At 70.3% G+C, this 57,671-nt stretch carries 27 protein-coding genes (2 of these 27 running past the window's edge); 9 read left to right on the forward strand and 18 right to left on the reverse strand.

Annotated elements, in window-relative coordinates; translation table 11 throughout:
- From BLU84_RS26550 to BLU84_RS14100, 4 genes are all read right to left on the reverse strand, one after another.
- A protein-coding gene (locus tag BLU84_RS26550; protein WP_074868192.1) for a non-ribosomal peptide synthetase crosses the window boundary here: on the reverse strand, nt 1-2,599 show its 5' portion. 13,997 nt of this gene lie to the left of the window's left edge; only the first 2,599 of its 16,596 coding nucleotides appear in the window; it begins with the start codon at nt 2,597-2,599; its stop codon lies off the left edge, out of view.
- On the reverse strand, nt 2,596-21,498 hold the full coding sequence (locus tag BLU84_RS26555) for a non-ribosomal peptide synthetase (protein ID WP_074868196.1): 18,903 nt from the start codon (nt 21,496-21,498) through the stop codon (nt 2,596-2,598). Before BLU84_RS26555 ends, BLU84_RS26550 begins: the two co-directional genes overlap by 4 nt.
- A complete protein-coding gene (locus tag BLU84_RS14095) occupies nt 21,495-22,277 on the reverse strand; it encodes a Stf0 family sulfotransferase (protein ID WP_074868199.1) in 783 nt (260 codons plus the stop codon). The genes BLU84_RS26555 and BLU84_RS14095 overlap by 4 nt, the downstream gene beginning before the upstream one ends.
- A gap of 713 nt (nt 22,278-22,990) precedes the next feature.
- Complete coding sequence (locus BLU84_RS14100; RefSeq protein ID WP_074868202.1) at nt 22,991-23,764, reverse strand: class I SAM-dependent methyltransferase; 774 nt, start codon at nt 23,762-23,764, stop codon at nt 22,991-22,993.
- Nucleotides 23,765-24,208: 444 nt separating this feature from the next.
- Between BLU84_RS14100 and galE the strand changes: the two genes are divergently transcribed.
- Nucleotides 24,209-25,222, forward strand: a complete 1,014-nt coding sequence (gene galE / locus BLU84_RS14105; protein ID WP_074868206.1) for a UDP-glucose 4-epimerase GalE — start codon at nt 24,209-24,211, stop codon at nt 25,220-25,222.
- Nucleotides 25,223-25,376: 154 nt separating this feature from the next.
- Nucleotides 25,377-26,207: a kanamycin nucleotidyltransferase C-terminal domain-containing protein gene (locus BLU84_RS14110; RefSeq protein ID WP_074868209.1), complete on the forward strand. Its 831-nt coding sequence runs from the start codon at nt 25,377-25,379 to the stop codon at nt 26,205-26,207.
- A gap of 202 nt (nt 26,208-26,409) precedes the next feature.
- On the opposite strand, the gene BLU84_RS14115 is transcribed toward BLU84_RS14110, so the two are convergent.
- Together BLU84_RS14115 and BLU84_RS14120 are read right to left on the reverse strand one after the other, a co-directional pair.
- Nucleotides 26,410-26,799 (reverse strand): 7(1) septoil knot domain-containing protein, encoded by a 390-nt coding sequence (locus BLU84_RS14115; RefSeq protein WP_211664543.1) that lies wholly within the window; start codon nt 26,797-26,799, stop codon nt 26,410-26,412.
- Entirely contained in the window at nt 26,796-27,818 is a 1,023-nt protein-coding gene (locus BLU84_RS14120; protein ID WP_074868212.1) for a LacI family DNA-binding transcriptional regulator, read from the reverse strand. Before BLU84_RS14120 ends, BLU84_RS14115 begins: the two co-directional genes overlap by 4 nt.
- A 91-nt stretch (nt 27,819-27,909) precedes the next feature.
- Between BLU84_RS14120 and BLU84_RS14125 the strand changes: the two genes are divergently transcribed.
- The 5 genes from BLU84_RS14125 (at nt 27,910) to BLU84_RS14145 (ending at nt 32,662) form a co-directional block, all read left to right on the forward strand.
- Nucleotides 27,910-28,962, forward strand: coding sequence for a sugar phosphate isomerase/epimerase family protein (locus BLU84_RS14125; RefSeq protein ID WP_074868215.1), 1,053 nt, complete (start codon nt 27,910-27,912; stop codon nt 28,960-28,962).
- A 56-nt stretch (nt 28,963-29,018) separates the two neighbouring features.
- On the forward strand, nt 29,019-30,251 hold the full coding sequence (locus tag BLU84_RS14130; RefSeq protein ID WP_074868218.1) for an MFS transporter: 1,233 nt from the start codon (nt 29,019-29,021) through the stop codon (nt 30,249-30,251).
- A complete protein-coding gene (locus BLU84_RS14135) occupies nt 30,248-31,402 on the forward strand; it encodes a Gfo/Idh/MocA family protein (RefSeq protein ID WP_074868221.1) in 1,155 nt (384 codons plus the stop codon). The genes BLU84_RS14130 and BLU84_RS14135 overlap by 4 nt, the downstream gene beginning before the upstream one ends.
- 87 nt (nt 31,403-31,489) lie before the next feature.
- Nucleotides 31,490-32,347 carry a sugar phosphate isomerase/epimerase family protein gene (locus tag BLU84_RS14140; protein WP_074868224.1) on the forward strand — a complete coding sequence of 286 codons (858 nt, stop codon included), beginning with the start codon at nt 31,490-31,492 and terminating at the stop codon, nt 32,345-32,347.
- A 15-nt stretch (nt 32,348-32,362) separates the two neighbouring features.
- Nucleotides 32,363-32,662, forward strand: a complete 300-nt coding sequence (locus tag BLU84_RS14145) for a c-type cytochrome (RefSeq protein ID WP_074868227.1) — start codon at nt 32,363-32,365, stop codon at nt 32,660-32,662.
- Between the two features lie 34 nt (nt 32,663-32,696).
- Here the strand turns inward: BLU84_RS14145 and BLU84_RS14150 are convergent, their stop codons facing one another.
- The 9 genes from BLU84_RS14150 to BLU84_RS14190 form a co-directional block, all read right to left on the reverse strand.
- Nucleotides 32,697-33,455, reverse strand: a complete 759-nt coding sequence (locus BLU84_RS14150; protein WP_074868231.1) for a 3-keto-disaccharide hydrolase — start codon at nt 33,453-33,455, stop codon at nt 32,697-32,699.
- A gap of 41 nt (nt 33,456-33,496) precedes the next feature.
- Nucleotides 33,497-34,072 carry a gluconate 2-dehydrogenase subunit 3 family protein gene (locus BLU84_RS14155; protein ID WP_074868234.1) on the reverse strand — a complete coding sequence of 192 codons (576 nt, stop codon included), beginning with the start codon at nt 34,070-34,072 and terminating at the stop codon, nt 33,497-33,499.
- Nucleotides 34,072-35,757 carry a GMC oxidoreductase gene (locus BLU84_RS14160; RefSeq protein WP_074868237.1) on the reverse strand — a complete coding sequence of 562 codons (1,686 nt, stop codon included), beginning with the start codon at nt 35,755-35,757 and terminating at the stop codon, nt 34,072-34,074. Before BLU84_RS14160 ends, BLU84_RS14155 begins: the two co-directional genes overlap by 1 nt.
- Before the next feature lie 26 nt (nt 35,758-35,783).
- Nucleotides 35,784-36,620 carry a hydroxypyruvate isomerase family protein gene (locus BLU84_RS14165; protein ID WP_233431142.1) on the reverse strand — a complete coding sequence of 279 codons (837 nt, stop codon included), beginning with the start codon at nt 36,618-36,620 and terminating at the stop codon, nt 35,784-35,786.
- A gap of 510 nt (nt 36,621-37,130) precedes the next feature.
- Complete coding sequence (locus BLU84_RS14170; RefSeq protein WP_074868243.1) at nt 37,131-38,408, reverse strand: MFS transporter; 1,278 nt, start codon at nt 38,406-38,408, stop codon at nt 37,131-37,133.
- Nucleotides 38,409-38,624: 216 nt separating this feature from the next.
- Nucleotides 38,625-39,239, reverse strand: a complete 615-nt coding sequence (locus tag BLU84_RS14175) for an NAD(P)H-dependent oxidoreductase (protein ID WP_074868247.1) — start codon at nt 39,237-39,239, stop codon at nt 38,625-38,627.
- A 91-nt stretch (nt 39,240-39,330) separates the two neighbouring features.
- The gene (gene uvrA, locus BLU84_RS14180) at nt 39,331-41,967 is read right to left on the reverse strand and encodes an excinuclease ABC subunit UvrA (RefSeq protein ID WP_074868251.1); all 2,637 of its coding nucleotides are present in this window, start codon (nt 41,965-41,967) and stop codon (nt 39,331-39,333) included.
- A gap of 90 nt (nt 41,968-42,057) precedes the next feature.
- Entirely contained in the window at nt 42,058-42,309 is a 252-nt protein-coding gene (locus BLU84_RS14185) for a hypothetical protein (RefSeq protein ID WP_139175003.1), read from the reverse strand.
- Nucleotides 42,306-51,008, reverse strand: coding sequence for a glycoside hydrolase family 94 protein (locus tag BLU84_RS14190; RefSeq protein ID WP_074868256.1), 8,703 nt, complete (start codon nt 51,006-51,008; stop codon nt 42,306-42,308). Before BLU84_RS14190 ends, BLU84_RS14185 begins: the two co-directional genes overlap by 4 nt.
- 435 nt (nt 51,009-51,443) lie before the next feature.
- Between BLU84_RS14190 and BLU84_RS14195 the strand changes: the two genes are divergently transcribed.
- Entirely contained in the window at nt 51,444-51,857 is a 414-nt protein-coding gene (locus tag BLU84_RS14195) for a hypothetical protein (protein ID WP_074868258.1), read from the forward strand.
- A gap of 219 nt (nt 51,858-52,076) precedes the next feature.
- Nucleotides 52,077-53,216 (forward strand): acyltransferase family protein, encoded by a 1,140-nt coding sequence (locus tag BLU84_RS14200; protein WP_267889183.1) that lies wholly within the window; start codon nt 52,077-52,079, stop codon nt 53,214-53,216.
- A gap of 88 nt (nt 53,217-53,304) precedes the next feature.
- Here the strand turns inward: BLU84_RS14200 and BLU84_RS14205 are convergent, their stop codons facing one another.
- The 3 genes in view from BLU84_RS14205 to BLU84_RS14215 are tightly spaced (at most 12 nt apart) and all read right to left on the reverse strand, a layout consistent with a single transcriptional unit that may run on beyond the window.
- Complete coding sequence (locus BLU84_RS14205; RefSeq protein ID WP_074868263.1) at nt 53,305-55,638, reverse strand: M20/M25/M40 family metallo-hydrolase; 2,334 nt, start codon at nt 55,636-55,638, stop codon at nt 53,305-53,307.
- Nucleotides 55,639-55,650: 12 nt separating this feature from the next.
- Entirely contained in the window at nt 55,651-57,315 is a 1,665-nt protein-coding gene (locus BLU84_RS14210) for a multidrug ABC transporter permease/ATP-binding protein (protein WP_074868266.1), read from the reverse strand.
- A protein-coding gene (locus BLU84_RS14215) for a non-ribosomal peptide synthetase (RefSeq protein ID WP_074868268.1) crosses the window boundary here: on the reverse strand, nt 57,306-57,671 show its 3' end. The gene runs 8,205 nt beyond the window's last position; only the last 366 of its 8,571 coding nucleotides appear in the window; its start codon lies beyond the right edge, outside the window — the gene reads right to left on this strand; its stop codon occupies nt 57,306-57,308. Before BLU84_RS14215 ends, BLU84_RS14210 begins: the two co-directional genes overlap by 10 nt.

Raw genomic sequence — 57,671 nt, forward strand, 5'->3', positions numbered from 1 at the left:
GGATCTTGACCTGGGCGTCGGCGCGGCCGACGAACTGCAGCTCGCCGTCGGCGAGCAGGCGCACGCGGTCGCCGGTGCGGTACATGCGCGCGCCCGGCGCGCCGTACGGGTCGGCGATGAAACGCTCGGCGGTGAGGCCGGCGCGGCCGAGGTAACCGCGCGCCAGGGCGACGCCGGACACGAACAGTTCGCCGACCTCGCCCGTCGCCACCGGGCGCAGGCTGTCGGGATCCAGCGCGTAGGCCGCGGCGCCGGCGATGGCCCGGCCGATCGGCACCGAGCCCGCGGCGAACGCGTCGTCCGCGGCGCACGGCCTGAACGTCGCGCAGACCGTGGTTTCGCTGGGGCCGTAGGCGTTGACGAAACGGCACTTGCGCATCCAGCGCTGCGCCAGCGCCGGCGCGCATTCCTCGCCGGCGACGATCAGCGTGCGCAGTTGCGGCAGTTCCACCGATTCGAGCAGGGTCAGCGCCGACGGCGGCAGCGTCGCCACCGCGATCGCGTGTTCCTGCATCAATCCGGCCAGCCGGCCGCTGCGCTGCAGCGAGCCGTTCGGCGCCAGATACAGCGTCGCCCCGGCCGACAGCGCCATCGCGATTTCCCACACCGAGGCGTCGAAGGTCCACGGCGCGAACTGCAGCACGCGCTCGCCGGCGCGCACGCCGAACGCGGCCGCCTGGACCCGGGCCAGATTGGCCAGGCCGGCATGGGTCAGGCCGACGCCCTTGGGCGTGCCGGTCGAGCCGGAGGTGTAGATCACATAGGCCAGTTGGCCCGGATCGATCGCCGGCGCATCGAACTGCGCTGCCGCGGCGATGCGTTCGAGCACCAGCGCATCGGTGTCGGGCAAGCGTTCGCGCAGGCCTTCGCGGGTGATGGTCGCGACCGCGCCGGCGTCTTCGAGCATGAAGCGCAGGCGCTCGGCCGGCAGTTCCGGGTCCAGCGCGAGCCAGGCCGCGCCGGCTTTCCACACCGCCAGCAGCGCGCACAGGGCCTGGGCGGAACGCTCCAGCAGCACCGCGACGACGGCGTCCGCGCCGACGCCGGCGTGGCGCAGTTGCGCGGCGATGGCGTCCGAGCGCGCGTCGAGTTCGCCGTAACTCAGCGATCCGTCCGCATCGACCACGGCCGGCGCGGCCGGATCGCGGCGCGCCTGCGCCTGGATCGTGTGATGCAGCGCCCGCCACGGCACCGGTTCGTCGGCGGCGGCGGACAGCGTGGCGACGGTGCTGCGGACCGAGTCGGCCAGCCGCTGCAGCCAGCGCTGCGCGGTCGCCTCGTCCACGCGCCCGGCATCGTGATCGAAATACAGCACCGGGCCGTGCTCGCGCTCGGCGACCTTGAACGCGAGCGGGTACTCGCCTTCCTGATACAGGCCTTCCAACGGCTCGAAGCCCACCCCGGCCCATGCGCGCGCCAGCGCCGGCAAGGCGAAGAAGCGCCGGCTCTTGTACTCGAACACGGTATCGAACGGCTCGCCTTGCCCGGCTCCGCGCCGGCGCCGCTCGCGCGCCACCCGCTGGAACGGGTAGTCGGCGTGGCTCAGGGCCTGGCCGAGCCGGGCGTGGGTGTCGCGCAGCCGCTGCTCCTGCGCGGCCTGCGGGTCCGGCGCGGCGCGCACCACCACGAGGTTGACGAAGCAGCCGACCGTGGCGTCGAACTCCGCGCGCGGCCGGCGCTCCACCGCCATGCCGACGGCGATGTCGTCGCGGCCGCACACCGATGCGAGCAAGTCCTGGTACAGCGACAGATAGAACGCGGCCGGGGTGATGCGCAGCCGCGCGCAGGCCGCGGCCACGGCGCGGCCGGTGTCGGCGTCGAGCGCGTGGCGCACGGTGCGCGGGCGGCGCGGTGCGCGATCGCCCGGGCCCAGCGCCGGCTGCGCGCCATCGAGCGTGCGCAGCCAGTAGTCAAGCGCCGCCTCGCCGGCGGCGCTGGCGACGTAATCGCGTTCCCAGCGCACGAAGTCGGCGAAACCGGCGGCCGGCGCTGCGGCCGCAGTTTCTACTGCCGCGCTAGCCTGCGCCGTGCCGCCGGCCGCGCGTTCGTAAGCCGTGCACAGGGTCTGCATGGACGCATCCACCGAGCCGCCGTCGAAGGCGATGTGGTGGACGACGATCAGCAGCGTCCAGGCATCCTTGCCGCGCGCGTACAGATCGGCACGCATGAACGGGCCGCGGTCGAGGGCGAACGGCTCGCGCAGGCGCGCCGACATCGCTTCGTGCAGGTCGGGCTCGCTCAGCGTCCGCGCGTCGTGCACTGCGAACGGCAGCGCTTCGGCGGCGACGCTTCGGCGCTGCGGGCGGCCGTCGCGCTCAACCACTGCGGCGGCCAGCGCCGGGTGCGCGCGCAGGGTTTCGATGCAGGCCGCGTGCAGCGCCTGCGGGTCGAGCGGGCCGCTCAGCCCGAGGCAGATCGGGATGTTGTAGGCGTAGCTGCGCGGCTGCGCGGACTGCAGCATCCACAGGCCTTGCTGGCCTTCCGACAGCGACGCGTCGGCTTCGCTGCCGCCCTCGCCCAGCGATTCCAGCCGCTGGCGCAGCTGCGCTCGCGACAATTCGCCGCGCTGGAACGCGCTCAGCCATTCGCGCAGGCTCATCGTGCGCCCTCCGCGGCGTCGGCCGGGGACTGGGCGAGCCGGGTTTCGATCAGTGCTTGCATGGCGTCCAGGTCCAGGTTTCCGGACTCGAAACGGTCCAGCAGCGCGTCCAGCGGGTCCCGCGCATCTGCAGCCGCGGCCGGCGCGGGCGCCGCTGCGGTGCGGGCGGCGAGCCGGGCGCCGACGTGCGCGCACAGCGCGGCGACCGAGGGATGTTCGAACAATTCGCGCCCGGACACGTCCAGGCCGTAGCGCTGACCGATCGCGCGCATCAGCCGCATGCTCACCAGCGAATCCGCGCCGAGGTCGTGCAGGTCGGTGTCCGGCGCCAATTCGCCCGGTGCGAGCACCAGCGCGGACTGCAGGAAGTCGGCGATGAAGTCGTGCAGGCCTTCGGCTGCGCGCGCGGCGTCGCTGCCGCTCGCGGCGGCCGGCGCCGGCGCGGCTGAGCCCGTGGCGGATTCGGCGGCGGATGCGGCGGTCGCGACGGCGCCAAGCGGCGGGTCGATCCAATAGCGTTCGCGCGCGAACGGATAGGTCGGCAGCGCGATCCGCTGGGTCGCGCGCTCGAACAGCCCGGCGAAGTCAGGGGTACAGCCGCGCACGAACAGTTCGCCCAGACGCTGCAAGGCGCCGCGGCGCTGCGACGCCTGCGTCGCGGCCTGGATGCACTGCGTCGCTTCCCGGCCGAGCGCGTCGAGTTCGCGCGCGCTAGGCCGCGCCGGCGCTGCGGCCGCTTCGGCGGCGAGCGCGGCGTCCAGCGCCGTAGCCGCTTCGGCCGCGCTGGCGGCGACGCAGGTCCAGCGGTGCTCGAAATGCTGGCGTCCCTGCAGCAAGGTGCAGCTGACTTGCGCGCAGTCCAGATCCTCGCGTTCGCGCAGCGCGTCGAGCAGGCGCCGCTGGCTGAGACGCAGTTGCTCGGGCGTGCGCGCGGAAAGCGCGATCAGGCACGGCAGCGCCGTCGCCGCCGCCGCGGCCGGCGCCGGCGCTTGCTCGATCACCAGGTGCGCGTTGGTGCCGCTGAGCCCGAAGGCGCTCAGGGTGGCGCGGCGCGGGCCGCGTTCGGGCGCCGGCCAGTCGCGCAGCGTGGTGTTGACGTAGAACGGGCTGTCGGCGAAATCGATATGCGGGTTGCCGTCGCGGAAATGCAGGCTCGGCGGGATCTGCCGGTGTTGCAGCGCCAGCAGCACCTTGAACAGGCCGGCCATGCCGGCGGCCTCGGCGGCGTGGCCGAGATTGCTCTTGACCGAGCCGATCGCGCAGTAATGCGAGCGCTGGGTGCGCTGGCGGAACGCGCGGGTCAGCGCCTGGAACTCGATCGGATCGCCGAGCGCGGTGCCGGTGCCGTGGGCCTCGGCCATCTGGATCTGGGCCACGTCGATGCCGAAGCGGTCGTAGACCTCCAGCTCGAGCTGTTCCTGCGCCAACGCGCTCGGTGCGGTCAGGCCGTTGCTGGTGCCGTCCTGGTTGATCGCGCTGGCGGCGATCACGCCGACGATGGGGTCGCCGTCGGCCAGCGCTGCGGACAGCTTCTTCAACACCACCATGCCGACGCCGTCGGCGGGAACGAAACCGTCGGCGCGCGCGTCGAAGGTGAAGCAACGGCCGTGCGCCGAGAGCATGCCGGCGCGGCTGCCGATCAGATGGAACCAGTGCGTGCACTGCACATGCACGCCGCCGGCGATGGCCAGTTCGATCTCGTCCGTCCACAACGCCTGACAGGCCAGGTGCACGGCGACCAGACCGCTGGAACAGGCAGTGTCGACGGTCATCGCCGGGCCGCGCAGATCCAGGTGATAGGCGATGCGCGAAGACAGCAGCGCGGTCGAGCTGCCGTGCATCGCCGCCGCCGGCAGTTCGCCGTCGCCGAGCTGGCCGGCGAGCAACTGGGTGTAATCCTCGCCGCTGCAGCCGACGTACACGCCGCACTTGCGCCCGGCGACCGCGCGGCCGGCCAGCCCCGCCGACTCCAGCGCCTTCCACGATTCCTCCAGGCACAGCCGCTGTTGCGGGTCCATGTAGGCGGCGTCGGCGCGCGAGATGCGGAAGAACAGCGGGTCGAAGCGGTCGACATCGCGGATGTAGCCGGCGTGGCGGCACAGCGCCTCGCCGTCGGCGCCGCGCAGGGCCGCCTCGGGCCAGCGCGAGGCCGGCTCGATCAGGTCGCGGCCGGCGGCGAGGTGGCGCCACAATTCGGCGCTGTCGTCGGACTGCGGGAAACGCCCGCTCATGCCGATCACCGCGATCGGTTCGCGGCGCAACGCGCCCGCGGGTTCGGTCGCGGCCGGCGCGGACGTTGACGTCGTTGCGGACGCGGGCGCCGCCGCGACCTGCGCGGACTGCGCCCGTTGCGCGTCGGCGCGGTGCGCCTGCACCACGTGCGCGGCGAGCCGCTCCAGGTTGGGGTGATCGAACAGGCAGGTCGCCGGCAAGCTCAGGCCCAGCGCTTGATTGACCGCGCGCACCAGCCTGAGGCCGACGATCGAATCCACGCCGTAGTCGGCGAACATCGCCTGCGCGTCGAGCAGGGCGGGATCCATGCGCAGCGCGGCGCACAGCTCGCGCGCCAGCGCCGCGTGCACGAATTCGCCGAGGGCGAACGGGTCTTCGGCGGCGGACGTGGGCGCCCGCCCAGCGACGGCCGGCGCATCTGCCCTGCCCTCGTCCGGCGACTTCGCCGCGATCCGCTCCACGCGCGCGCCATCGATGCGCAGGCGCTGCTGCGGATGCAGGCCTTCCACCGCCAGCGGCCGCTGCGTGCGGATCAGGCCGAGCTGTCGGTACGGGCCGCACAGCAAAGCCTGCAAGGCGGCGCCGCCGCAATCGGCGTCGATGAACTCGATCCCGATCTCGCTCAGCTCCTGGCTGCGGCGCGGGTCGTCGATGGTCCAGTAGCCCCAGTTCGCCACCCTGACCGGCGCGCCGCAGCGCCGTTCGAGCAGGCGCGCGAACGCGTCCTGCCAGGCGCAGGCAGCAGCGTAGTGGCTTTGCTCGCGGTTGCCGATGAACGAAACCAGCGAGGAGAAGAACACGATGCCGTCGCGGGCGTCGCCGGCGAAGGTTTGGGCGATGCGCACGGCCGGCGCGGTCTTGGCGTCGAACGCCGCGCGCAGCTCGGCCGGCGCCAGCGACGCCGCCGGAGCCAGCGAGAAATACGTGGTCGCCGCCAGCACCGCGTCGATGCGGCCATGCTGCGCCAGCACCGAGTCGCGCACCCGCCGCAACGCTTCGGCGTCGGCCGCGTCGGCTTGGTGATAGAACGGCCGTTGCTGCGGCGCGAACGCCGACAGCGACGCTTCGACCTCGGCGGCGCGACGGCGCCCGACCCAGATCACGGTCGCAGCGTGTTCGCGCAGCAGGTAGTCGCTGATCTGGCGGCCGACATGGCCGGCTCCGCCGATCAGCACGTAGACGCCGCCTTGGCGAAAACCGCCGGGGGCGAGCCGGGCGACTTCGACTTCGGTCAGACCGCTGCGCAGCCAGCGGCCGTCGCGGTGGGCGTAGACCGTGGCCCGGCCGGCGACCGCGCGCAGCGCGGCCAGCGCCTCCAGGCCGGGCTCGGCGCCGGCGTCGAGATCGGCGAGCGCGAATGCGCTGTGGCGGTAGTCTTTCGCCGCCGAGCGCAGGAAACCCGCGACCGCGGCCTGCGCCGGATCGAGCGCTTGCGCGGCGTCGAGCGGCTGGCCGTGGCGGGTCACCGCCACCAGTTCGACCGCGGCGGCAGATTCGTGCAGCACCTGCAGCAGCGCCGCGCATTGCTCGACCGCCGCGGCGGGGTCGCGCAACAGCGATTCGAAATCGGGCGCCGTTGGGTCGACGCCGGGGCGCGCGGAGGCGGACTCGGCGGCAACCGGGGCGAACCACACCACCTTGCTCGGGCGACATCCGGCCAGCACGTCGCGCAAGGCCGCGCGGCCGCGCCAGTCAGTGGCGATCGGGCGCCGCGCTGCGAGCGCGTGCAACTGGGCGGCGCTGGCATTGATCACCAGCCACTCGCCCGCCTGCGCCGGCGCATCGGGCGCGGCGGCGTCCTGCCATTCCGGCGTCAGCAGGCGCGCGCCTTCGGCCATCGCGAAGCGCGGTTCGCTCGCGGTCTCGCCCGCGCCGGCGAGCGGCGTGGGCGCGGCGACCGGCCAGTAGGTTTCTTCGGCGAACGGATAGGTCGGCAACGCCACCAGCGCCGGCGTTTGCGCATACAGCGCGGACCAGTCCAGCGCGGCGCCCGCGACCCAGGCCGCCAGCGCCGGCTCGTAGCGGCCTTCGCGCAGCAACGCTTCGGCGGACTGTGCCGCCGCGGCGCCGTCGCGCGCGGCTTTGCCGATGTGCAACGGGTGATTGGGCGCGTGCCCCTCGGCGTAACCGCGCAGAATCGCGACCGCCTGCGTCAGCGACGAGGCGGCGAACGCCAGGCGGTGTTCCATCGCTTCGCGGCCGAGCTGCAACGTGGCCGCGATCGCGCCCAGGTCGGCGTCGCGGTAGTCGCCCTGCTCCAGCGCGTGGGCCAGACGCCGCGCGTACTCGGCGAGGCGGTCGGCGCGGCGCGCCGACAACACCCACAGCGCCGGTGCGGAGACAGGCGTCGCCGGCTCGGGCGCGGCGGCGTGCGGATATTCCTGCACGACCAGGAAAGCGTTGGCGCCGCCGGCGCCGAACGACGACACGGTGGCGGTGCGCAGCGCCGGCGCGCCGTCGCGAGCGTGCGGGCGCGGCCAGGGTTCGGCGCGCTGCGGCAGCACGAACGGCGTCCCAGCCAGATCGAGGTCCGGATTCGGCTGCTCGCTGTGCAGGGTCGGCGCCAGCTCGCCGTGGCGGAACTGCAGCAGCACCTTGGTCAGGCCGGCCACGCCGGCGGCGGCTTCCAGGTGGCCGATGTTCGACTTGACCGAACCCAGCGCGCAGAACCCGGTGTCCGAGGTGGTCGCGGCGAAGGCTTGGCTCAGGCCCTCGACTTCGATCGGATCGCCCATCGCGGTGCCGGTGCCGTGCGCTTCCACGCAACCGATTTGATCGGCGCCGACGCCGGCGCGGGCCAGGGTGTCGCGGACCAGATCGCGCTGCGCGCGCGGATTGGGCACGGTGTAGCCGTGGGTGCGTCCGCCGTGGTTGATGCCCGAGGCCAGGATCGTGCCGTGGATGCGGTCGCCGTCGCGTTCGGCCGCCGACAGCGGCTTGAGCAGGACCACGCCGACGCCCTCGCCGGGCACGAAGCCGCTGGCGTCGGCGCCGAAGCTGCGGCAGCGCCCGTCGGTGGACAGCATGCGCTGCGAGCACAGCCCGACATAGGTCGAGGGATGCAGGTACAGGTTGACCCCGCCGGCCAGGGCCAGCTCGCATTCGTCGCGCAGCAGGTGCTCGCAGGCTTCGTGGATCGCGGTCAGCGACGCCGAGCACATGGTGTCGATGGGGAAGCTCGGGCCGTTGAGGTCGAGTAGATACGAGACCCGGTTGGCGACCGAACTGAAGCTGGTGTATGGCGTGGCCGGATCGCCCTGCGCGGCCAGATCGCGCGCATGCAGTTCGAACCCGGTCTTGGTGATGCCGGCGAACACCCCGACCCGGCCGCGGTGGCGCTGCGCCAGCCGCTGGCGGGTGTAGTTGCCGTCCTCCAGCGCCTGCCAGCAGGTCTGCAGGAACAGCCGTTCCTGCGGATCCATGTCCAGCGCCTGCGCCGGGGCGATGCCGAAGAACAGCGGATCGAATTCGGCGAAGCCTTCCAGAAAGCCGCCCCAGCGGCTATAGCTCATGCGCCGGGCGACGGCGCTGTCCGGATCGGCGCAGAAAAAGCCGTCCAGCGACCAGCGCTGGGCCGGGATCGGGCCGACGCTGTCGCGGCCGGCGCGCAGGTTGCGCCAGAACTCATCGAGATCGCGCGCCTGCGGATAGCGTCCGGCGAGGCCGACTATGGCGATGGGCTCGCGTGCGGACGCGCTCGCGCGGCGTACGCTGGCCGGCGCGGCGGCCAGCGCAGTCGCGCGCGCGGGCGGCGCTTCGGCTTCGATCGGGGTTTCGATTCGAGTCTCGACCGCGGCTTCGGCATGCGCTGCGCCGGCCGCAGCGCCGCTCCAGCGCAGGCAGGCCTCGGCGTGGTCGGCGGCGAGGTGCTCGCCGATCTCGGCCAGCGTGCGGTACTGATAGAACAAGGTCTTGGACAGCCCCTGGAACGCGCCGGCCAGCCGCTGGTTGAGCTGGGCGATCATGATCGAGTCGATGCTGAACGCTTCCAGCGCCTGCTCCGGATCGATCCGCGCGGGGTCGATTTTCGACACGTCGGCGAACACTTCGATCAAGCGGCGCAAGGCCGCACGGGACAGACCGCCGTCCGTTTCGACAACGGGCGTCTGCGCCGTCGCTGCGGCCGGCGGCACGCGCGATTCGTGCCCGTCCAGCAGCGCGGCCACCGCCGCGGGCTCGCCCGCCAGCACCGTCACGCAGGACTCGCCGCTGTTCCAGGCGCGGCGCAACGCCGCCAGCCCGTCGCGCGCCTGCAGCGGCGCCAGCCCGGCCTGGGCCAGTTCCGCCTCGGCCTGCGCCGACAGGCGCATGCCGCCGTCGCGCCAGTACGGCCAGTCGATGCACAGCGCGCGGCCGTGGCGTTCGCCGCGCGCGGCGCGGGCGTTGCGCGCCGCGGCGTAGCCGCGCATGAAGGCATTGGCCGCGGCGTAATCGCTCTGGCCGGCGCTGCCGAGCGCGCCGCCGATCGAACCGAAGCAGATCAGGAAATCCAGCGCCGCCGCGCCGTGGCCTCGGTCGAGGTTTTCCAGCCCGGTCACCTTCGGCGCCAGCACCGCGCGCGCCTGTCCGGCGCGCTTGCGCGCGAGGTAACCGTCGTCGAGCACGCCGGCGGCGTGGACGATGCCGTCGAGGCCGCCGTATTGCGCGTGCAGCGACTGCAGCAGGGCCTGGGCCTGGGCGGCGTCGGCGATATCGGCGCGGCGGTATTCGACCTGCAGGGTCGGCGTCGCCAGCGCCGCTACCACGGCGGCCGTGTCCGCCGCGAGTTCGCCGCGGCCGGTCAGGACGATGCGGCCGCTGCGCAGACCCGCAGCCATCTCCCGCGCCAGCAGCAGACCGAGCCGGCCGGCGCCGCCGGCGATCAGATAACGGCCGCCGTCGCGCCACGGCGGCGCGGCGCCGTCGCGTTCGCGCAAGGGCTCGAACCGGCGCGTGCGCGCGCCTGACGCGCCGTAGTCGCGCAACTGCCGCGCCGCCGGCGGCGGCGCGTCGAGCAGTTGCGCCGCCAGGGCCTGCGCATCGGCGTCGGCGGCCACGCGCAGGATCTGCACCTCGAGCCGGTCGTATTCGCGTTTCGCGCTCAGCAGCAGCGCGGCCAGCGCGGCGTACAGCGCGCCGTCGTCGTCGGCGGGCAGCACCAGCCGGATCAATGCCGGCGCCGCGGCGGCGGTTTCGCGCACCAGTTCCAGCAAGGCTTCGGCGTGGGCGATGCAGCGCGCGCCGACGCTGGCGTCGCTGCGCGGCAGGCTGCGCAGATCTGCGCCGGACGCGCGCCGGGCGAGCGCGCGCGCGAGCGGCGCGTCGGTCGGGAAATCGCACAGGACCAGACACTGCCGGTGCGGCCACGCCGCCGGCGCGTCGGCGGCGCGGTCCCAGCGCTCGGCGAACAACTGCACCGCTGCGGGCACGGGTGCCGGCGCCGCTGCGACGGCGGGCGCATCGAGGGTATCGAGCCAGAACCGGCGCGGATTGAACGGATAGGTCGGCGCGCTGATCCGGCGCGGCGCGCCGTTCGGGTACAGCGCGCGCCAATCGAAGGCGAAGCCGTTGACCCACAGCGAAGCGAGCTGGTCGTAGTGGCCCTGCGCCGCCCAGCGCGCCAGCGCGGTCTGCAGTTCGGCGCCGGCCGGATCGTCGGTTCGATGGCCGGTGCGGTCGCCGGCCGCGGCCCGCGCGGCGTGACCGCTGTAAACGCCCGCGGCGGCGTCGCCGCGCAGATAGCCGCGCAGCCGCGCCTGCAGCTCCTGCGCATCGGCGGCGAGGATCGCCAGCCGGTGCGGCATCGGCTCGCGCCCGGCTTGCAGGGTGAACGCCAGACCCGGCAGCGACGGCGCGCCGGCCAGGAACGCGAGCAAGCGCTCGGCGCTGGCGTGCAGGCACTGCGGATCGCGCGCCGACAATGGGAACAGCCACGGCCCCGGCGCGAGTTCGTCGCCGCTGGCGGCGGCCGGGCACTCCTCCAAGATCGCGTGCGCGTTGCTGCCGCCGACGCCCATCGAGCTGACCGCGGCGCGGTGCGGCCGCGGGCCGGTCCAGGCTTGCGCCGCATCGACCACGTAGAACGGCGATTGCTCGAGCTTGAGCGCGGGGTTGGCGGTGCGGAAATGCAAGGTCGCCGGGATCCGCCCACGCGACAGGCTCAAGGCCGCCTTGATGCAGCCGGCCAGGCCGGCGGCGGTGTCGAGGTGGCCGATGTTGGTCTTGACCGATCCGATCCCGCAGAACTGCCGCGCCTGGGTGTGGCGGCCATAGGCCTGCGACAGCGCGGCGACTTCGATCGGGTCGCCCAGCGGCGTGCCGGTGCCGTGCGCCTCGACATAGGCGATGGATTCGGGCGCGATGTCGGCCGCAGCCAGGGCGCGCTCGATCACCGCGCGTTGGCCGGCGACGCTGGGCGCGTAGAAGCCGGCGCTGTCGCCGCCGTCGTTGTTGACCGCGCTGGCGCGCAGCAGCGCATAGACGTGGTCGCCGTCGGCGATGGCGTCGGCGGCGCGCTTGAGCAGCAGCACCGCAACGCCTTCGCCGCCGACCGCGCCGTCGGCCGCGGCGTCGAACGCGCGCAAGCGTCCGTCGCTGGAGAAATTCATGCCGTCCTGGTGGACGTAACCGGCGCCCTCGAAGCTGGCCACGCGCGCGGCCGCGACCAGGGCGTGGCGCCATTCGCCTTCCAGCAGCCGCCGCCGCGCCAGATCCAGCGCGCTCAGCGACGAGGAACAGTTGGAATGCACGAACAGGCTCGGCCCGCGCAGGCCGAGCTTGTGCGAGATCACCGCCGGCAGGGTGCCGTTCTGGGCCATGATCCAGCCCACGTACTGTTCGATGCTCTGCGCCGAGGCCGGCGCCGAGGCGAGCAGGCGCGCGTGGTAGGCGCTGTTGCTGGCGGTGGCGAACACCGCGGTGTCGGCGATCTCGCCGACGCGGTAGCCGGCGTCCTCGATCGCCCGCCAGGCGTGGGTCAGCAGCAGCCGCAACTGCGGGTCCATCAGCTGCGCGTCGCGTTCGGACACGTTGAAGAAATCCGCGTCGAACAGGTCGCGCCCGGCCAGGTCCGAGCGCACCGGGACGTAGTTCGGATCGGCCAGCACGTGCGCGGGAACGCCGAGCGCGCGCAGTTCCGCATCGGGGATGCGCTCGATGCTCTCGCGGCCCTGCAGCAGGTTGGCCCAGAACTCGTCGTGATCGTGCGCGCCCGGGAACGCGCAGGACATGCCGACGATGGCCACGCTGTCGGCGTAATACGCGGGCAGGCTCGGGCCGGCCTGCGCTGCGGCCGCAGGCCGCGCCGGCGCGGACTGCTCCACCGGCGCAGTGCGCGGCAGAGCCTGCGCCTGCAGATGCTCGGTCAGGCGCGACAGCGATCCGAACTCGAACAACGAGGTCACCTCGAACCCCGGCGCGAGTTCGGCGGCGATGCGCTCGGCCAGGATCACCGCCTGCATCGAGCTGCCGCCCTGTTCGAAGAAGCCTTCGTCGAAGCCGACCTCGTCGCGGCCGAGCGCTTCGCGCCACAGCGCCAGCAGGCGCGGCGCCATCTCGCCCTGCCCGGCCGCCGGCGCCGCTTCGGCGTCGCTCAGCGACGCGACGGCGTTGCGGTCGGTCTTGCCGTTCGCGGTCAGCGGCAGCGCCGGCACCGCGACGAAACGCGCCGGTATCATGTGTTCGGGCAAGCGCGCGCGCAGGAAATCCTGCAGCTCGCGGCGCCCGGGCCGCGCGCCGGCGGCCGCGACGAACGCGGCGACCAACTGCGGCTCGCCGTCGCGGTTCACCGCGCAGGCGCACAGGTCGATCTGCGGATGCCGCGCCAGCTCGGCCTCGATCTCGCCCAGCTCGATGCGGAAACCGCGCAGTTTGATCTGGGCGTCGGCGCGGCCGAGGTAGTCCAGGCGTCCGTCGGCGCGCCAGCGCGCGCGGTCGCCGGTGCGGTAGATCACCCCGCCGACCGAGAACGGATCGGCGAGGAAACTCTGCGCGGTCAGCGCCGGACGGTTCCAGTAGCCGCGGGCGACGCCGTCGCCGCCGATGTAAAGATCGCCTTCCTCGCCCGCCGGCACCGGCGCCATCGCCGCGTCGAGCACGTAGACCCGGGTGTTGGCGATGGGACGGCCGATGGTGACCGGCGAATCGGCCGAGATCGGATCGAGCGTCGACCAGATCGTGGTTTCGGTCGGGCCGTACAGGTTCCACGCCGGCCCGCCCTGGGCCAGCGCTTCGCGCAGGGCCTCGGGCAAGGCTTCGCCGCCGCACAGCACCTGCATGCCGGTGTCGTTGCGCCAGCCGGCGCGGTGCAGCATCTGCCAGGTCGCCGGCGTCGCCTGCATCAAGGTCGGGCGCAGTTCGCGGATGCTGCGCGCCAGGCGCGCCGCATCGCGCGCGTGCCCGGCCGGGCTGATGTGCACGCGCGCGCCGCGCAGCAGCGGCATCAGCAGCTCCAGGCCGGCGATGTCGAAGCTGTACGGCGTCACCGCCAGCAGCGAGTCGTCGGGGCCGAGTCCGAAACGCTCGGCCAGGGCGTGCAGCAGATTGAGCAGGCCGCGGTCGGTGACCACGCAGCCCTTGGGGCGGCCGGTGCTGCCGGAGGTGTAGATGACGTAGGCGACGCCGTCGGCGGGCCGTTCGTACCAGGATTCGTCGTCGCCCTCGCCGGCCGCCGCGGCATCATTGCCGGACGCGTCGTCGACGGCGATCAGGCGCTCGCGCTGCAGCGTCGCCGCCACACGCTGCGCGCCGGCGCGATCGCTGAGCACGCAGCGCAGGCCGCTGTCGTCGATCATGTAGTCCAGACGCGATTGCGGATAGGCCGGATCCAGCGGTACGTAGGCGGCGCCGGACTTGAGCGCGGCCAGCAGCGCCACGCTCAGTTCGACCGAGCGCTCCACGCAGATGCCGACCCGTTCGCCGGGGCCGACGCCGGCGGCGCGCAGGCGCCGCGCCAGCGCGCTGCTGCGGCGCTCGAGCTCGGCGTAGCTCAGGCTGCGGTTGCCGCAGCCGACCGCGATGGCCTGCGGGCGTTGCCGCGCCTGTTCGCGGATCAGCGCCGGGATCGAAAGGCGGTCGTAGCCCGCGAGCGCGGGATTGTCGTCGGCGTCGGCGGCGTCCTCTTTGGCGTCGGCCGCCGCGCCTTCTCCGGCCACTGGCGCCAAACGGCTGAGGCGCGCCTGCGGATCGGCCGCCGCGGCCGCCAGCAGGCCCGCCCATTGCGCGCACCACCCCTGCACGGTGGCCGCGTCGAACAGGTCGGTCGCGTACTCGCACTCGCAGGCCAGCCCGTCGGCGGTTTCTTCGACGTACAACGAGAGATCGTACTTGGCGTGGCTCCACGGGCTGTGCGCGCGTTGCCACAGCGCGGTCGCCGGCGCAGCGGCGGCGGGATAGTTCTGCAGCGAGAACAGCGCCTGCACCAGCGGCGGGCGCGACAGATCGCGTTGCGGCCGCAGTTCGGCGATCACGCGTTCGAACGGCAGGTCCTGTTCGTCGTACGCGTCCAGGGTGGTCGCGCGTGCGCGTGCCAGCAGTTCGGCGAAGCTCGGATCGTCGCCCAGGCGCAGGCGCAGCACCACAGTGTTGAGCAGCGGCCCGACCACCTCTTCCAGCCCCGGCTCGGCGCGCAGCGCCAGCGGCGAGCCGGTCAGGATGTCGTCGGCGCCGGACAGCCGCGCCAGCAAGGCGTTGAAGCCGGCCAGCAGGGTCATGTAGAGGGTGGCATCGTGCTGCGCGCTCAAGGCCTGCAGCGCGTGATGCAGCGACGTGGGCAGGACGAAGCGGTGCAGCGCGCCGCGGTAGGACTGCGCCGGCGGACGTGCGCGGTCGGCCGGCAGTTCCAGCACCGTCGGCGCGCCGTGCAGGCGCTCGCGGCTGCGCTGGGCGCGCTGGCCCAACGCCGTTTCGTCCACGCGCGCGCGTTGCCAGGCCTCGTAGTCGGCGTGCTGCAGCGCCGGCTCGCGCAGCGGCGAAGCGCCGCCGTCGGCGTAGGCGTGGTAGAGCGCACGCAGCTCGTCGACCAGCAGCGCCGCCGACCAGCCGTCGGCGACGATGTGGTGGGTGGTCAGGATCAGCAGGTGCCGCTGCGCGTCGAACCGCAGCAGCCGCGCGCGCAACAGCCGGCCGGCGTCGAGGTCGAAGCGGTGGCGCATTTCGCCTTGTTGCAGGCGGGCGGCTTCGGCTTCGCGTTCGGCCGGCGCCAGTTCGGCGAGGTCGTGCAGTTCCGGTTCCAGCGCCTGCGCCGGCAGGATCTGCGCAAAAAGCTCCGCGCCGTCGCGGCGGAAGGCGGTGCGCAGGCTCTCGTGGCGGCGCGTCAGTTCGGCCAGTGCGCGCCGCAGCGCATCGCGGTCGAGCGCGCCGTCTGCGCGCAGCGCGATCGGCATGTTGTAGGCCGCGCCGGCCGCGCCGGTCGCGTCGATCCGGTCCAGCGTCCACAAGCTGCGCTGCGCGTACGACAGCGGCATCCGCGCGTTGCGCGGCGCCGCGGCCAGCGCCGCCGCCGACGCGCGGGCGCGCGCCGCGTCCACGCTGCGGGCCAGCTCTTCCAGGGTGTGGGCGGCGAAGAACTCGCGCAGGCCGAACTCGACGCCGAGTGCGCGGCGGATGCGTCCGACCGCGCGGGTCGCCAGCAGCGAGTGGCCGCCGAGCGCGAAGAAGCGGTCGCGCAATCCGGGCGGACGGCAGCCGAGCACTTCGAGCCAGATCGCGGCGATCGCGCGCTCGGTCGGCGTGCGCGGGGCGAGGTGCTCGGCGGTTTCGTCGCTGCTGGCCGAAGCCGCGGGCGGCGGCAGCGCCGATGGGTCGATCTTGCCGTGCGCGGTCAGCGGGAAGCGGTCCAGCAGCACCAGCGCCGAGGGCAGCAGATGCGCCGGCAGGCGGCCGCGCAGCGACGCCAGCACCGCCTCGGCGTCGAGCGGGCGCCGCGCAGGCACCGCGTAGGCGACCAGACGCCGGCCATCGAGCTCGCCCTGCGCCAGCACATAGGCCTGGGCGATGCGTTCGTCGCCGGTCAGCGCGGCCTCGATCTCGCCGGGTTCGATGCGATAGCCGCGGACCTTGAGCTGGCGGTCGATGCGGCCGAGGAATTCCAGGCTGCCGTCGGCGCGGATGCGGCCGCGGTCGCCGCTGCGGTACATGCGCGCGCCGGCGCCGGCGAAGGGATCGGCGAGGAAACGTTCGGCGGTCAGCGCGGGCTTGCCGCGATAGCCGCGGGCCACGCCGCTGCCGCCGATGAAGATCTCGCCGACCACGCCGTCGGGCACGCGCTGCAGGGCGTCGTCGAGCACGTACACCGGCGCGTGCGCCAGCGCCCGGCCGACCGGCGGATCGCGCGGATCGGCGCGGTCGCATTCGTGGCTGGTGGCGCAGACGGTGGTTTCGGTCGGGCCGTAAGCGTTGACGAAGCGCACCGGCGTCGGCCAGCTGCGCACGATCGCCGCCGGGCAGGCTTCGCCGGCGACCACCAGGGTCTGCAGCGCCGGCGCGCCGCCGGCCTCGACCAGGCCGGGCACCACGCTCGGCGGCAGAGTCACGTGGCTGATCGCGCGCTGGTTCAGCACCGTCGCCAGTTCGTCGCCGGCGAGCGCGTGGGCGCGTCCGGGCAAGCACAGGCAGGCGCCGCTGCACCAGGCGGTGAACACTTCCGAGACCGAAGCGTCGAATCCGAGCGAGGCGAACTGCAGCAGGCGGCTGTGCGGCGCGAGCGCGAAGCGCTCGATCTGGGCCAGGGCCAGATCGCGCAGGCCGCGGTGTTCGATCAGCACGCCCTTGGGCGTTCCGGTCGAACCGGAGGTATAGATCGCATAGGCCAGATCGCCGGGCGCCGGGCCGGGCAACGGCTGCGCGTCGGCGTCGTCGGCTGCGGCGCAGGCCTGGAACGACAGCGCCGGCGGCAACGGCTGCGGCAGAGCGGCCGTTGCCGCGTCGGCCAGGATCAGGCCCGGCCGCGCGTCTTCGAGCACATGGCGCAGGCGTTCTGCCGGCGTCGCGGCATCGAGCGGCAGATAGGCCGCGCCGGCCTTGAGCGTGGCGAGCAAGGCGACGAAGGTGTCGACCTCGTGATCGGACACCACCGCGACCAGATCGCCGGCGCCGATGCCGCGCCGGCGCAGTTGCCGCGCCATGCGCTGCGCGCGCCGGTCCAGTTCGGCGTAGCTCAGCCGCGAGCCGGCCGACTCCAGCGCCGGCGCGTCCGGGGTGCGCGCGGCCTGCGCTGCGAACAGATCGCAGACGGTCGCGTCCGCGGCTGCGGCGACCCGCACCGGCGCCGGCGCGGCGCCCAGGCGCAGCCGCGACACCGCTTGGGTCGGGTCGGCCATCGCCGCGTCCAGCAGCGCCGCGTACATGTCGCCGAGCCGGGCGATGGTGGCGCCATCGAACAGGTCGGTGGCGTATTCGATCTCGGCGCTGAGCCGCGCGTCCGCCTCGATCAGGTTCAAGGTCAGGTCGTACTTGGCGCTGCGGCTCGGCAGGTCGATCCGCTCGGTCTGCGCGCCGGCCAGCCGCAGCGCGGTCGGCGGGGTGTTCTGCAGGGCGAAGATCACCTGCACGATCGGCTGCCGCGACAGGTCGCGATGCGGCTTGAGCGCGGCCACCACCTGTTCGAACGGCAGTTCCTGATGGGCGAACGCGGCCAGCGCGGCGTCCTTGGCCTGGGCCAGCAGCGCGGCGAAGCTGGCGCCGGTGTCGACCCGCGCACGCAGCGCCAGAGTATTGATGAACAGCCCGATCAGCGGTTCGGTGTCGCGATGGGTGCGGCCGGCGGTGGGCGTGCCGACGACGATGTCGTCGCTTCCGCTCCAGCGCGCCAGCAGCGCCTGGAACGCGGCCAGCAGGACCATGAAGGCGGTGGCGCCGTGTTCGCGCGCGAACCCCGGCAGCCGCCGCGCCAGCGCCGCGGGCAGCTCGAAGCGGTGCACGGTGCCGGCGAAGCTCGCGGTCGGCGGACGCGGCCGGTCGCTCGGCAGCGCGATCAGTTCCGGCGCGTCGGCGAGTTGCGCGGTCCAGTACCGCAATTGCTGCTCGAGCTGCGGCGCTTGCAGCCAGCGGCGCTGCCACATCGCGTAATCGGCGTACTGCAGGCGCGGCGGCGGCAGCGCCGGTTCGGCGCCGCGCGCCTGTGCCTCGTAGAGTGCGCCGAGCTCGCCGAGCAGCACGGTGTGCGACCAGCCGTCGGCGGCGATGTGGTGCGCGGCCAGGATCAGCACGTGCTCGCGCTCGCTGAGCCGCAGCAACTGGGCGCGGAACAGCGGCCCGCGTTCCAGATCGGTGCGGTGCAGCGCTTCGCGTTCCAGCCGTTCGTCCACGAACGCCTGCGCCCGGGCCGGATCCAGCGCGCTCAGGTCCTCGACCGACAGCGGCTGCGCCGGCGCCGGATCGATCCTCTGGCGCGGCTCTTCGCCGTCGAGCACGAAGCGCGTGCGCAGCATTTCATGGCGTTGCAGCAGCTGCGCCAGCGCCGCGTCGAGCGCGCCGCGGTCGAGCGCGCCGCGGATCCGGAACGCCAGCGGCACATGGTAGGCAGCGCCGACCGTGCCTAGCTGCTCCAGGAACCACAACCGTTCCTGCGCGAACGACAGCGCGATGGACTCGCGGTCCGGATGCGGCGTCAGCGGCGGCGCCGTCAGCGCGGCGCCGGCGGACTGCGCCGCCTGCTCCAGGGCGGCGACCGTGGGGTGATCGAAGATCGCACGCAGCGGCAGCTCCAGCGCCAGTTGCGCGCGCAACTGCGCGACCACGCGCATCGCCAGCAGCGAATGGCCGCCGAGTTCGAAGAAGTCGTCGTGCAGGCCGACCCGGTCCAGCCGCAGCACTTCGGCGAAGATGCCGGCCAGGCTGCGCTGCAGCGCGGTATGCGGTTCGGCGTAGTCGGCGACGTCCGGGCGCTCTTCCGGCGCCGGCAGCCGCGCCCGATCGACCTTGCCGTTGACCGTCAGCGGCAACGCCGGCAGCACCACGGTCGCGGCCGGCAGCATGTGCTCGGGCAGGATCGCGCGCAGATGCTCGCGCAGGCCGCGCACGAACGCATGCTGGGCGGCGGCGGCGAGCGGATCGTTGGCGTAGGCGCGCGGGTCCGCATCGAGCGGCTCGGCGAACTCGGCGCTGTGCGCACGGTCGCCCTGCCCGGCCGCGTCGGAGAAGGTCGCCAGCAGATGCCCCGGCGAGTGCTCGGACCAGGCGATGGCGACCCGGTAGCCGTGGCGTTCGCCCAAGCGCCACAAGGCTTCGGGCTCGACGCCGGCGGCGCACGATGCGCCGGCGCGTTCGTTCAATTCGCGCCAGGACAGCGCCGGCGCGGCTTCATCGAGCAGAGCCAGCCGGCGCAGGTCCGCGCTCAGGCGGGCGTTGACCAGCTCGACCCGTAACCGCGGCGGGCGTTGCCGCGACAGATGCGCATCCAGTTCGGCCAGCGCGTCGTCGCCCTGCGCGCGCCACGGTTCGGCCGGACGCGAAGTCGCGCGCGGCCCGACGTGCAGCCAGACGTCGTAGCGGTATTGATTGAGCTCGTTGTCGGCGTCGCCGCGCTTGAGCAGGATTTCGACCGCGCCGATGTTCGCCAGCCGCTGCGGCAAGGCGCGGAAGAATTCCGGCCCCAGCAGCAGTTCCTTGTCCTGGCGCATGCCGCGCTCGATCGCCGCGCGCAGCCGGGCGGCGTCGGCCTCGTCGTCGGCCTTGGCGAACTGCACCGATGCGTGGAAGGCGCGCATCAGCCCGTGGTGGCGCACGTCGCCGACGAAGATGCGTCCGCCCGGCGCGACCCGCTCGCTGGCCTGGCGCAGCACCTCGATCAGATAGTCGGCGCTGGGGAAGTACTGCACGACCGAGTTCAGCACCACCGTATCGAAGCCGTCGGGCAGGCCGGCGAAATCGTCGGCGGGCTGCGCCGACAGGCGCACGTGCTCCAGGCCTTCGCTCGCGCCCAGCCAGCGCTGCAGGCGGCCGATCGCGACCGAGGACAGATCGGTGGCGACATAGGACTGGCAATGCGGCGCCAGCCGCTCCAGCACCAGGCCGACGCCGCAGCCGATTTCCAGCAGGCGCTGCGGCCGCCGCGCCAGCACCCGCTCGGCGGTGGCGTCGAGCCATTGCTGCATCTGCGCCAATTCGATCGGCGCGCCGGTGTAGCTGCTGTGCCAGCCGACGAAGCTGGGGCGGAAGTCGGCGTCCTGTTCGGGCCGGTAAGTGTCCTGGTACAGCGCCTGCCATTGGCCGACGCTGTCGTCCGCGCGCGCGGCCGCGGCGTCGGCCTGGGCCGGCTCGGCGACGACGTAGGCGACCAGGCGCGGCTGGCCGTCGCCGTCGCGCTTGGTCACCACCGCCTGGCGCACGCCGGGGTGGCGCAGCAGCGCGGCTTCGATCTCGCCCAGTTCGATCCGGAACCCGCGCAGCTTGACCTGCTGGTCGAGCCGGCCGAGGTATTCGATATCGCCGTCGGCGGTGCGCCGGGCGAGATCGCCGCTGCGGTACAGCCGTTCGCCGTGGCCGAACGGGCTGGCGACGAAGCGCGCGGCGGTCAGCGCGGCGCGGTTGAGATAGCCCCAGGCCAGTCCGGCGCCGCTGACGCACAACTCCCCAGCCTCGCCGTCGGCGACCGGCCGCAGCGATTCGTCGAGGACGAACAAGCGCAGGTGCGGCAAGGCGCGGCCGATCAGGCTGGCCGGCGCGCGCACCGCTTCGGCCGCGGCGACGTCGCGCTCGGTGACGTGCACGGTCGTCTCGGTGATGCCGTACATGTTGACCAACTGCGGCCGCGCGTCGCCGTGACGCTCGAACCAGCCGCGCAGCTCGCCGAAGCGCAGCGCTTCGCCGCCGAAGATCACCAGCCGCAACTGCAGCGGCAGGCGCATCGATTCGTCGACCGCAGCGAACTGGGCGAACGCGGACGGCGTCTGGTTGAGGACGGTGACGCCTTCGTCGCTGGCCAGCCGGTAGAACGCCTGCGAATCGCGCGCGACCTGCGCCGGCACCAGCACCAGCCGGCCGCCGTAGAGCAGCGCGCCCCACAGTTCCCACACCGAAAAATCGAAGGCGTAGGAATGGAACAGGCTCCACACGTCGTGCGCGCCGAAGCCGAAGCGCGGCTGCGCGGCATCGAACAAGGCGGTCACGTTGGCTTGCGGCACCGGCACGCCCTTGGGCTGGCCGGTCGAACCGGAGGTGTAGATCACATAGGCCAGTTCGCCGGCTGCGAACGGCCGCGCCGGCGCGGCGGCCGCGGCCGATTCGATCTGCTGCCAATCGCGGTCCAGGCGCAGCACGCGGCGTCCGGCCGATTGCGGCTGCGCGCACAGATCGGCCTCGGTCAGCAGCAACGGCGCCGCGCAGTCCTCGAGCATGAAAGCGATGCGCGCCGGCGGCGTGCGCGGGTCGATCGGCAGATAGGCCGCGCCGGCGCGCAACACCGCCAGGGTCGCCGCCACCAGCATCGGCGAACGCTCCAGGCACAGGCCGACGATGTCGCCCGGGCCGACGCCGGCCTGTTGCAAGTAGCGCGCCAAGATCGCCGCACGCGCCTGCAACTGGCGATAGCTGACGCGCTCGTCGCCGCAGACCAGCGCTACCGCATCGGGCGAGCGCGCGGCTTGGGCTTCGAAGCGCTCCACCAGCGACGGCGCAGCGGCGGCCTCGTCGCTCGGGCCGGTCGCGGCGTTGTCGTTGGCGGGCGCAGGGTCGCGTGCGTCCTCAATCACCCATGCATCTCGCGATAGCGCGCCGCCCACTGTTCGGAGATCTCGTCGGCCTGGCGACGATGGCGGGTGCGGGCGATGTCCGGGCGCTGCGCCGACAGGTCCAGGTAATCCAGGACCGAGCGCAGCGTGGGTTCGTAATTGGCCGCCAGATCTTCGTAGTCGACGATCATCGGCTCGATCCGGTGGCGCTTGAAGAACGCGCGCCAGCCGTCGTCGCCGCTCTGCAGCCAATCGGCCAGGCGCCGGATCATGGCGAAGTCGAAATCTTCCGCGGTGACCGGCAACACCGGGTCGGTGCTGCCGGCGACGCGCACGAACTCGCTGGTCTTGATCGCCTTGAACAGCGACACCGCCTGCGCGACCCGGTCGGCGCGGCGCAGCCAGATGTAGGACAGGCGCGGGAACGCGCGGTTGAACAGTTCGTGCGGCGATGCGAGCTTGTCGCCGAAATACGCCTGCAGCACTTCCACCGCGTTATGGAAATCGGAGAACGGGCGCTGGAAGTGGATCTTGACGCCGAACACGCCGTTGTCGGTGGTGCCGGCTTCCACTATCTCGCGCAGCACCTGTTCTGCCGGATGCGCGCGGCGTTGTTCTTCCAGCAGTTCGCGATAGCGCTCGGGCTGCATGTCGAACACCTGCGCCTGTGGCAGGCGCACCGGCGGGGCGAAGTATTCGTCCGGGCGTCCGGCGATGCCGGTCTCGCGCAAGCCGCTGGCGAGCATCGTGCTGCCGCTGCGCATGGTCGTGCAGATGATGTAAGAGCGCTGGTTCCGCATCCTTCGAAACTCCCGGTACGACCCAATTCGATCCCGCACAGGCTGGCGCGGGCGTGCCCTACGCGCCGCGTCCCGCCCCGGGCCCGCAGCGGTTATGCCGGCGCGGACGCCGGCGAGGTCGCTGTCGCGACCGCGATGCCGTGGGAAATTCAGTCGTTCCGGGATTGGCCGGATGAGGCCGCCGCTCGCTGTCCGGGTGCGGACTCGCCGCGGCGACGCGGCGCGCACGAGTGTAACGGCCCGCAGTGGGCGCCGATCCGGTTCGCCTGTCGGTTTTGACAGGTCGGCGAGCGGCCTGAGAGCGATTGCGGTTGCAGCGTGCGGGCGCGGCCGTCGAAGACGCGCGCAGACGATGGAACGAGCGGGAGTTCAAACATCGCTGCGCAGACATCCTGTGGTCCATGTCGAGAACTGACGTGACGCGCCCTGAGCCAGCATGCATTGAAGGCGGCATGCAATGGCACGCTACGCTACAACGTTTGGCATCCTCGTACGATTGCCGGTGCTTCGTCAAGGCGTGTCGATGCGTCGATTGCTTGACCGCTTCGCGCGCGCTCGAACGCCGCGAACCGAGCGCTCCTGTTCATGCTTGTCCTTGCGTAAAACGTGCAAATTTTCGCCAACGTCGCCGCGCATTCAGCGCCGCGGCGACGGCCGCGCAAGCGCGCGGCCGACAGCATGCGCTGACGTATGCACACATCGCCGCCGCCGTCTCACTGGATGCGATCGACGCTGCCGCCGGGGTTGAAGCGCGTCAGTCTCGGCTGCGGCGACAGCACCAGGGCGCGATGTTGCGCGAACTGTGCGGCCATGCCCCAAACGCGATGGGGGAAGCTCTGCGTCAAAGCGTCTACATAAGGTTGCGCGTACTCCTGCCGGCACAGCAGGAACTTCGCCGCCGCGGCGATGTCCTCGCGGTCGAGCACGCAGAACACCGTCCATTGCGGATTGGCCCGCAGCGTCTGCGCCACGGCGATGCCGAGCTCGGGATACGCCGGGCTGAGCATGTCGTCCAGGCAGACCACGCCCCACGGCGCCATGCACGCGAACGCCAGCGCCATGTCCTGGGCCAGCGACGAGGCCTGGTGGTCGCCGTCGATATGGAACAGGCGGATCGCGCGCGCGCCGTCGGGGCCGGTCAGCCGCTGCGGGCGCAGGCGCCGGCTGTCGGCGCAGATCGTCTCGACCCGTTCGGACAGGCCGAACTCGCGCAGGCGCTCGCTCAGCCGCAGGCCGACGTGGATGTCGGGCCAGTCGAAGCGATCGATCGCCAGCGCCCGTTCGCCGGCTTGCAGGCCCAGCGCCAGCGCGATCAGGAAGCGTCCTTCGAACGCGCCGATTTCGGCGACGTCGCCGCGCCAGCCCTGCCCGGCCTGGACTTGCATCAAGGTCGCGCAGGCGCGCGCGGCGAACGCCGACGACATGCCCGGCACGGCCTCGTAGTGTTCTCGCAGGTAGCGATCCAACGACAGCGGTGCCTGGGACATGCAGGCCTTCTCCGAATGGCTGCAGCAAGGACGGCGCGACGGGCGGTTCGATCCGGTGCGGCGCCGACCGCGCAGACGCAACGACCGCGCGAGCACCGGGTGCGCACGGTCGTTCGTCGAGTCTTCGCAGCGTTTCCTTCGGCGGTGCGCGCCACTGCGGCACGAACAACGACCAGGCCCCTCGCCGCAGCGCTCCCCAAGCGCCAGCCGACTCTAGCACGACCGTTTAGACGGTCAAGCCGCGCTGCGGCAGTCGCCGGCCGGGCTCGCGCAGCGGCGAGGACTGGATTAGTCTCGCTGTCGCGCGGCACGATGGAAGGCCGCGTCGAGACATGGAGGGGGACCCGCGGTGATTGCGACGATCGAACCATCCCGCCCGCTGCCGACACCGTCGTACGAGCCGATCGGCGCGCCCGCCGCCGGCTGCGCCGCGGAGCGGCCGGCTTGAGCGCGACGCCCTCCTCCCGCCGCGGCGGAGCGATCCTGATCACCGGCGGCGCCGGCTACGTCGGCAGCCACGTGGTATTGCAACTGACCGAACGCGGCGAGCGCGTAGTCGTGCTCGACGACCTCAGCACCGGACACGCCCAGGCGGTGCTCGGCGCCGAGCTGGTCGTGGGCGATGTCGGCGACGCCGCCACCGTCGCGCGAGTGCTGCGCGACTACGCCGTCGATACAGTGCTGCACTTGGCCGCGCGCACCATCGCGCCGGAGTCGGTGCGCGATCCGTTGCGCTATTACGCCGGCAACACCTGCGCCACCCACACCTTGCTCAGCTGCTGCGCGCAGGCGGGCGTATCCAACTTCGTGTTCTCCTCGTCGGCGGCGGTGTACGGCATGCCGGCCTCCGGGATCGCGCGCGAGGACACTCCGACCGCGCCGATCAATCCCTACGGCGCGTCCAAGCTGATGAGCGAGTGGATGCTGCGCGATCTCGCCGCAGCGACCGGCCTGCGCTACGCGGTGCTGCGTTATTTCAACGTCGCCGGCAGCGACCTGCGCGGCCGCATCGGCCATTCCACCCGCAACGCCACCTTGCTGATCAAGGCCGCGTGCGAAGTCGCCACCGGCAAGCGCGAGAGCATCGCGGTGTACGGCACCGACTTCGCCACGCCCGACGGCACCGGCGTGCGCGACTACATCCACGTGGACGACCTCGCCCGCGCCCACGCCGATGCGCTGGACTATCTGCGCCGCGGCGGCGAGCCGGTCGTGCTCAACTGCGGATACGGGCGCGGCGCTTCGGTGCGCGAGGTGCTGCGCGCGCTCGAACGCGTGCACGGGGCGCCGATCCCGGTGGTCGAGCATCCGCGCAGGGTCGGCGATCCGCCCTCGCTGATCGCCGATGCGTACAGGATCCGCGAGCTGCTCGGCTGGGCGCCGCGCTGCGACGACATCGACTTGATCGTCGCCAGTTCGCTGGCGTGGGAACGCAGCCTGGGCGAGCAGCGCGGCTGAGCCGGCCGCGGCCGCACCGACGCGGCTGCGGCAGCGAAAGCTGCAGCGACGCCGCGCGAGCATCGTTGCGCACCGGCGTGGCGCGCACTAGGCATCTGCTAGCATCGAAACGCAAGTTCGCAACCGCATCTCATGGAGCCTGATCGATCATCCTATGGAATACGAACTCCCTATCGGCCGACTGGACGACGTCTTTTCCGGGCCGCGCGCGGTCAGCGCCGACGAACGCAACGCGCTGTACGCGCTGATCATCGAATCCATGCGCGAACGTTTCGGCGAGCATCTGCAGCATCTGGTCCTGTACGGCTCGACCGCGCGCGGCGAAGCGCGTCCGTACTCGGACATCGACCTGTGGGGCGTTATCGACGACGAGGTGTACGGGGCGAAATTCCAAAAGCCGGTCGAATGGGTCTACGGCCCCGGCAAGGCGCTGGTGTATCTGCTCTCGCGCAGCGCCGCCGAGGCGCTGGCGCGCGAGGTCGACGAGAGCTGGCCGATCAGCCGCGGCAAGTTCGTCTACTCGCACGTGGTGTGGGCTTCGCCGGGCAACGAAAACCTGCTCGCCCGGTTGCGCGAGGTCGCCACCCATCCGGATCCGGACATGGTCGAACGCGCGATGGCGCGGATCGTCTCGGGCACCTTGTACGAACTGATCGGAAAGCTGCGCAACCGCTCCGCGCCGCACGCGATGATCGCCGGCACCTTCGCCATGCACCTGGCGCTGGTGACCGGACTCGCCGCGCGCTACCCCTACGCCACCTTCGGCACGGTGCTGGAAGAGGCCGCGCGGCTGCCGGCGCCGGACGGCGCGAAAGAGTTGTACGCGCTGGTCATCAAGGGCGACCTGAGCGATCTGGCCCTGGTCAACGACGTGGTCGAGCGCGCCTGGGCCGGGCTGGCTTCGTGGCAGGCCGGGGCGACCTTCACCGCCGCGCTGCAGTTGCGCGTGTTGCCCTCGTTCGAGCCGGCCGAAGAGCCCGCGTAAATCCCGGCCTGAGCCCGGTGCGCGCGGCCGCGTCGTAGCGCGCTGGCCCGCGGCCGCCGGATCGACGCGCTCAGGCGCTGCTCGTCTGACCGAATGGATAAGCAAGCGCCCGCCGCCTGATGTGCGGCGGGATTTTTATGTCCGCTCACCTATCAAATCCCGGGTCGAGCAGGCCGCTGCCGTTGTCCGTGTTCGGATCCGGTTACGGCTTTCCGGGGAAGCTGTCGACGTACTGGATTTCGAAGTCGGGAAAGGAGTCGACCAACTGGATCTTGTAGTCCGGGAAGGATTCGACCATCTGCCATCTGCCCGGGCCGTTCGGGAAAGACTTGACGACTTGCACCTTAAGGTCGGGAAACGAGCGTACGACCTTGACTCTGTAGTCGGGGAACGAGTTCACGATTTGAATCCGGCCGTAGATGCGCGCTACATCGACGACGTTCGCGGCCGCCGACGATGAAGCCTTGGCGTTTTGGGCAGTGGCGGGTTGTGCGCCGGCCAGGAGCGCGAAGCTGGACAGCGACAAAAGAAGGAGTCGTGCATTCGTCGCGCCCAGCTTTCGTTCGGTCGTTCGCAGGGATAGCCAAGTCATTTTCTTGCTTCCGAAATTCCAGGGAATGCGGCGGTCGACCCGCGCAGCATCAAGCTGAAATCCAAGGTCTGCTGATGCGGCACCTCGACCGCCTCGATGATCGCAAGCAGCAGGTTGACGGCGCGCACGCCGATCTCGCGCATCGGCTGGCTGATGGTCGTCAGCGGCGGGTTGAGATAGCGCGATGAGGCCAGGTCGTCGAAGCCGACGATCGAGAAGTCTTCCGGCACGCGGATGCCAAGATCTCTGCACGCGGCGAGGACGCCCAGCGCCATCTGGTCGCTGAAGCAGAACGCGGCGGTCGGCGCGGACCCCTGCCCAAGCAGCTTTTTCGCGGCGGTATAGCCGGATTCGATGGAAAAGTCGCCCGGGGCGATTTTCAGCAGGCGCAAGCGACCGCGCGCCCTGGCGGCGGCTTCCACGCCTTCCAGGCGCTGTCGATGCAGCGGATTGTCGGGCGGGCCGCCGACCACGGCGATCCGCTCGTGGCCTAATCCATACAGATGTTCCATCGCGGTGCGCGCAGCAGCCGCGTTGTCGATGTGGACGCTGGGAATGCCCAGCGCCGGATCGAATTCGCAGCCGTTGACCACCGGCGCGGTGGCGCCGAGCCGCTTGACGATCTCCTGCGCCGTCGGCGGCAAGCGATGCCCCAACACGATCAGGCCGTCGGCCTCGTTGCGCGGCAGCATCTGCGCGTAGCGTTCTTCCCGCTCCGGCCGATTCTGGGTATCGCCGAGCAGCACGGCGTAGTCGGCAGCCTGCGCGGCTTCTTCGGCGCCCTGCAGGATCTGGGCGAAGAACGGATTGGCGATGTCCGGGACGGTCACCAGGATCTTGCCGCTGCGCTGGGTCTTGAGCGTGCGCGCCACCGTGTTGGGCACATAGCCCAGCGCGGCGGCTACTTCCTCGATGCGCTGGCGCGTGGCCGGCAGCACCTTCTCCGGCCGCGACAGCGCTCGCGACACGGTGCCGGCGGAGACGCCGACCTGTTTTGCGATGTCGTAAATGGTCGCCATGCCTCAGTCCGATCGCCCTCGCTGCGTTGCACAACGATCATCCTGGCGACCCCGTGCTAGGATTGCAATCGATTGCATCAGGCGGATTTCCATGAAAACGCTCAAGGGTCCAGCGCTGTTCCTCGCCCAGTTCATCGGTGACAAGCCTCCGTTCGATCGGTTGGACACGCTGGCCGAATGGGCCGCCGGCTTGGGCTATTGTGGCGTACAAGTCCCGACCAACGCGCCGCACATCTTCGATCTCGCCGAAGCCGCGCGCAGCCAGGCCTATTGCGACGAGGTCGCCGCCACTCTCGCCCGCCACGGCATCCGCATCACCGAGCTGTCCACGCATTTGCAGGGCCAACTGGTCGCGGTGCATCCAGCCTACGACATCTTGTTCGACGGTTTCGCCCCGCCGGAAAAGCGCGGCGATCCGCCCGCCCGCCAGGCCTGGGCCGTCGAGCAGTTGCTGCTGGCCGCGCAAGCCAGCCAGCGTCTGGGGCTGACCGCGCACGCGACCTTTTCCGGTGCGCTGGCCTGGCCGTATTTCTACCCTTGGCCGCAACGGCCGCCCGGATTGGTGGAAGAAGCCTTCAGCGAGCTCGGCCGCCGCTGGCGCCCTATCCTGGACGCGTTCGACGCCTGCGGCGTGGACGTGTGCTACGAGATCCATCCGGGCGAAGACCTGCACGACGGCGCGACCTTCGAGCGTTTCCTGGAAACCGTCGACCAGCATCCGCGCGCGAAGATCCTGTACGACCCCAGCCACTTGCTGCTGCAACAGATGGACTACCTGGGCTTCATCGACCGCTATCACGAGCGCATCGGCATCTTCCACGTCAAGGACGCCGAGTACCGCAGCGATGCGCGCAGCGGCGTGTATGGCGGCTATCAGAACTGGATCGATCGCGCCGGACGGTTCCGCTCGCTCGGCGATGGCCAGATCGATTTCAAGGCGATCTTCTCCAAGCTGGCCCAGTACGATTTCCCGGGCTGGGCGGTGCTGGAGTGGGAGTGCTGCCTGAAGCATCCGGAAGACGGCGCGCGCGAGGGGGCCGCCTTCATCCGCGACCACCTCATCCGCGTCACCGAGCGCGCCTTCGACGACTTCGCCGACAGCGGCGCCAGTGCGGACACGATGCGGCGCATGTTGGGGATTTGATCGCACGCCAGCCAGCCTGACGCCAACGAGCCTGACGCCAAGAGCAAGGGGAAGCCATGACGTTCACCATGCCGCGCCTGAGCGCGATGATGTTTCTTCAGTTCTTCATCTGGGGGGCTTGGTTCGTCACCCTGGGCACCTACCTGGTGCAGGGGCCGCTGCAGGCGAGCGCGAGCCAGGTGGCGACGGCGTTCCTGAGCCAGTCCATCGGCGCCATCGTCGCGCCGTTCCTGGTCGGGCTGGTCGCCGACCGCTACTTCGCCGCGCAGCGCATCCTGGCGTTGCTGCATCTGGCCGGCGCGGCGCTGATGTGGGGCGCCTCCGCGGCGACCAGCTTCGGCGCGTTCTCGGCCTGCGTCATGGCCTACATGCTGTTGTTCATGCCGACGCTGGCGCTGGCCAACAGCATCGCGATGCGGCACATGCACACGCCCGAAAAGCAGTTCCCGCCGGTGCGCGTGGCCGGCAGCATCGGCTGGATCGTCGCCGGCGTGCTGATCGGCTGGCTCGGCTGGGAACAGGCGCACCGGCTCGATCTGACCTTCAAGATGGCCGCGGCGGCTTCGCTGCTGCTCGGCCTGTATGCGCTGACCCTGCCCGACACGCCGCCGCTGGAGCGGCAACGCAACGCCGGGCTCGGCCAGATCCTGGGGCTGGACGCGCTGCGCCTGTTGAAGTCGCGTTCCTATCTGGTGTTCTTCCTGGCCTCGATCGCGATCTGCATCCCGCTGTCGTTCTACTACAACTTCACCAACCCCTATCTCAACGACCTCGGCGTGCGCGGCGCGGCGGGATTGCAGTCGCTCGGCCAGGTGTCGGAAGTGCTGCTGATGCTGGCCATGCCGTTCCTGTTCGCGCGGCTCGGGGTCAAGACCATGCTGGCGCTGGGCATGGCGGCGTGGGTCCTGCGCTACGTCCTGTTCGCCTACGGCGATGCGGGCGCCGGGTTCGCGCTGCTGGTGACCGGTATCGTGCTGCATGGCATCTGCTACGACTTCTTCTTCGTCACCGGTCAGATCTATACCGATGCCCACGCCGGGCCGGCGTTCCGCAGCAGCGCGCAAGGCTTCATCACCCTGGCGACGTACGGCGTCGGCATGCTGATCGGCAGCTTCCTGTCCGGCGCGGTCGTGGAGCATTACACCACGGCGGCCGGCCGCGACTGGCAGCAGATCTGGCTGTTCCCGGCCGGCGTCGCCGCGGTCGTGCTGGTGGCGTTCCTGTTGTTGTTCCGCGAGCGGCCGGCCGGCGTTTCAGCCCCCTCCCCCACTGAGGACGCACAGCGATGAGCCAGTTGGGAGTCGCCATCGTCGGCACCGGCATGATCGGCAACGTGCATCGCCGCGCGGCGATCCTGGCGGGCGCGCGCATCGTAGGTGTGAGCGCGTCCTCGCCGGAACGCGCGCGCGAGGTGGCATCTGCCTGGAACTTGCCGCGCGCCTATCGCGATATCGAAGAAGCGCTCGCCGACCCGCAGGTGCAGGTCGTGCATATCTGCACGCCCAACCATCTGCATCGGGCGATGGCGCAGGCCGCGCTTGAAGCCGGCAAGCACGTGATCTGCGAAAAGCCGCTGGCGACGACGCTGCAAGACGCCCGGGCCCTGGCGGCGCTGGCCGCGAGCAGCGGGCTCGTGGCCACGGTGCCGTTCGTCTATCGCTATCACCCGGTCGTGCGCGAAGCGCGTGCGCGCATCGCCGAGGGCGAGCTGGGGCCGCTGCGCCTGATTCACGGCAGCTACCTGCAGGACTGGCTGCTGGATCCGGCCAGCAACAACTGGCGCGTCGATCCGGCGTTGGGCGGCGCCTCGCGCGTGTTCGCCGATATCGGCTCGCACTGGTGCGACCTGGTGGAATGGGTCAGCGGCGAGCGATTCGCCGAAGTCAGCGCCGCCTTCGAAACCGTGATCGCGCAGCGCAGCGTCGCCGCCGGCCAGAGCTACGCCCGGCCGGCCGCCGACGGTGCGATGCAGGCCGTCTCCAGCGAAGACGTCGCCGCGGCCCTGTTCAAGACCGCCGGCGGCACCTTGGCCACCTTGACCGTCAGCCAGGTGTCGGCCGGGCGTCGCAACCGCCTGTGGTTCGAGATCGACGGCGCCCGGGCCAGCGTCGCATTCGACCAGGAAGACAGCGAACGGCTCTGGATCGGCCTGCCCGACCAGCGCGAAGAGATCTTCGTGCGCGGCCCGGCGGCAGGAAGCGCGGAGCAACGCAGGCTGTCGGTGCTGCCGGTCGGCCACGCGCAGGGCTACGGCCATTGCTTCGATGCCTTCGTCGCAGACACCTATCGCGCCATCGACGCCGAAGCGCCGGACGGGCTGCCGACCTTCGACGACGGGCTGCGCTCGGCGTTGATCGTCGACCGCGTAATCGCATCGGCCCGCACGCGCACCTGGACCGCCATCGGCCAGGCGCACGACGAGGAGCGCCGCTCCGCCTGACCCCAACATCCGCCACGACGAGACCCTGGCCCTCGCATACCCGGGCCATCGCCTCGCCCGCAGCCATCGAACTCCCGGGAGGACACCATGACGATCGCCATTGCGCGCAGCCTTGCGGCCGCCGCACTTCTGTTCCTGACCGCTACGCCCGCTTTCGCGCAACAGGCAAAATCTCAGCTGCGGCCCATCGCGGTGCAGATGTACACGCTGCGCAACGTCGCCTCGCTCGAGCAGCAGTTGAAGATCGTGCACGACGCCGGCATCCGCGCGGTGGAGACCGTCGGCACGCAGGACGTCTCGGCGAAGACGCTCAAGCAGCTGCTGGACAAGTATTCGATCAAGGCGATCTCGACCCACGCGCAACTGGCCAACCTGCGCAGCGATCTCGACGGCGTGGTGGCGTTCAACAAGGCGATCGGCAACACCACGCTGGTGGTGCCCTACCTCCCGCAAGAAGAGCGCCCGACCGACGCCGCCGGCTGGACCGCGCTGGGCAAGGAGCTGGGCAAGATCTCGAAGAAAGTCCGGGCCAAGGGCATGACGCTCGCCTACCACAACCACGATTTCGAGATCGTCGATTTCGGCGGCAAGACCGGACTGGAGCTCATGTTCGAAGGCGCCGGCCCGCAACTGCAGGCCGAACTCGACCTGGCCTGGATCGCGCGCGCCGGCCACGACCCGGCGGCCTTGCTCGGCAAGTTCCGCGGACGCGTGTTCGCCGTGCACGCCAAGGACAACGCGCCGCCCGACCAGGCAAAGGACGAAGACGGTTTCGCCGCGCTGGGCCAAGGCGTGCTGGACTGGAACAAGATCCTTCCCGCCGCCGCACGTGCAGGCGTGCGTTGGTACATCATCGAGCACGATCAACCGCGCGACCCCGCTGCCGTCATCTCGACCGGCGCGGCCTACCTCAACGAACACCTGCCCGCAGGCGCGGGCCGCTGATCGCGGAGAACGTCCATGTCGAAATCGCTCCGGATCGCCACCCTGCCCTTGTTCGCCGCCGCGTTCGCGGCCGCGCCTGTTGCCGCCCAGGATGCCGCGGCGGGCGCCAAGCTCTATGCCGCAAACTGCGCGTCCTGCCACGGCCCCGACCGCGCAGGCATGGGCGAAACCTTTCCCGCCCTGACCGGCGTGGGCAAGCGGCTCGACGCGAAGAAGATCAAGGAACGGATCAAGACCGGCGGCGGGCTGATGCCGCCGTTCGGGCAATTGTCCGAGAAGGATCTCGAAGACATTGCTGTCTTCCTGAAACAGTAGGCGCAGGCGCGGCGGCCCGCGCCGCGCACGCCGCTTACAACTCGCGCACCCAGATGTTGCGGTAGCTGACCTTGGCGTCGTGATCCTGCAAGTAGATCGGCGCGCAGCCGTGGGGCGAATAGGACGGCGCGCCGATGTATTCGGTCTTGCCCGACACAACGGTGTCGTCCTGCACGAGCACGCCGTTGTGCAGCACGGTGATGCGCGCGGGCGAAACCAGGCCGCCGCCTTGCGAGAAGCGCGGCGCCTTCCAGATCACGTCGTACGCCTGCCACTGGCCCGGCGCGCGCGAGGCGTTGACCAGCGGGATCGCCTGCTTGTAGATCGACGCCGCCTGGCCGTTGGCATAGGTCGGATTGCCGTAGCTGTCGAGCACCTGCAGTTCGTACAGCTCCTGCAGGAAAATCCCGCTGTTGCCGCGGTGCTGGCCGTCGAAGCCCTGGGTCTTGGCCGGGGTGCGCCATTCGATATGCAGCTGGATGTCGCAGAAGCGCTGCTTGGTGCGGATGCCCTTGCTGCCCGGCACCACCGTGACCGCGCCGCCGGCGACGCTCCACGGGGCGTTGCCGCCCTGCTCCGCTTCCCAGGCCGAGAGGTCCTTGCCGTCGAACAGCACCACCGCGTCGGAGGGCGCGGCGTCCTTGGGCGTGGCCACCACCGCGGGAACCGGCTTCCAGACTTCGGTCCTGGCCGGATCGCGCTGCGCATCGACCGGCGTCTGCGCGACTGCGGAGCCTGCGGCCAACAGGCCCAGCGATACCAGGATCGCTTCGATCAGAATCGGCTTGCCCATCGTTCCTCCACGAACAGCGGCGCGATTGCGTCGGCGCATCATCAGGTGGCCCAAGCGGGCGTGCCCGGCACGTAAGCCGCATCGCCGTCGTAGCGGCCCGGCACGGCGACGTAGCGCAGCGCCTGGGTCGACCCGGCCTTGGACGTGAAAAATCCGAACAGCACGAGCTGCTTGATCATGGTGAAGTAATGCGGCTTCAGCGCCTTCCGGTTGTCGCCGCCGGTGGCGATCGCCATCGAGTTGATCCGCTGCCCGGCTTCGGCATCGAGCGCACGCAGCAGTTCGGTGCGCGCCTGCGCGGACAGCGACACGAAGCGGCCGCCCGCGCGTTGGTCGAGGTCGGCCAGGCCTGCGCGGAAGATCGCCTGGTACTCCGGGGTGTAGCAATCGCTCACGAATGTCGCAATGAACAATCCCGTGCCCGCGTCCTTCGCGCCCGGCGTCTTGGTCCGCGGCAGGATGGTGTCGGCGATTTCGTCGAGCTTGGCCACGTCGGCCTCGGAGAACGCGCTGTTTCCGCTCGGGACCGGCGCCTGCCCGAAGACGAAGGCCGGCACGCCGATCATGGCCGCGCCGGTGGCGGCGGCGATCATCTTCAACAGCTCGCGACGTTCCATCACAGGTTCCCCGCCTTGAGTTCGCGCACGGCATGGTCCGCCGCGCGCGCGGTCAGCGCCATGTAGGTCAGCGACGGATTCACGCACGCGCTGGAGGTCATGCAGGCTCCGTCGGTCACATAGACGTTCGGCGCATCCCAGACCTGATTGTGCATGTTGAGCACCGAATGCTTGCGGTCGCGCCCCATGCGCGCCGTGCCCATCTCGTGGATGGCCATGCCCGGGGCGTAGTCGTTCTCGTGCACCTTGACGTTCTTGACCCCGGCTGCTTCCAGCATTTCGGCCGCGTCCGCGCCCATGTCCTTGCGCATGGCCAGTTCGTTCTTGCGCAGGCTCACGTCCATTGCCAGCACCGGCAGCCCCCACTTGTCCTTGCGCTGCGGATCCAGGCCGATCTTGTTGTCGTGATGCGGCAGCATCTCGCCGAACCCGGTCATGCCGATCACCCAGTCGCCCGGGACGCTCAGCGCGTCCTTCAGGTCGGCGCCGATGCTGAGCTCGGCGATGTCGCGCGACCAACCGGTGCGGCTGGCCGAGCCCTGGTAGCCGAAGCCGCGCACATAATCGCGCTTTTCCTTGCCCAGGTTGCGGAACCGCGGAATGTAGAAACCGCACGGGCGGCGGCCGAAGTAGTACTTGTCTTCATAACCTTCGACCGTGCCGGACGCGCCGACGCGGAAATGATGGTCCATGACGTTGTGCCCCAGCTCGCCCGAGGACGAGCCCAGCCCGCCGTGCCAGACATCGGTGGCCGAGTTCATCAGCAGCCAGGTCGAGTTGAAGGCCGATGCGTTGATGAAGACGAGCTTGGCGGTGTACTGATACGTCTGGCCGTTCTCGGCATCGATGATCTCGACCCCGCGCGCGCGCTTGCGGTCCTTGTCGTAAAGCACTTCCTTGACGATCGAGAACGGGCGCAGGGTCAGGTTGCCGGTCTTCATCGCCGCCGGCAGCGTCGCCGATTGGGTCGAGAAATAGGCGCCGAACGGACAGCCCAGGATGCACTTGTTGCGGTATTGGCAATTGACCCGGCCCTGCTCGGGCTTGGGCTGGGTGATGTTGGCGGTGCGCGAGTGGATCAGGTGGCGGGTGCCGCCGAACGCCTTCTTTATCCGCGCCGCCACGTCTTTCTCGACGACGTTCAGCGGAATCGGCGGCAGGAACTGGCCGTCGGGCAGCACGTCCAGCCCCTCGACGGTGCCGGCGATGCCGGCGAACTTCTCGACGTGGTCGTACCAGGGCGCGATGTCGGCGTAACGGATCGGCCAGTCGGTGGCGATGCCTTCCTTGAGGTTCGCCTCGAAATCCAGGTCCGACAGGCGATAGCTCTGCCGGCCCCACATCAGCGAACGGCCGCCGACGTGATAGCCGCGGAACCAGTCGAAGCGCTTGGTTTCCGTGTATGGGCAATCCTGCTCGTCGGCCCACATCCCCATCGTGTCTTCGGCCAGCGGGTAGTCGCGCTTGAGCACCGGGAACGCCGCTTTCATCTCCTGGGTGGCCCAGGTGCGGTGCGGGTAGTCCCACGCTTCCTTCATCGCGTTGACGTAGCCCTTGACGTGCTCGATGTTGCGGCCGCGTTCCAGCATCAGCACCTTGAGCCCTCGCTCGGTTAGCTCCTTGGCCGCCCAGCCGCCGCTGATGCCCGATCCGACCACGATCGCGTCGTAATGATTGTCTGCCATGAGGTGTCCTCAGGTGGATATCGGCTTCAGACGTCGCACAGGCGTATCGCCTCGCGCAGCGAAGCGACGGGATCGGGCGCCGTAGGCGAGAATTCCTGCGCGAGGTAACCCGTAAAGCCGGTGTCGCGGATCGCGCGGCAGATGGCGGGATAGTTGAGTTCCTGGTCCGCGCCGATCTCGTTGCGGCCGGGCACGCCCGCGGTGTGGTAGTGCTTGAAGAACGCGTGGTGCTTGCGGATGCTGGCGATGATGTCGCCTTCCATGATCTGCATGTGGTAGATGTCGTAGAGCAGGCCGAAATGATCCGACCCGATCCGCTGGCACAGTTCGACGCCCCACGCGGAGCGATCGCACAGATAGTCGGGGTGGTCCACCCTGGAATTGAGCAGTTCCATCACCAGCACCACGCCGCGCTTTTCGGCATGGCCGAGAATGCGCTTGATCCCGGCCTCGGCGTTGGCCAGCCCCTGCTGCGGATCCATGCCGTTGCGGTTGCCGGAAAAGCAGATGAGGTTGCGGTAGCCGGCATCGGCGACCAGGTCGATATGGCGGGTGTAGCGCTGCACCAGTTCATCGTGGAACTCGGTGGCGGCGAAGCCTTTGGTCAGGCCGAGCTCGGCGCCGTTGCACATCGAACTGAACACGCCGTGCGCCTTCAGGGTCGGCCAGTCTTCGGGGCCGACCAGGTCGATAGCGGAAAAGCCGATGTCCTTCACCGTCTGGCACAGCTGGGCGACCGATTGCTTCGGGAACGTCCAGCGGGCGACGGATTGCTTCAGCCGGCCCTTGAGCTTGCCCTCGGGCGGCGCGGCGGCGGCCATTGCGGGCGCGACTGCGGCCGCGGTGAGTCCCAGGCCGGCCATGGCCGCGGCACGGATCGCGTTTCGCCTGCTGATCTTCGGATTCATAAAGCTCATCTACCCTTCCTGACGCCATAACCGAAAGGTGGCTCGGACAAATCTTTCGAAGCATCGTCCCCGCGACGGATGCGCACCGCCCGCTCGGTGCATCGAATCGATCGAGCGGATATCACACCGCCCCTGAGCCTTGCAGCCCGCATGAAACCGCAAAAACTGCCGGGATGCAATCGATTGCGCAATAACGGGGCGATGCGAGATTTTATGTTGCACGGCACAACGGTCGCGGTGGTTCGTCCGCTCCCGCGAGCGCGCAACCGTTCGATGATTTTCCGATGAAGTTCATGCAGCGATGACTGTGAAAGATCATCCTCATCGCGGTTTACGCCAATGCGGCCGCCTGTTTAGCCAAGGCAATAAAGTTGTTCGATTCGTTGCCCGTTCTCCAAGTTTTGTCGGAGAGACGTAGCGAACGGATGGGCGGTTCAAAACCTACCTCCCTCGGCGGCATACCGCTCAGCGCGTCGCGGGCGCCGTTTCGGGCATCCGCAAGATAACCGGCAGCACCGCCAGCGCGACCGCTGCGATCATCACGCCCGGCAACGGCGGCCACCCGCTCAAGCCGACCCAGTATTCGGCCAGCACCGGCGTCAGCCCGCCGAACAGTGCGGTCGCGGCAGTCGCGCCCAGCGCCAGTCCGCTGAGCCTGCCTTCGCCGGAAAACTGTTCGGCGGTCGTCACCGCGCCCACGGCGCTGACCCCGCCGGCGACGCCGGCCAGCACCGCCGCGCCCAACCAGGCGGATGCGCCCGATGTTCCGGCCATCAGATCGAACAACAAGATGGGCAGCAGCGCGCTGCCCAGGCACAGCGCCAGCAGCACCGGGCGCCGCCCGAACCGGTCGGACGCAGCGCCGGCCACAGGCGTCACCAGGATCACCACCAGCGCCGCCCACACCGCCAGATTCAGGGCCGCCGCTTCGGAGGCTGCGTTCACTGACACGACGAACGTCGGCACGTAAGCGATGCCGACGTAATAGGTGACCGAGCCGAGCGCGGAGATCGCGAAGCCGCGCGCGATGCCCGCACGGTGGTGCTTGAGTACGAACGCGAGCGGCGCGCGGGGCACGCTGCGCTCGCGCTGTTGCCGCAGGAAGTCCGGCGACTCCTGCATGGCGGTGCGGAAGATCCATACCATCATGGCCATGGCCGCGCCGAACAAGAACGGCAAGCGCCATCCCCACGCATCGAGATCCGACGGCGGCAACAGATTCACCACCAGCGCCGCGGCGCCGACCGCCAACAAGGCGCCGACCTCGCTCGCTGCGGCGGCCAGCGAGGTCACCAGTCCGCGCTTGGCTGCGGGCGCGCCTTCCATGAGATAGGCGACTACGCCGGTGTACTCGCCGCCGACCGCAAAGCCCATGACGCAGCGCAGGCCCATCAGCGCGATCCCGGCCCAGGGGCCGATGTCTTCCCGGGTCGGCAACAGCGCCGTCAACAACGTCGCCGTCGTCATCAAGCCGATCGACACCAGCATCATCGAGCGGCGGCCGTAACGGTCGCCCAACTGCCCGAAAAACACCGCGCCCAGTGGGCGCATCAGGTACGCGACGGCGAACGTGCCCAGGGTGAGCAACAACGAAGTCGAGTCCGTTCCGAAGAACACCCGCGACAGGGTCGTCGCGAAGTAGAGATACAGGGTGAAGTCGTACCACTCCACCACCGTGGAGAACGCCGCAATGGCCATCGACCGCCTGGACACGGCGTTCGCGTCCCGCGCTGCGGCGCTCATCGCGGCTCGACCAACTGTGACGGTGCGCGCATCACGAGGGGTTTACCCCTTTAAAACAGCGGTTGCATGCACGTTAGCATGCGGCGGCGGCCGATCGACGCGGAGCCGCGGCTTGGTATCCGCGTCGGTCGAAGGAACAGGCGGCTTGGCGCCCGGTATCGATAGCGAGATCTCGACCGCAGCGGATTCGCGATCCGCTACGTCGAAGCGCTTGCGTTACGGCGCACTGCGCTCACGAAACGACCGGGCCGCCGCGCCGACCAGCGCCCCGACTTCCCCAATCCATCGCTCCCGATCCTCCGCCCCGCTCGCCGCCATCGGCCCGTACATCCGCCGGGTCACCGTGGCCACGCCGCACAGGCCGAACACGCTGGTCTTCCACATCCGCTCGAGCGGATCGCCGAATACGTCGCGCTCGCGTTCGACCGGGGTGTTGGAGGTGTTGAACACGAAGGCCTCGCGCGCCTTGAGCAATCCGATCGGTACGCCGTCCGGGCCCGCGCCTTCGGGATAGGCATACGCGGTGTTCAGGCGGAACACGCGGTCGATCCAGCCTTTCAGGATCGCCGGAGGCTGGCTCCACCAGTTGGGGTGGAACACCAGGATCAGGTCGGCCTGCTGCAGTTCGGCGCAATGCCGTTCGACGAGTTCGTCGTCCGAAGCGGTGTTCAAGGCCTCCACGACGGGTTGGACGGGGTTGAAGCCTTCGGCGTAAAGGTCGTGTTCGCGAACCGCGAATCCGGTTGCGCGAAGCACGGCGCCGGCCTGCGCCGCCATCGCGTGGCTGAAGCTGGTCGGGCTGGGATGGGCGACGATCGAGAGCGCGAGCATGGATATTCCCGAAGCGGTTGGAACGCGTGCGCGCTAGCCTATCAGGGCCGCGGACGCAGCCGCGCTGCCTGCGGCGATGCACAGACGCGGTCTAGGCCAACGCGCGCTTGAGGTAAGGCGCGGTCCGGCTCGGCTTGGCGCGCGCGACATCTTCAGGCGTGCCGGCCGCAACGATCGAGCCGCCCTCCTCGCCCGCGCCCGGGCCGAGGTCGATGACCCAGTCGCTGTCGGCCACCACCCGCATCTCGTGCTCGATCACCACCACCGTGTGGCCGCCATCGACCAGGCCATGCAACTGCGCCATCAGCTTGTCGACGTCGGCGGCATGCAGGCCGGTGGTCGGTTCGTCGAGCACGTACAAGGTATGGCCGCGCTGGCTGCGGTGCAGTTCGGTGGCGAGCTTGATCCGCTGCGCTTCGCCGCCCGACAGTTCGGTGGCCGGCTGGCCCAGGCGCAGATAGCCCAGGCCGATGTCGCGCAACACCGTCAGCGGCCGGGCGATGCTGTCTTCGTCGTGGAAGAAGGCCAGCGCTTCGGCGACGGTCATCGCCAGGACCTCGGCGATGTTGCGCTCGCGCCAGGTCACTTCCAGGGTTTTCTCGTTGTAGCGGCGGCCGTGGCAGGTCGGGCACGGCGCGTACACGGTCGGCATGAACAGCAGTTCGACCTGGACGAAACCTTCGCCTTCGCAGGTCGCGCAGCGGCCTTTGGCGACGTTGAACGAGAACCGCCCGGCGTCGTAGCGGCGCGACTTGGCCAGCGGGGTCTGCGCGAACAGCTTGCGCACCGGGTCGAACAACCCGGTGTAGGTCGCCAGGTTCGAGCGCGGGGTGCGGCCGATGGGTTTCTGGTCGACGTTGACCAGGCGCTTGATCGTGTCGGCGCCGCGGCCGAGCCGGCCCGAGGTGGTGCGCAGTTCGCCGGGCTGAGGCGGGCCGTCGTCGTCCGGTTCGGCCTCGGGTTCGTGGCCCAGATGCGCGCCCATCAGTTCGATCAAGGCCTGGCTGATCAGGCTCGACTTGCCCGAGCCGGACACGCCGGTGACCGCGGTCAGCACGCCCAGCGGAATGCGCGCGTCGACGCCGTGCAGGTTGTTGCGGTGCACGCCGTGCAGTTCCAGCCAACCGGCCGGCGTGCGCCGCGCGTGGTCGCGCGCGCGGCGCTGTTCGGCGAACAAATAACGCGCGGTCTGCGAGGCCGCGACTGCGCGCAAGCCGTCGGGCGGGCCGCTGTACAGCACTTCGCCGCCTTCCTGGCCGGCGCCGGGGCCGACATCGACGATCCAGTCCGCGCGCCGCATCATGTCCAGGTCGTGCTCGACCACGAACACCGAATTGCCGGTGCCCTTGAGCTGGTCCAGCGCGCGATGCAGCGCCTCGCTGTCGGCCGGATGCAGGCCGGCGGAGGGTTCGTCGAGCACGTACACCACGCCGAACAGGTTGGAACGGATCTGGGTGGCCAGGCGCAGGCGCTGCAGTTCGCCGGGCGACAGCGTCGGCGTGGTCCGATCCAGCGCCAGATAACCCAGGCCCAGCGCCTGCAGCGCGGCGATGCGCTCGACCAGATCGTGGGCGATGCGCTGCGCGGCGATGCGTTTTTCCTGCGACAGGTCCGGGGTGCGGCGCACGTCGGTGCCGCCGGCGTGGGCCGAGCCGCCGCGGGCGACGCGGCGCACGGTGTCGCTGCGGCTGGCGGCGCGGCTGCGGGTGGCGCCGGCCGCCGGCGCATCGAAACGTCCGGCTGCGGCCGGCGCCAGCGTTTGCGCGATCGCGTTCAAAGACAGCCGCGACAGGCTGCCGATGTCGAGGCCGGCGAAGGTCACCGACAAGGCCTCGGGTTTAAGCCGGCGGCCGTCGCACACTGGGCAGGCGGCGCCGGTCATGAAGCGCGCGACGCGCTTCTTCATCAGCGCGCTTTGGGTGGTGGCGAAGGTGTGCAGCACATAGCGGCGGGCGCCGGTGAAGGTGCCCATGTAGCTGGGCTCGGCCTTGCGCCGCAGCGCGGCGCGGGTCTGCGCCGGGGTCATGCCGGCATAGACGGGTGCGACGGGCTGTTCTTCGGTGTAGAGGATCCAGTCGCGGTCTTTCTTCGGCAGATCGCGCCAGGGAATGTCGACGTCGTAGCCCAGCGTCACCAGGATGTCGCGCAGGTTCTGCCCGTGCCAGGCCGGCGGCCACGAGGCGATCGCGCGGTCGCGGATGCTCAGCGACGGGTCGGGCACCATCGAGCGCTCGGTGACTTCGTAGACGAAGCCCAGGCCGTGACAGTTCGGACATGCGCCTTGCGGCGTGTTCGGCGAGAAATCCTCGGCGTACAGCATCGGCTGCTGCGCCGGGTAGGTGCCGGCGCGCGAATACAGCATGCGCAGCAGGCTCGACAGCGTGGTGACGCTGCCGACCGTGGAGCGGACGTTGGGCGTGCCGCGCTGTTGTTGCAGCGCCACCGCCGGCGGCAGCCCCTGGATCTCGTCGACGTCGGGCACGCCGACCTGGTCGATCAGGCGGCGCGCATACGGCGACAGCGATTCGAGATAGCGCCGCTGCGCCTCGGCGAACAAGGTGCCGAAGGCGAGCGAGGATTTTCCCGAGCCGGACACGCCGGAGAACACCACGAACGCGTCGCGCGGGATGGCGACGTCGACGTCCTTGAGGTTGTGCTCGCGAGCGCCGCGCACGCGGACGAAGGCGCTGTCGTGGAATGGCTGCGGGGAGGGGGAACGGGTGGCCATGAGCGGTGGTGCGGTATCGGGGGCGCACAGTGTGAACCCAATCGCGTCGGCGTCGCCATCATCGCGCCTGGCGCGTCCCGGACGCGCCGCCTAGCGCAAGCACGGCGGCACCCGCTCGTCGCCCTCGTCGTTCTTCCTGAGCACGCCGTTGGCCAGCAGCATCGCGTCCAGGCGGTGCAGGACGTGGACCCGATCGCGATCTTCGGCCTGCGCCAGGATGTCCATGGCCAGCGCGTTGAACTGCGGCCAGAACTGCGCGCGATGCCGCGCGTGCTCGAGCCAGTGCGGCAGCATCCGTGCCAGGCGATCGAGCCTTGCGTCCAGTTGTGTCGTCGTCATCATGCCGGCGCGCCCGGCCAATGCGCTTCGACCTGATGGACGCGGCCATCGTCGACCAGCGCGAATTCGAACCCGGGCTGCTCCACGCCGTCCAGGGTCAAGCTCTTGGTCGCCGCCCCGCCCTGCCGCACCAGGATCGAGTACAAGCTGGCGCCGTAACGGTAGCGCATCCGGTACTCGGGCCAATCGGCTGGCAGACAGGGCCGCAGGCGCAGGCGGTCGCCGCTGCGCTGCAGCCCCAGCAGCGACTCGGTCAGCAAGCGGTACATCCAGCCCGCCGAGCCGGTGTACCAGGTCCAGCCGCCGCGCCCCACATGCGGCGCCACGGCGTATACGTCGGCGGCCAGCACATACGGCTCGACCTTGTAGCGCGCGGCGTCCTCGGCGTTCAAGGCATGGCCGATGGGATTGATCATGCGCGCCAGCTCCCAGGCGCGCGCGCTGTCGCCCTGCTCGGCGAAGGCCATCGCCGCCCACACCGCGGCATGGGTGTACTGGCCGCCGTTCTCGCGCACGCCGGGCACGTAGCCGCGGATGTAGCCGGGATCCTGGTCGAGGCGGTCGAACGGCGGATCCAGCAGTTGCACCAGGCCCGCGTCGCGCCGCACCAGATGGCGGTCGAGCGAGTCCATCGCCTGCCAGGCCCGCGCCGGATTGGCCGCGCCCGACAGCACCGACCAGCTTTGCGAAATCGAGTCGATCCGGCACTCGCCGTTCGCCGCCGAGCCCAACGGGGTGCCGTCGTCGAACCAGGCGCGACGGTACCACTGCCCGTCCCAGGCGTGGGCTTCGATGTTCTCGCGCAGGCGCTGGGCATGATTGCGGCAGTACTGCGCGAAGTCGTCGTCGCCGCGCGCGCGCGCCACCTCGCCGAAGCGCTGCAGGACATCGAACAGGAAGAAGCCCAGCCAGACGCTTTCGCCGCGCCCGGCGTGGCCGACCCGGTTCATGCCGTCGTTCCAGTCGCCGGTGCCGATCAGCGGCAGTCCGCGTTCGCCCAGCAAGTCGCAGCCGCGCCGCACCGCCAGCGCGCAATGCTCGTAGAACGATTGCCGCAGATAGGACGCGACCGGCAAGTCGTAATAGGACTCTTCGTCCGGATTGACCGGGCGCCCTTCGATGAAGCCCACCTCCTCGTCCAGCACGCCGGCGTCGCCGGTCGCCTCCAGGTAGCGGCAGGCCGCCATCGGCAGCCACAGATAATCGTCGGAACAGCGCGTGCGCACGCCGCGGCCCTGCGGCGGATGCCACCAGTGCAGCACATCGCCGTGCGGGAACTGATGCGCCGCGCACAGCAGCAGATGCTCGCGGCTCAGGACCGGATCGGCGTGCACCAGCGCCATGCTGTCCTGCAACTGGTCGCGGAAGCCGAAGGCGCCGCCGGACTGGTAATAGCCGCTGCGCGCCAGGTAACGGCAGGCCAGGGTCTGATACAGCAACCAGCCGTTGGCCAGCGCATCGACGCTGGGATCGGGCGTTTTCACCTGCACGGCCGAGAGCAGGCCGTGCCAATGGATGCGCACGGCATCGAGCGCATCGTGCGCGTGCTGGGTGCCGCGCACGCTGCCCGCCAGCTCCATCGCTTCGGCGTAGCTTCTGCCCGCGCCGAGGCGGAACACGGTTTCGTCTTCGTCGCCGTCGGCCAGGGCGATCGGCACCTGGATCGCCGCGCACGGGTCCAGCCCGGCGCCCAGACGGCCCGACAGGCGTTCGCGGCGCAAGGCCGCGGGATCGCCGAGGCTGCCGTTGCGCCCCAGGAATTCCCTGCGGTCGGCGGTATAGCTGCAACCGTCGGCGTCGGTGTCGAAGAACGCGACGCAGCCGTTGAACTCGGTGTTGTAGGGATTGCGCGCAGTCAGCACCCCGCTGTCGGCGTGCAGCTCGCTGACCACATGCAACTGGGACTTCGCCCGCAAGTCGCCCAGCACCCACTCCACGTAGGCGACCGCCGACAGCCGCCGCGCGCGCCCGGACAGGTTGCGCAGCTTGAGCACCGAGTACTTCACCGCGTCTTCGACCGCGACGTACACCCACAGCTCGCTGGCGACGCCGTCCTCGACGTGCTCGTAGACGGTGTAGCCGAAACCGTGGCGGGTGCGGTAACTGCCGCGGCCGCGGCACGGCAGCGGCATCGGCGACCACGTCCGGCCGGTGTCCTCGTCGCGCAGGTAAAACGCCTCGCCGCCGACGTCCGCGACCGGGTCGTTGTGCCAGGGCGTGAGCCGGAACTCGTGCGCGTTCTCGAGCCAGGTGTAGCCCGGCGAACTCTCGCTGACCACGCTGCCGAGCTTGGCGTTGGCCAGCACGTTCGACCACGGCGCCGGCGTCGGCGCGCCTTCGCGCGAGACGATCGCATATTCGCGGCCGTCGGCGGAGAAGGCGCCGATGCCGTTGTCGAACACGAACTCGTCGGCGACCGCGCCGAACGGCCATGCATCGTCTTCGTCGCGATCCTCGCGCGTCGGCGGCAGGCCGGACATCGCCGTCGCGTCCTGCGGATCCGGCGCCGCCTCGGCTTCGCCGGCGAACGTCAACGCCGGCGGGATCCGCTCGGGCGGCACGTGGCGGCCGATCTGCGCGGCCAGGGTGCCGCGCTGGTCGCTGACGATCACCCGCGCCACCGATTGCAGCAGCACCCGGTCTTCCTGCGAGATCTGCTGCGCCGGCCGCACGAAGATGCCGCCGGGTCGTTCGAGGATGTTGGCCTCCGGGTCGGCCGAGACCATGCCCAGGATCTGGTCCTGCAGCTGCTGCCGGTAACCGGCGGTGCTCTCGTTCCAGATCACCAGATCCGCGCGCAGCCCCTTGAGCCGCCAGTACGCATGCGCCTGCACCATCTGCCGCACCAGTTCGATGTTGTCGGCGTCGGCGATCTGCAACAGCACGATCGGCAAATCGCCGGAGATCGCATGCCCCCACAGGCCCGACTGGCTGCGCTGGTTCTGCAACAGCACGCCGGGGTCGGCGCGCAGCAAGGGATTGGCGTACACGATCAAGCCCGCCAGACGCTCGTAGAGCTGAGCATCGGCCTGCGACGCATTGATCTGGCGGCGGACCACCTGGCTGTGGGTCCAGGCCAGGTCGAATACGCGGTCGGCCAGGCGGCGGTCGCGGTATTTGTCGACCAGTTCCTCGCAGGCGGCGCGGTCCGCGGCCACGCCCTGGATGGTGTCGATCATCGCGGTCTGTCCCGGCGCCAGTTCGATCCGGCAGCGGATGGCGACGATCGGGTCCAGCACCGAGCCTTCGGTATCCGACAAGGCTTCGTCGAGGGTCAGCGCGCGCGGCGCGCGCGGGGTGTTGCCGCGGCCGAGGAAGCGCGCGCGGTCGGTTTCGTACGAAATCGCGCCGATCTCGGCGTCGTGCACCGCGACCAGATGGAACATCCACGGCGGCGTCTCGTCGTGCGAGCGCGGCCGGCGCGTGCACAGCAACGCCTGCTTGTGCCGCAGGATCTGCGATTGCACGAACAGGTTGCTGAAGGCCGGATGCAGTTCGTCGGCGATGGCCGGCGCCAGCACGACTTCGGCGTAGGTGGTGATCTCGATGGTGCGCGCATGTCGGCTGCGGTTGGTCAGGCGCAGCCGGCGCAGTTCGATGTCGTCCTCGGCCGAGATCGCGATTTCCATGTGGCTGTCGTAGCCGCGCTTGCGCCCGCGGAACTCGGCCTTGGCGTCGGAGAAGATCGCCTCGTAATGCTCCACCGGCACGCAGGTCGGTTGCAGCGCGGCCGACCAGAACTCGCCGCTGGCGACATCGCGCAGATAGCAGAAGCTGCCCCAATGGTCGCGGGTCGCGTCTTCGCGCCAGCGCGTCACCGCCATGTCCTGGTGCCGGCTGTAGCCGCCGCCGGCGCTGGTCAGCAGGCCGTGGTAGCGCCCGTTGGACAGCAATTGCACCGACGGCCGCGCGGCGCTGGGATTGCGCAGGATGCGCAGCTGGGTTTCGGTCTCGGCGCTGGCGGTGCGCGCGCCCGCGCTTTCGGACTCGTGCGGATGGAACACGCCGGCATGCGGGATGCGCTCCTGCAACAGCAGCAGCGTGGCCTGGAACTCGGCATCGGCGACGAAGCGCCGCTGCATGGGTTGCTGGCGCAGCAGATGATCCAGCGCCAGCAGCCCCATGCCCTGGTGATGGGCCATGAACGAACGCACTATCACGCAGTCCTGGCCAGGCGGCACCCGCGTGGCGGTGTAGTCGATGGCCTCGTACAGGCCGTATTCGCCGCCGAAACCCGCCGCCGTCAATCGTTGCAGGTTCTGGCAGGCCGCTTCCGGCGCCACCATCAACGCCAACATGCTGGCGTAAGGCGCGATCACCAGGTCCTGGTCGAGCCCGCGCTTGAGGCCCAGCCCGGGGATGCCGAACGCGCGGTATTGATAGTTCATGCGCACGTCGACGGTGTTGTAGCCCGACTCGGACACGCCCCACGGCACCGCGCGCTCGGCGCCGTGGGCGATTTGCGCGTCCACCACGTGGCGCGAGGTCTGGTCCAGCAGCGTGTCCGGATAGCTGGGCATCACCAGCTGCGGCATCAGGTACTCGAACATCGAGCCGCTCCACGACAGCAGCGCGACATCGCCGTTGACCTCGGTCAGCAGCCGGCCCAGCGCGAACCAGCTCTCCTGCGGCAGCTGGCCCTGGGCGATGGCGACGAAGTTGCACAGCCGCACTTCCGAGGCCAGCAGGTCGTAATAGCCGGCGTCCAGGCGGTGTTCGTCGACGTTGTAGCCGATCGACAGCAGCCGGCGCGAGCGGTCGTACAGGAACTCGTATTCCATCAGCGAGAACTGCCCGGCCACGTGCGCGAGGCGTTCGAGCCGCTCGATGCGTTCGCGTGCCCTGGCCTGCACCTGCGCGCTGCCGGGCCGCGTCGCGAGTTCGCGCAGCGTCGGGATCGGTGGCTCGTCGCCGTCGGCGCCCTCGGCTCGCGCGTCCGAATCGGGTGCAAAGAACTGCAGTTCGGCGAGCGCGGACCTACAGGCGTCGGCCAAGGCGACCGCCCAGCGGCCGTCGTCGGCGGACGAGGCCTGCGGCCATGCCGCCGACACCGCGTCGGCGCGTTCGATCAGTTGCCGCAAGACTCGCCCCGCATCGCGCACGCTACCAGGCGCCTGCACCGAGGCCGGCTCGAGCGCGGCGCGAAATTCGCTCACCGCTTCGTCCAGACCGCCGTCGACGCGGCTGGCGCCGCGGCGGACTTCGTCGAGCACGCCCAAGGTATCGGCCAGACCCGCGAACGTGCTCGGCGCCAGCACCGGCGCGTCGATCAGGCCGAGCAGGCCCTGGCGCAAGGTCAGCAGATGCCCGGCGAGGTTGCCGCTGTCGACCGTCGAAATGTAGCGCGGCGGCAGCGGCTGCAAGGTCTCGGTGTCGTACCAGTTGTAGAAATGCCCGCGATGGCGCGCGAGTTGGTCCAGGGTGGCGAAGGTCGCGTGAGTGCGTTCCATCACCGCATCCGTCTGCGCGTAGCCGAAATCGTGCGCCGACAGATTGGCCAGCAGCGACAGGCCGATGTTGGTCGGCGAAGTGCGCCGCGCCACCACCAGACTGGGGTGTTCCTGCACGTTGTCCGGCGGCAGCCAGTGGTCCTGCGCGCTCACGTGGACTTCGAAGAAATTCCAGGTGCGGCGCGCCAGCCGGCCGAGGAAGGCCAGTTGCGCGGCGGACAGGTCCGCGTCGCGCTGCGCCGGCGGCCGCCCGAGCCACGCCATCAGCGCCGGCGAGACCAGCCACAGGCCCAGCAAGGCCGCGGCAACCCACAGCGACTGCGGCCGCAGCGCGGCCAACAGCGCCGCCACCGCCAGCGCGAACGCCGGCGCGGCCCACATGCTGCGCAACTCCGCGTCGGCGACGCGGCCCAGGCTGCGCTCGACTTCGCTGGAAGGATTCCATTGCAACAGATGGCGGCGACTGACCGTCAACCGCCACAGCGTGCGCGAGATCGCGCCCAGACTCAGCACGGCCTCGTAAGGCAGGCAAGCCAAGCCGACCGCGGCGCGTTGCGATTGGCGCACGGCGGCTTTGCCGACCCGGACCGCATGCGTTTCCAGCGGCACGTCCGGCGGCACCGCCAACACATCGCGCAGCGCCGGCAGCAGCACCGGCAGGAACCACAGGCACAGCAGCCACGCGGTCCAGGCCAGCGGATTGGGCGACGCCAACCAGCCGATCAGCAGCAACGCGGTCGCCGCCGGCGGCACCAGGCTGCGGCGCAGGTTGTCGAGCAATTTTCCGCGCGAGAGCCAGGTCAGCGGATTGCGTTCGTAGCCGCCTTGCGCGCGGGGGACCCACGGCAGCAGCCAGGGCAGCAGTTGCCAGTCGCCGCGTATCCAGCGGTAGCGCCGCTTGGCGTCGGCGGCGTAGCGCGAGGGGTAGTCCTCGAACAGGCGCACGTCGCTGGCCAGGCCCGCGCGGGCGTAGCAGCCTTCCAGCAGGTCGTGGCTGAGGATGCGGTTGTCCGGAAGCCGGTCCGCCAGCGCCGCTTCGAACGCATCCACGTCGTAGATGCCCTTGCCGACGAAGGAGCCTTCGCCGAACAGGTCCTGATACACGTCCGACACGGTGCGGGTGTACGGATCGATGCCCGGCTCGTTGCCGAACATGCGTGCGTAGCGGGTCGCGCGGCGCTCGCTCTGGATGGTGCCGACGCTGGGCTGCAGGATGCCGTAGCCACGCACCACCCGGCCCAGGCCGGCGTCCAGGTGCGGGCGGTTGAGCGGATGCGCCATGGTGCCGATGAAGGCGCGCGCGGCGTCGTGCGGCAGGCGGGTGTCGCTGTCCAGGGTGATGACGTAGCGCACCTGCCGCAGCGGCGCGGTGTCGCCGACCACGCGCGCGAACTCGTCGTCGCGGCCGCTGCGCAGCAGCCGGTTCAGCGCCGACAGCTTGCCGCGCTTGCGCTCGTGACCCATCCAGCAGCCCTCGCGCGGGTTCCACTGGCGCGCGCGATGGAACAGGAAGAACAAGTCGCCGCTGTCGGGGGCATAGCGCGCGTTGAGCGCTGCGATCTGCTGCGCGGCGCGCGCCAGCAACGCGTCGTCGGTCGGCAGTTCCTGGCGGTCGGCGTCGAGGAAATCGCTCAGCAGCGCGAAGTGGATGTGGCGGTCGCGATTGGCCAGGAAGCGCACTTCCAGCCCTTCGACCAGGCTGTCCACGCCCTGCGCGCTGCCGAACATGCACGGCACCGCCACCAGGGTGCGCGAGTGTTCCGGAACGCCCTTGGAGAAATCCATGCGCGGCAAAGGCCGCGGCGCCACCAGCAAGGTCGCGGCCCAGTTGACCAGGGCGATGCCGAGCTCGCTGAACACGATCGCCGCGAGGATCGCCAACAACCACACAGGCACGGACGTCGCGCCGCGCTGCGACAGCACGCCCCAGGCGAACAGGCCGGCGATCGCGGCGATCGGTATCAGATAAACCGGCAGCGGAATCCTCGCCGGACGCCAGCGCAGGCTCGGCCGGGATTGTCCCGCAGCGGCGGCGACCTGGGCCCGGGTCTGCTTCAATCCCTCGTCGACCAGATAGTGGCCCACGTGCCCGAGGTTGTCGTCGACCGCCCTCGCCTGCGCGCCCGTCTGCGCCAGCTGCAGCACGATGTCGGCCACCTGCTGTTCGCTGACGCCGCCCAGCCGCGCCAGCTTTTCCACCACGTGGCGATAGCTGTCGCGGGTGCCGAAGTCCATGCGCGCGTAAGTGCCGGCAGGATCCTCGCGCAGGCGGCGCTCGATCCAACTGCTGTCTTCGACGAACTCGCGCCAATCCATCTTGGCCAGGAAGCGCAGGCTGCCGATGCTGTTGCTGATGGACACCTGGTCCGCCGCCTGCTGCTGGCTTTCCAAATGCACCAGACCTTCGATGCTGTGGCCGCCGTCGGCGACCCATTGCTCCAGCCACGCAACCGGCATCGACAGCACCGAGCCGCGCGCCTGCAGGCCGCGGGTGAGTTCGGACACGAACGCGCCGGTCAACGGCGGCTGCGAGCGCGCCATGTCGGCGACGATCAGGACAACGTCTTTGGGGCTTTCTGCAGCGGTCTTGTCGAGCAAGTCGACCCATTCGCGCGCCAGCCGGTGATCGGCACCGTCGCGCATCACCCGCACCGCCATGCGGCGCAGATTCTCGATCAGCGCCAGCCGCAGCATGATCGGGATCGCCCACAGCTCACCCAGCTTCAACGGCGCGACCGATTGGTAGGCGGCGGCGAAGCGGCCGAGGCTTTCGCCGTCGACCCGACCGTCGCCGTGAGCGATGGCTTCCAGCGAGAGGTCGTAGACGCGCGGCAGTCCGACCGATGCGCCCTGGCTCAGACAAGGCAACTGGCGGCTATAGCCCTTGGGCAAATGCCGGCGCGCGGTGCGGATCTGTTCTTCGATCAGGTAGTAATTGTCCAGCAGCCATTCGGCGGCCGGGGTGATGCGCATATCGTCGCGGACCATGCGGGTCAGCAAGGTATAGGCGTCGTCCAACAGTCCTGCGTTTTCTCCCAGCCGGCCCAGCAGCCGTTCCGGCCCGGCGCGCGCGCGCACCTGATGCTGGCGCGCCAACGCCTCGCCATGCCGCTCCATCTGTTCGACGCTGAACAACTGCGACCGCAGCGGCCCTTCGACTTTCACCGCGGCGTGGACGGCGGCGCGGCGCCAGCGCCACCAGCGCCTGCGCAGGCGCAGCCAGCGGCTGAATATCGTCCAAAGCTGAGGCATCGCAGACCAAATCGAGGGCGAGCCGCCGCCGGGAGGTCATCCTGGCAGCCGCCGGGCTACCGCGAGGTGAAATCTTCGTAGTCGCGCTGTCGTGGAGCGCGGCGCGCTGATGAGCGACCGCGCCGCTGTCGATGGCCGCGAGAGAGCCGCGTAGCGTCGAGAGACAGTGCCGATATCCATCGATCCGGCGCCGGACGCGCGCGTGTCGGCTGAACTGTACAGGACGCAGAACCGCCCGGCAGACCAACGGCCGCGCCTTGGTCGCATAAAGGAGTAAGGTGAGTGCGTAGCGCTTGCCCGACGCCATCGCCTCGGAAGTGCGCAGACCCCACGGGCGCCTGTTGCGCCGTCCCTTGCCTGCATTCCACCTCTGCGCGCTCCACCGGACCTTCCGCCCGGACGGTCCGCACTGCATTGCCAAAGGGAAACCCGAACATGAGTCCTCCTGCGACGAACGACGAACTCGTTCGCCAACGCGCATTCGACATCGATGCGCAGCGCCACTACTGGAAGCAGAATCCCGATCTGCTGCCCGATGCGGACCTGTTCAGCCCCTGCGAGCTGGATTCCGCGGTATCGCTGGGCATCGAGTCGGCCGTGCGCGGCCGCGCGCCTGCCGAAGCCCAGGAAGCGCTGCGCGCGACCTATTACCGCCTGGTCGCGCTGCCGATGGCGTCGTGGTCCTGCGTGCTGGCGGTCATCAGCGCGGTGCATCAACGCGCCATGTCGTTCCCGCAAGTGCGTGCGCAGGCGGATGCCGGGCCCGCGACCGGATCGGCCAGCGCTGCGCGAGAAGCGCTCGATTGGTTGCGCGGCGCATCGCCGCAGTTGCGGCTGCGCTTGCGCTAGTTCGCCGAAAAACTGCGAATCGCCAGCATCGCAAGCGCTGGCGATGCGACGCGTCTGCTCACTGTCTCGATTTCGACAACCGCCCGCTCATCGCATCGCGCGTCTGGATACAATCGACGATCCGGTCCATCGCGAGAACGCCACGTGGCAGATGCGCCCGCAGACGCAGCGCGCTTAGACGCTCCCTCCTCGCCCAGCGAGGTTCACAGACTCCCTGGACTGGACCTGCTGCGGGCGATCGCCGTGCTGTGGGTCATGCTGTTCCACTCCTTCTTGAACGAGGGGCCCGACGAGGGCTTCGCGTGGCTGTGCCACTACGGCTGGATGGGCGTGGATCTGTTCTTCGTGCTGAGCGGCTACCTGATCGGCTCGCAGGTGCTGGGGCCGCTCGCGCGCGGCCAGCGGCTGTCGTTCGGCGGCTTCTATCTGCGCCGCGCGTTCCGGATCCTGCCGGCGTTCCTGGCGGTGTTGGCGGTGTATCTGCTGGTGCCGGGGTTTCGCGAATCTCCCGGCCTGGAGCCGGCGTGGAAGTTCCTCAGCTTCACCCTCAATCTGCTGATCGATTACCGCCAGAACCAAGCGTTCTCGCATGCCTGGTCGCTGTGCGTGGAAGAGCATTTCTACCTGGTGTTCCCGCTGCTGGCGTGGTGGTTGATGCGCCGGTCTTCGAAGACAGCGTTGTTCGTCGCGATCTGTACGGCCGTCGTGCTGGGCGGCGTGGCCTTGCGCGCCGGGGTCTGGTTGCACGATTTCAAGACCGAGGGGCCGGTCGGCGAGTCGGCGCGCAGCTGGTTCGCCGAGGACATTTATTTCCCGACCTGGAACCGCCTTGACGGCTTGTTGGCCGGCGTGGTGCTGGCCAGCCTCAAGACGTTTCGTGCGCAATGGTGGCGGCGCGCCCAGGGCTACGCCAATGCCGCGCTGCTGGTGGGACTCGGCCTGCTCGCGGTAGCGATGTGGCTGTTCCGCGCACGCACCGGACTGCTCGCCAACGCGATCGGCTGGCCGGTGCTGGCGGCCGGTTTCGCCTTGCTGGTTTTCGCAGGCGCCAGCCGCGCCAGCTGGATCGGACGTTGGTCGATTCCCGGCGTGGCCTGGCTGGCGGCGACCTCGTACAGCCTGTATCTGGTGCACAAGGGGGTGTTCCATATGGTGGACGAGTCGGTCGGCGAACAGCTGGCGGGCCATAGCCTCGTCGCCCTGGCCGTCTATGGGTGTGCGGCGCTGGCCGCCGCCGCGGTGTTGCACTACGGCGTGGAGCAGCCGTTTCTACGGCTGCGCGACTGGCTGCTCGACAGCAAGGCGAAAAGCTCCGCACGAGGCGCGGAGCCGGTTCGAGAGCCCGCATTGGGCGAGTGAGGCGCCTATCGGCTCGCGCGGGCGTCAGCGCGGGCCGGCTCCACGTCCCTTGCGGGCGCCGCATCCGCAGCGTCCGGATTCTCGACGCTCAAGGCGCAGTCTTGCCTGCGGCCGCCGCGCCCTCGCCTCCGCGCAATTCGCTGCGGACCAGGGCCGCGCCGTTGAGGGAGAACGGCTGCGCGACCATGCTCTCGGGGCGCGGCACGCGCATCATCGAGGGCTCGTAAGAGGCGTCGATCAGGCGGATCGCATACGCCGATCCGGCCTTGAGCTGCAATTCGATCTCGAGCGCGGCCTCGCCGTGTCCGTACACGTCCAGCATCCACTCTGCCGAATCCTGCGGACTGGTATTCGCGTACCACACGCCGGCGACGGAGGCCCGCAGCACGCGCGCGCCTTCTACGCTCAGCATCAACCGCGGCGCATTGCGCGCGGAGGCGATCGTCAGCTTGAGCGTGCGCACTTGCGCGTCGGTGCGATCGGCGTCGAGCCGCAGCATCGGCGGCGCCAGCGTTGCTGGCGTGGCGCCCGTCCAGAATGGATCCGAATCGGCGCCGAAGAATTCCGGCAGGGTCCGTCGCTGCGCCGAAGCGCCGAGGTAGCGGCCGGTCCAGGCGTCGGGATGATCGTCGCGCGAGACCCACCAGGCCTTGCCGCTGGCGCCGTCCTGCGCATACAGCAAGCTGTTCTGGCGCGGATGCGCAGTGTCGAAGCCGGCCGTGGCCGAGCCGAGCACGAGCAGGGCCGCGGCGGCGAACCAAGGGAACCAGCGCCCTGCCCCGTTCCCGGCGATCTGCGCCAACAGCGGCGCGAGCAGGCCGAACAGCAGCATCGCCGCAATGCCGGTCGCGAACGCCCGCGACGGCGTCAGCGCCACGAACAAGGCCCACAGCACCACCGCGAACAGCACCACGCCGGGGATCGCAGCGGCCGTCGAAGCAGCCAAGCGCAGATTCGCCGACAGTCCGCGGCCCGGTCGCGGCAGGCTCGCCCAGGTGCCGGCCTGCACCGCCAGCAACGGCCACAGCAGCAAGTAGCCGGCGCCCGGCACCGCCGCGGCGATCCAGCACAGCAATGCGGTCCACACCAACATCGCAGCGAAGCCGGCTTCCAGCGCGCTGCACCAGCGCGCCGTCGCCGCCAGCAACGCAGTCTGCACGCCCGCGGCCAGGGCGATGAACGCCAACAGATACCAATGGCTGTTGTAGGTGTCGCCCTGCAGCAACGTCGCGTAGCCCGGATGCAGCCAGCCCGCGGCGATCCACACCAACTGGCAGACGCCGCCGGCCAGGAGCAGGCCCAGCGCGAAGATCGGCAGCGCGCGCGCCACGCCGCCGGCGCGGATCGCGCCGCGGCGCAGTCCCGTCGCCAGCAGAATCAGGCTCAGCGCGACCGCCAGCGCGGTGAAGGCGAGCGACCAGACCGCGCCGTAGTTCGCCATGCCCAGGCCGAGCGCGTTGAAGAACGCCCGGTCCTCGCCGTCGACATCGCGCAAGTCGGAATCGCCGAAGCTGCGCGCGGCGGCGAGCATGTTCTCGCCCAGGTGCTGCACGCTGTCGGCTTGCAGGCGCTCGATCCGGTCGATCTGGGTGTGGTAGTCGGTGTGGCCTTCGATCGCGGCGAAGTTGAGCCCGGCGATGCCGGCGCGCTTGAACACGTTGAAATCGGTGTTGTTGGGCATGCGCCGGTACAACTCGTAGCCCAGCGAAGCGCCGACCGGATGCGGCGCGGCCGCGGCGAACTGCGCCACCAGGCGGCCGTTGCCGGCGCTGGTTTCGAACAGCATCGACGGGCCGCGGTTGCCGCGGAAATCGAAGTTCAGCGCCACGCCGATGCGCCGCGCCCACGGGTGCTGGGCGACGAACGCCTCGGCGCCGAGCAGGTCGGCTTCCTCGGCATCGGTGAAGACCACGATCAGCTCGTTGCGCAGCGGCGCGCCGGCGCGCAGCGCGCGCAGGGTTTCCAGGATCGCCGCGACCGACGCGCCGTTGTCGGCGGCGCCGGGGCCGGTGGTCACCGAATCGTAGTGCGCGACCAGCGCCAGCGCGGGGCCCGGCTCGCGCCCGGGCAGGCGCGCGACGATGTTGTGCACGCGCCCGGCGATCACGCCCCAATCGTCGGGTTTGGCGACGAATGCGCTGTGCTCCTGCGCTTGCAGGCCCAGGCCGCGCAGTTGCGCGAGCAGGTAGGCGCGCACCCGCGTGTTCTCGGCGCTGCCGACCGGATGCGGCCGCGATGCGATCGACGGCAGATGGCGCAACGCGCGCTCGGCGGAAAACTCGCTCGTCGGCGCGTTTGCGCCGAGCGCCGGCGGCGGCCGCATGTCCAGCCACGACGCGGCAGCAAAAGCGAGCAACACCAGCAGGGCCAGGCCGCGGGCGAGACCGCCGGCCTGGGACGGAAGCGAGGGCGAAGTAGTCATAGAGCCGGGACCTTACCCCAGCGCCTGCGCCCGCGCATGCGCCGTTCGCCGTGCCAGCCCGGTGTCGCCGTCGTACTCGGCCAATTGACCGCCGTCGAGCTTGAGCACCCGGTCGGCGAGATGGAAATAGCGGTCGTCGTGGCTGACCGCGACGATGGTCTTGCCGGCCGCGCGCAGCTCCGGCAGCAGGTGTTCGTAGAAGAAGTGGCGGAACCCCGGGTCCTGGTCGGCCGCCCATTCGTCGAGCAACAGGATCGGCCGTTGCTCGGCCCAGGCCAGCAGCAGGGCCAGGCGCTTGCGCTGGCCTTGCGACAGGCGCGTGTCCGACAGCACGCCGGCGTCGACCGAGACTTTATGCGCCAGTTCCAGCCGCTCGAGCAAGGCCAGCGCGCGTTCGTCGCCGATCGCCTCGCCGTCGGGCCCGAGCACGCGGTTGAACAGATGGAAGTCGGAGAACACGGTGGCGAACAGCCGCCGCAGCGCCGGCGTGCGCGCGGCGTCGATCTGGGTGTCGTCCAGCCACAGCGCACCCTGCTGCGGCCGGTACAGGCCCGACAACACCCGCATCAGCGTGCTCTTGCCGCTGCCGTTGCCGCCGATCACGAACAACAGCTCGCCGCGGTGCAGGCTCAGGTCGATCGGACCGACGCCGAAACCGGGCTCCTCCGCGCTCGCGCCGGCGTAGCGGTAGGCGGCGCCTCGCAGTTGCAGGCGCGACCAGTCCGCCGGCAGCGCCGCTTCGTCGTGGCCGAAGCCTTCGCGGTGCGGCGCCAGCTGCAGGCTGTCGACCTTGGCCAGGGCCACGCTGCCGGCGATCAGGCTCGGCACCGAGCCGACCATGCCGGCCATCGGCGTGCGCAGGAACATCAGCGCGAAGGCGAAGGTCGCGGCCGTGCCCGCGCTGGCCCAGCCGAGATGGCCGACCAGGAAGAACACCAGGCCGATGGTGGCCAGCAGCAGAGTATTGATCCAGTTCTGGTTGAGGCCGTTGTAGATGTCGGTGCGGATCTCGTGGTCGCGGCTGCGGCGCGCGTCGGGTTCGAACTCCAACTCGTACACGGCGCGGGCGCGGTCGCGGTTCAAGGCCAGTTCCTTGCGGCCTTCGACCACAGCCTGATAGTGCCGGTACAGATGGTCCTCCATGTCGCGCGCCAGCCGCGCCTCGCGCCGGGTGCGCGCCATCAGCAAGACGCTGCAGCCCACCGCGAGCGCGATCATCAGCGCGCTCGCGGCGAACAGCGGCAGCGACAGCCACGCCAGGTAGGCGAAGCCGCCGATCATCAAGGTCAGGCCGTACACCACCGACGGTAGGCTGGCGAAGGCCAGGGTGATGGTGTTGATGTCGCCGTTGAGGGTGGCCAGGATCCGCGCCAGCCCGACCGTTTCCAGCCGCTCCACATCGGTGTCGAGCACGCGCTTGACCATGGTCTGGCGCAGCCGGTAGACCACTTTATGGCCGAGCGTGGACATCGCCAGTTGCGCGGCGCTGCCGAACACGAACAGGCCCACCAGCAGCGCGGCGAAGCCGGCCAGCCCGCGCGCGTCGCCGACCTGGGCCAGCAGGCGGTCGACGTAGGCGATCATCGCCACGCCGATCGCGGCGCTGGACAGGCTGAGCAGCAGCGCCAGCGCGATGAACGCGCGATGGCTGCGGAACAGCAGCCGGATCAACGACATGAGGACACCTCCAAGATGCGGACGCGGCGCGCGGCGGCAGCCACGGCGTCGGCCAGCGCCGGCGATTGCATGATCGAATAGTGATCGCCGGGCAGCACGCTCTGGCTGACCGCGGCGTGCGCCTGCCACGCATCGGCGCTGCCGCCGAACAAGGCCACGCTGTCGGCGGCCTGCCAATGCGCGACCGGCGCGGCCAACGGCCCGGGACGATACCCCGCCAACACCTCGTCCCAACTGCGGAACAAGCGCAATTGCAGCAGATGGCGCTCGGCGTCGGCGACGCCCTCGCCCGCCAGCGCCGCGTAGTGCGCGGCCAGCACCGCCTGGCGCGCGGACTCGTCGGCGGCGGCCGCGAG

Source organism: Lysobacter enzymogenes, assembly GCF_900106525.1.
In the GTDB taxonomy this organism is placed as follows: Bacteria; Pseudomonadota; Gammaproteobacteria; order Xanthomonadales; family Xanthomonadaceae; genus Lysobacter; species Lysobacter enzymogenes.

Bases quoted from the DNA above. Each gene is read 5' to 3' on its own strand.
- BLU84_RS14170 (WP_074868243.1), bottom strand. From the start codon at position 38,408: ATGAGCGCCGCAGCGCGGGACGCGAACGCCGTGTCCAGGCGGTCGATG.
- BLU84_RS14110 (WP_074868209.1), top strand. From the start codon at position 25,377: ATGGAATACGAACTCCCTATCGGCCGACTGGACGACGTCTTTTCCGGG.
- BLU84_RS14145 (WP_074868227.1), top strand. From the start codon at position 32,363: ATGTCGAAATCGCTCCGGATCGCCACCCTGCCCTTGTTCGCCGCCGCG.
- BLU84_RS14165 (WP_233431142.1), bottom strand. From the start codon at position 36,620: ATGGCCGGCCTGGGACTCACCGCGGCCGCAGTCGCGCCCGCAATGGCC.
- BLU84_RS14120 (WP_074868212.1), bottom strand. From the start codon at position 27,818: ATGGCGACCATTTACGACATCGCAAAACAGGTCGGCGTCTCCGCCGGC.
- BLU84_RS14150 (WP_074868231.1), bottom strand. From the start codon at position 33,455: ATGGGCAAGCCGATTCTGATCGAAGCGATCCTGGTATCGCTGGGCCTG.
- BLU84_RS14100 (WP_074868202.1), bottom strand. From the start codon at position 23,764: ATGTCCCAGGCACCGCTGTCGTTGGATCGCTACCTGCGAGAACACTAC.
- BLU84_RS14135 (WP_074868221.1), top strand. From the start codon at position 30,248: ATGAGCCAGTTGGGAGTCGCCATCGTCGGCACCGGCATGATCGGCAAC.
- BLU84_RS14140 (WP_074868224.1), top strand. From the start codon at position 31,490: ATGACGATCGCCATTGCGCGCAGCCTTGCGGCCGCCGCACTTCTGTTC.
- BLU84_RS14205 (WP_074868263.1), bottom strand. From the start codon at position 55,638: ATGACTACTTCGCCCTCGCTTCCGTCCCAGGCCGGCGGTCTCGCCCGC.
- BLU84_RS14185 (WP_139175003.1), bottom strand. From the start codon at position 42,309: ATGATGACGACGACACAACTGGACGCAAGGCTCGATCGCCTGGCACGG.
- BLU84_RS14175 (WP_074868247.1), bottom strand. From the start codon at position 39,239: ATGCTCGCGCTCTCGATCGTCGCCCATCCCAGCCCGACCAGCTTCAGC.
- BLU84_RS14125 (WP_074868215.1), top strand. From the start codon at position 27,910: ATGAAAACGCTCAAGGGTCCAGCGCTGTTCCTCGCCCAGTTCATCGGT.
- BLU84_RS14210 (WP_074868266.1), bottom strand. From the start codon at position 57,315: ATGTCGTTGATCCGGCTGCTGTTCCGCAGCCATCGCGCGTTCATCGCG.
- uvrA (WP_074868251.1), bottom strand. From the start codon at position 41,967: ATGGCCACCCGTTCCCCCTCCCCGCAGCCATTCCACGACAGCGCCTTC.
- BLU84_RS14155 (WP_074868234.1), bottom strand. From the start codon at position 34,072: ATGGAACGTCGCGAGCTGTTGAAGATGATCGCCGCCGCCACCGGCGCG.
- BLU84_RS14195 (WP_074868258.1), top strand. From the start codon at position 51,444: ATGAGTCCTCCTGCGACGAACGACGAACTCGTTCGCCAACGCGCATTC.
- BLU84_RS14160 (WP_074868237.1), bottom strand. From the start codon at position 35,757: ATGGCAGACAATCATTACGACGCGATCGTGGTCGGATCGGGCATCAGC.
- BLU84_RS14095 (WP_074868199.1), bottom strand. From the start codon at position 22,277: ATGCGGAACCAGCGCTCTTACATCATCTGCACGACCATGCGCAGCGGC.
- BLU84_RS14115 (WP_211664543.1), bottom strand. From the start codon at position 26,799: ATGACTTGGCTATCCCTGCGAACGACCGAACGAAAGCTGGGCGCGACG.
- BLU84_RS14190 (WP_074868256.1), bottom strand. From the start codon at position 51,008: ATGCCTCAGCTTTGGACGATATTCAGCCGCTGGCTGCGCCTGCGCAGG.
- BLU84_RS14130 (WP_074868218.1), top strand. From the start codon at position 29,019: ATGACGTTCACCATGCCGCGCCTGAGCGCGATGATGTTTCTTCAGTTC.